General features: G+C 74.6%; 50 protein-coding genes, 1 pseudogene and 1 riboswitch (2 of these 52 running past the window's edge). Of the genes and pseudogenes, 29 read left to right on the top strand and 22 right to left on the bottom strand.

What is annotated here, in order from left to right; translation table 11 throughout:
* Window positions 1–686 carry the 5' portion of a bile acid:sodium symporter family protein gene (locus ACIRBY_RS17415; protein WP_403901372.1) on the bottom strand. The gene continues 376 nt to the left of window position 1, outside the view, so 686 of the gene's 1062 nt are visible here — the first part of the coding sequence; it begins with the start codon at window positions 684–686; its stop codon lies off the left edge, out of view.
* Between the two features lie 145 nt (window positions 687–831).
* On the opposite strand from ACIRBY_RS17415, the gene ACIRBY_RS17420 reads away from it, so the two are divergent.
* From ACIRBY_RS17420 to ACIRBY_RS17435, 4 genes are all read left to right on the top strand, one after another.
* Window positions 832–1683, top strand: coding sequence for a LysR substrate-binding domain-containing protein (locus tag ACIRBY_RS17420; RefSeq protein ID WP_403901373.1), 852 nt, complete (start codon window positions 832–834; stop codon window positions 1681–1683).
* Window positions 1684–1998: 315 nt separating this feature from the next.
* On the top strand, window positions 1999–3822 hold the full coding sequence (locus tag ACIRBY_RS17425) for an AMP-dependent synthetase/ligase (RefSeq protein WP_403901375.1): 1824 nt from the start codon (window positions 1999–2001) through the stop codon (window positions 3820–3822).
* Between the two features lie 190 nt (window positions 3823–4012).
* The gene (locus ACIRBY_RS17430) at window positions 4013–4855 is read left to right on the top strand and encodes an aldo/keto reductase (protein ID WP_403901377.1); all 843 of its coding nucleotides are present in this window, start codon (window positions 4013–4015) and stop codon (window positions 4853–4855) included.
* A gap of 94 nt (window positions 4856–4949) precedes the next feature.
* The gene (locus ACIRBY_RS17435; RefSeq protein WP_403901638.1) at window positions 4950–5351 is read left to right on the top strand and encodes an RICIN domain-containing protein; all 402 of its coding nucleotides are present in this window, start codon (window positions 4950–4952) and stop codon (window positions 5349–5351) included.
* Between the two features lie 27 nt (window positions 5352–5378).
* Here the strand turns inward: ACIRBY_RS17435 and ACIRBY_RS17440 are convergent, their stop codons facing one another.
* Window positions 5379–5684 carry a 4a-hydroxytetrahydrobiopterin dehydratase gene (locus ACIRBY_RS17440; RefSeq protein ID WP_403901378.1) on the bottom strand — a complete coding sequence of 102 codons (306 nt, stop codon included), beginning with the start codon at window positions 5682–5684 and terminating at the stop codon, window positions 5379–5381.
* A gap of 189 nt (window positions 5685–5873) precedes the next feature.
* Here ACIRBY_RS17440 and ACIRBY_RS17445 point away from each other — a divergent pair, with 189 nt between their 5' ends.
* Window positions 5874–6677, top strand: coding sequence for a helix-turn-helix domain-containing protein (locus ACIRBY_RS17445; RefSeq protein WP_403901379.1), 804 nt, complete (start codon window positions 5874–5876; stop codon window positions 6675–6677).
* Window positions 6678–6689: 12 nt separating this feature from the next.
* On the opposite strand, the gene ACIRBY_RS17450 is transcribed toward ACIRBY_RS17445, so the two are convergent.
* Window positions 6690–7115: a hypothetical protein gene (locus tag ACIRBY_RS17450; RefSeq protein ID WP_403901381.1), complete on the bottom strand. Its 426-nt coding sequence runs from the start codon at window positions 7113–7115 to the stop codon at window positions 6690–6692.
* A 374-nt stretch (window positions 7116–7489) separates the two neighbouring features.
* Here ACIRBY_RS17450 and ACIRBY_RS17455 point away from each other — a divergent pair, with 374 nt between their 5' ends.
* The 3 genes from ACIRBY_RS17455 to ACIRBY_RS17465 all read left to right on the top strand — a co-directional run bounded on the left by ACIRBY_RS17455 (window position 7490) and on the right by ACIRBY_RS17465 (window position 10822).
* Complete coding sequence (locus tag ACIRBY_RS17455; RefSeq protein ID WP_403901382.1) at window positions 7490–8053, top strand: toxin-antitoxin system, toxin component; 564 nt, start codon at window positions 7490–7492, stop codon at window positions 8051–8053.
* A 106-nt stretch (window positions 8054–8159) separates the two neighbouring features.
* Window positions 8160–9635 (top strand): NAD(P)/FAD-dependent oxidoreductase, encoded by a 1476-nt coding sequence (locus ACIRBY_RS17460; RefSeq protein WP_403901384.1) that lies wholly within the window; start codon window positions 8160–8162, stop codon window positions 9633–9635.
* On the top strand, window positions 9632–10822 hold the full coding sequence (locus tag ACIRBY_RS17465; protein WP_403901385.1) for an MAB_1171c family putative transporter: 1191 nt from the start codon (window positions 9632–9634) through the stop codon (window positions 10820–10822). Before ACIRBY_RS17460 ends, ACIRBY_RS17465 begins: the two co-directional genes overlap by 4 nt.
* Window positions 10823–10863: 41 nt before the next feature.
* Here ACIRBY_RS17465 and ACIRBY_RS17470 read toward each other — a convergent pair whose 3' ends face one another.
* On the bottom strand, window positions 10864–11709 hold the full coding sequence (locus ACIRBY_RS17470) for a bifunctional 5,10-methylenetetrahydrofolate dehydrogenase/5,10-methenyltetrahydrofolate cyclohydrolase (RefSeq protein ID WP_403901639.1): 846 nt from the start codon (window positions 11707–11709) through the stop codon (window positions 10864–10866).
* Window positions 11710–11769: 60 nt separating this feature from the next.
* Window positions 11770–11869: riboswitch (ZMP/ZTP riboswitch) on the bottom strand.
* Window positions 11870–11939: 70 nt separating this feature from the next.
* On the opposite strand from ACIRBY_RS17470, the gene ACIRBY_RS17475 reads away from it, so the two are divergent.
* Entirely contained in the window at window positions 11940–12701 is a 762-nt protein-coding gene (locus ACIRBY_RS17475) for a methyltransferase domain-containing protein (RefSeq protein ID WP_403901386.1), read from the top strand.
* A 249-nt stretch (window positions 12702–12950) separates the two neighbouring features.
* Window positions 12951–14531, top strand: a complete 1581-nt coding sequence (locus ACIRBY_RS17480) for an RNA polymerase sigma factor (RefSeq protein ID WP_403901388.1) — start codon at window positions 12951–12953, stop codon at window positions 14529–14531.
* Window positions 14532–14623: 92 nt separating this feature from the next.
* Here the strand turns inward: ACIRBY_RS17480 and ACIRBY_RS17485 are convergent, their stop codons facing one another.
* The 4 genes from ACIRBY_RS17485 to ACIRBY_RS17500 form a co-directional block, all read right to left on the bottom strand.
* Window positions 14624–14971 carry a hypothetical protein gene (locus tag ACIRBY_RS17485; protein ID WP_403901389.1) on the bottom strand — a complete coding sequence of 116 codons (348 nt, stop codon included), beginning with the start codon at window positions 14969–14971 and terminating at the stop codon, window positions 14624–14626.
* A 105-nt stretch (window positions 14972–15076) separates the two neighbouring features.
* Entirely contained in the window at window positions 15077–16498 is a 1422-nt protein-coding gene (locus ACIRBY_RS17490; protein WP_403901390.1) for an amino acid permease, read from the bottom strand.
* A 75-nt stretch (window positions 16499–16573) separates the two neighbouring features.
* Complete coding sequence (locus tag ACIRBY_RS17495) at window positions 16574–18685, bottom strand: phage holin family protein (RefSeq protein WP_403901391.1); 2112 nt, start codon at window positions 18683–18685, stop codon at window positions 16574–16576.
* 165 nt (window positions 18686–18850) lie between these two features.
* Entirely contained in the window at window positions 18851–19255 is a 405-nt protein-coding gene (locus ACIRBY_RS17500) for a hypothetical protein (RefSeq protein ID WP_390689446.1), read from the bottom strand.
* A 118-nt stretch (window positions 19256–19373) separates the two neighbouring features.
* On the opposite strand from ACIRBY_RS17500, the gene ACIRBY_RS17505 reads away from it, so the two are divergent.
* From ACIRBY_RS17505 to ACIRBY_RS17515, 3 genes are read left to right on the top strand one after another with little or no spacing between them, the layout of a single operon-like run.
* Window positions 19374–20150 (top strand): MBL fold metallo-hydrolase, encoded by a 777-nt coding sequence (locus ACIRBY_RS17505; RefSeq protein ID WP_403901392.1) that lies wholly within the window; start codon window positions 19374–19376, stop codon window positions 20148–20150.
* Window positions 20147–20794 (top strand): DedA family protein, encoded by a 648-nt coding sequence (locus ACIRBY_RS17510; RefSeq protein WP_403901394.1) that lies wholly within the window; start codon window positions 20147–20149, stop codon window positions 20792–20794. Before ACIRBY_RS17505 ends, ACIRBY_RS17510 begins: the two co-directional genes overlap by 4 nt.
* A gap of 32 nt (window positions 20795–20826) precedes the next feature.
* Entirely contained in the window at window positions 20827–21318 is a 492-nt protein-coding gene (locus ACIRBY_RS17515; protein WP_403901395.1) for a MazG-like family protein, read from the top strand.
* On the opposite strand, the gene ACIRBY_RS17520 is transcribed toward ACIRBY_RS17515, so the two are convergent.
* From ACIRBY_RS17520 to ACIRBY_RS17535, 4 genes are all read right to left on the bottom strand, one after another.
* Entirely contained in the window at window positions 21315–22748 is a 1434-nt protein-coding gene (locus ACIRBY_RS17520; protein WP_403901397.1) for an amidase, read from the bottom strand. The two genes, ACIRBY_RS17515 and ACIRBY_RS17520, sit on opposite strands and share 4 nt — an antisense overlap.
* Window positions 22749–22805: 57 nt before the next feature.
* Window positions 22806–23477, bottom strand: a complete 672-nt coding sequence (locus ACIRBY_RS17525) for a formylglycine-generating enzyme family protein (RefSeq protein WP_403901399.1) — start codon at window positions 23475–23477, stop codon at window positions 22806–22808.
* 144 nt (window positions 23478–23621) lie between these two features.
* Window positions 23622–24875: an aminotransferase class I/II-fold pyridoxal phosphate-dependent enzyme gene (locus ACIRBY_RS17530; RefSeq protein ID WP_403901640.1), complete on the bottom strand. Its 1254-nt coding sequence runs from the start codon at window positions 24873–24875 to the stop codon at window positions 23622–23624.
* Between the two features lie 125 nt (window positions 24876–25000).
* On the bottom strand, window positions 25001–25573 hold the full coding sequence (locus tag ACIRBY_RS17535; RefSeq protein ID WP_403901400.1) for a TIGR03086 family metal-binding protein: 573 nt from the start codon (window positions 25571–25573) through the stop codon (window positions 25001–25003).
* 206 nt (window positions 25574–25779) lie between these two features.
* Between ACIRBY_RS17535 and ACIRBY_RS17540 the strand changes: the two genes are divergently transcribed.
* Entirely contained in the window at window positions 25780–26625 is an 846-nt protein-coding gene (locus ACIRBY_RS17540) for a methyltransferase domain-containing protein (RefSeq protein ID WP_403901402.1), read from the top strand.
* Between the two features lie 155 nt (window positions 26626–26780).
* Here the strand turns inward: ACIRBY_RS17540 and ACIRBY_RS17545 are convergent, their stop codons facing one another.
* Entirely contained in the window at window positions 26781–28769 is a 1989-nt protein-coding gene (locus tag ACIRBY_RS17545; RefSeq protein WP_403901404.1) for a DUF5107 domain-containing protein, read from the bottom strand.
* A 163-nt stretch (window positions 28770–28932) separates the two neighbouring features.
* Complete coding sequence (locus ACIRBY_RS17550; protein WP_403901406.1) at window positions 28933–29481, bottom strand: GNAT family N-acetyltransferase; 549 nt, start codon at window positions 29479–29481, stop codon at window positions 28933–28935.
* 26 nt (window positions 29482–29507) lie between these two features.
* Between ACIRBY_RS17550 and ACIRBY_RS17555 the strand changes: the two genes are divergently transcribed.
* A complete protein-coding gene (locus tag ACIRBY_RS17555; protein ID WP_403901407.1) occupies window positions 29508–30230 on the top strand; it encodes a hypothetical protein in 723 nt (240 codons plus the stop codon).
* Window positions 30231–30254: 24 nt separating this feature from the next.
* Here ACIRBY_RS17555 and ACIRBY_RS17560 read toward each other — a convergent pair whose 3' ends face one another.
* The 4 genes from ACIRBY_RS17560 to ACIRBY_RS17575 all read right to left on the bottom strand — a co-directional run bounded on the left by ACIRBY_RS17560 (window position 30255) and on the right by ACIRBY_RS17575 (window position 35299).
* Window positions 30255–32318 (bottom strand): prolyl oligopeptidase family serine peptidase, encoded by a 2064-nt coding sequence (locus tag ACIRBY_RS17560; RefSeq protein WP_403901409.1) that lies wholly within the window; start codon window positions 32316–32318, stop codon window positions 30255–30257.
* A gap of 13 nt (window positions 32319–32331) precedes the next feature.
* A complete protein-coding gene (locus tag ACIRBY_RS17565) occupies window positions 32332–33816 on the bottom strand; it encodes a M20/M25/M40 family metallo-hydrolase (RefSeq protein ID WP_403901411.1) in 1485 nt (494 codons plus the stop codon).
* Window positions 33809–34642: a M55 family metallopeptidase gene (locus ACIRBY_RS17570; protein WP_366452985.1), complete on the bottom strand. Its 834-nt coding sequence runs from the start codon at window positions 34640–34642 to the stop codon at window positions 33809–33811. The genes ACIRBY_RS17565 and ACIRBY_RS17570 overlap by 8 nt, the downstream gene beginning before the upstream one ends.
* A 213-nt stretch (window positions 34643–34855) precedes the next feature.
* Window positions 34856–35299 (bottom strand): SRPBCC family protein, encoded by a 444-nt coding sequence (locus tag ACIRBY_RS17575; protein WP_403901412.1) that lies wholly within the window; start codon window positions 35297–35299, stop codon window positions 34856–34858.
* Between the two features lie 366 nt (window positions 35300–35665).
* Here ACIRBY_RS17575 and ACIRBY_RS17580 point away from each other — a divergent pair, with 366 nt between their 5' ends.
* Window positions 35666–37261, top strand: coding sequence for an alpha/beta hydrolase (locus ACIRBY_RS17580; protein ID WP_403901414.1), 1596 nt, complete (start codon window positions 35666–35668; stop codon window positions 37259–37261).
* 23 nt (window positions 37262–37284) lie between these two features.
* The gene (locus ACIRBY_RS17585) at window positions 37285–37725 is read left to right on the top strand and encodes a RidA family protein (protein WP_403901415.1); all 441 of its coding nucleotides are present in this window, start codon (window positions 37285–37287) and stop codon (window positions 37723–37725) included.
* Between the two features lie 48 nt (window positions 37726–37773).
* On the opposite strand, the gene ACIRBY_RS17590 is transcribed toward ACIRBY_RS17585, so the two are convergent.
* Window positions 37774–38343, bottom strand: a complete 570-nt coding sequence (locus ACIRBY_RS17590; protein WP_403901417.1) for a HEAT repeat domain-containing protein — start codon at window positions 38341–38343, stop codon at window positions 37774–37776.
* A 467-nt stretch (window positions 38344–38810) separates the two neighbouring features.
* Here ACIRBY_RS17590 and ACIRBY_RS17595 point away from each other — a divergent pair, with 467 nt between their 5' ends.
* From ACIRBY_RS17595 to ACIRBY_RS17645, 11 genes and pseudogenes are all read left to right on the top strand, one after another.
* Entirely contained in the window at window positions 38811–40613 is a 1803-nt protein-coding gene (locus tag ACIRBY_RS17595) for a 3-hydroxyacyl-CoA dehydrogenase family protein (protein ID WP_403901419.1), read from the top strand.
* A gap of 163 nt (window positions 40614–40776) precedes the next feature.
* Complete coding sequence (locus ACIRBY_RS17600; RefSeq protein WP_403901421.1) at window positions 40777–41589, top strand: TetR family transcriptional regulator; 813 nt, start codon at window positions 40777–40779, stop codon at window positions 41587–41589.
* Between the two features lie 418 nt (window positions 41590–42007).
* The gene (gene ccrA / locus ACIRBY_RS17605; RefSeq protein ID WP_403901423.1) at window positions 42008–43345 is read left to right on the top strand and encodes a crotonyl-CoA carboxylase/reductase; all 1338 of its coding nucleotides are present in this window, start codon (window positions 42008–42010) and stop codon (window positions 43343–43345) included.
* A gap of 30 nt (window positions 43346–43375) precedes the next feature.
* A complete protein-coding gene (locus ACIRBY_RS17610) occupies window positions 43376–45445 on the top strand; it encodes a protein meaA (RefSeq protein WP_403901424.1) in 2070 nt (689 codons plus the stop codon).
* Window positions 45442–46416, top strand: a complete 975-nt coding sequence (locus ACIRBY_RS17615; protein WP_403901426.1) for an HpcH/HpaI aldolase/citrate lyase family protein — start codon at window positions 45442–45444, stop codon at window positions 46414–46416. The genes ACIRBY_RS17610 and ACIRBY_RS17615 overlap by 4 nt, the downstream gene beginning before the upstream one ends.
* A 5-nt stretch (window positions 46417–46421) precedes the next feature.
* Window positions 46422–46934: a MaoC family dehydratase gene (locus ACIRBY_RS17620; RefSeq protein ID WP_042811289.1), complete on the top strand. Its 513-nt coding sequence runs from the start codon at window positions 46422–46424 to the stop codon at window positions 46932–46934.
* A gap of 2 nt (window positions 46935–46936) precedes the next feature.
* On the top strand, window positions 46937–48142 hold the full coding sequence (locus ACIRBY_RS17625; protein WP_403901427.1) for an acyl-CoA dehydrogenase family protein: 1206 nt from the start codon (window positions 46937–46939) through the stop codon (window positions 48140–48142).
* 186 nt (window positions 48143–48328) lie between these two features.
* Window positions 48329–48985, top strand: a complete 657-nt coding sequence (locus ACIRBY_RS17630) for a phosphatidylserine decarboxylase (protein WP_403901428.1) — start codon at window positions 48329–48331, stop codon at window positions 48983–48985.
* Window positions 48972–49832, top strand: coding sequence for a CDP-diacylglycerol--serine O-phosphatidyltransferase (gene pssA / locus ACIRBY_RS17635; RefSeq protein ID WP_237293154.1), 861 nt, complete (start codon window positions 48972–48974; stop codon window positions 49830–49832). The genes ACIRBY_RS17630 and pssA overlap by 14 nt, the downstream gene beginning before the upstream one ends.
* 183 nt (window positions 49833–50015) lie before the next feature.
* Window positions 50016–51494 (top strand): annotated as a pseudogene (locus ACIRBY_RS17640) (AlkA N-terminal domain-containing protein); the annotation flags it as partial.
* Window positions 51495–51580: 86 nt separating this feature from the next.
* Window positions 51581–52081 (top strand): methylated-DNA--[protein]-cysteine S-methyltransferase, encoded by a 501-nt coding sequence (locus tag ACIRBY_RS17645; RefSeq protein WP_403901430.1) that lies wholly within the window; start codon window positions 51581–51583, stop codon window positions 52079–52081.
* Between the two features lie 3 nt (window positions 52082–52084).
* Here the strand turns inward: ACIRBY_RS17645 and ACIRBY_RS17650 are convergent, their stop codons facing one another.
* The 3 genes from ACIRBY_RS17650 to ACIRBY_RS17660 are packed head-to-tail and all read right to left on the bottom strand — an operon-like array spanning window position 52085 to window position 54839.
* Window positions 52085–52513, bottom strand: coding sequence for a hypothetical protein (locus ACIRBY_RS17650; RefSeq protein WP_366452972.1), 429 nt, complete (start codon window positions 52511–52513; stop codon window positions 52085–52087).
* A 55-nt stretch (window positions 52514–52568) separates the two neighbouring features.
* The gene (locus ACIRBY_RS17655) at window positions 52569–53069 is read right to left on the bottom strand and encodes an NUDIX domain-containing protein (protein WP_403901432.1); all 501 of its coding nucleotides are present in this window, start codon (window positions 53067–53069) and stop codon (window positions 52569–52571) included.
* Between the two features lie 51 nt (window positions 53070–53120).
* Complete coding sequence (locus tag ACIRBY_RS17660; RefSeq protein ID WP_403901434.1) at window positions 53121–54839, bottom strand: BCCT family transporter; 1719 nt, start codon at window positions 54837–54839, stop codon at window positions 53121–53123.
* Window positions 54840–54982: 143 nt separating this feature from the next.
* On the opposite strand from ACIRBY_RS17660, the gene ACIRBY_RS17665 reads away from it, so the two are divergent.
* Window positions 54983–55814: the 5' portion of a glycerate kinase gene (locus ACIRBY_RS17665; protein WP_403901436.1), read on the top strand. Its footprint extends 317 nt past the window's final position; 832 of the gene's 1149 nt are visible here — the first part of the coding sequence; the start codon lies at window positions 54983–54985; the stop codon falls past the right edge of the window.

Consider the following 55814-nt stretch of genomic DNA (forward strand, 5'->3'; position numbering starts at 1 on the left):
CAGACGCCGGCGGCCATGCCCGCGCTGAACGCGGCGTACACGACGAGCAGGATCGAGCCCCGGTCGACGTGGCCGAGCACCTTCTTGTGGCGGGCGAGGAAGCCGCCGACCCAGCGGCGCAGGACCTGCCCGAGGAGGAAGGGGAGCAGCAGCTGGACGACGATCTTGAGGAGGGCATCCGCTGAGAAGCCACTGCCGCTGCCGCTGCCGCCGCCGAGCAGGGCGCCGGCGAGGAGGGGGGTGAGGACGATGCCCGCGAGGCTGGAGAAGGAGCCGGCGCAGATGGCGGCGGGGACGTTGCCCCGGGCGATCGCGGTGAAGGCGATGGACGACTGGACGGTCGAGGGGACCAGGCAGAGGAAGAGCAGGCCCTGGTAGAGGGGCGGTGACAGGAGGCCGGGAACCAGGGCGCGCGCGGCCAGGCCGAGGGCGGGGAAGAGCAGGAAGGTGCAGGCCAGCACGGTGAGGTGGAGGCGCCAGTGGCGCAGTCCGTCGAGGGCCTCGCGGGTGGAGAGCCGGGCTCCGTAGAGGAAGAAGAGCAGGGCCACGGCGGCGGCGGAGGCGCCCTCGGCGACGGTGGCCGCCGGACCGCGGGCGGGGAGCAGCGCGGCGAGGCCCACGGTGGCGAGCAGCGCCAGTACGTAGGGGTCCAGGGGGAGCCGGGCGGGGAGGCGGGGGCGTCGCATGGCGGTGCTCGCTTGCTGTCGGAACGGGGACGCCCCCGTGGCGGAGGGGCGGCTTCCATCGTCGCCGGTGGGCGGTCATCGGGAAACCCGCACACCGCACTGACTGCCATCGCGTTCCGTGATGACGGCGCACTACTCTGGGGGCGTGTACGACCCGGTGCAGCTGCGGACGTTCCTCACCGTGGCCCAGACGCTCAGCTTCACCCAGGCCGCGGGGCGGCTCGGGGTGCGGCAGTCCACCGTCAGCCAGCACGTGCGGCGGCTGGAGGAGGCCACCGGCCGGCCGCTGTTCGCCCGGGACACCCACAGCGTCGCGCTGACGGAGGACGGGGAGGCCCTGCTGGGCTTCGCGCGCACGATCCTGGAGGCGCACGAGCGGGCGGCGGCCTTCTTCTCCGGGACCCGGCTGCGCGGGCGGCTGCGGTTCGGGGCGTCGGAGGACTTCGTGCTGACCCGGCTGCCGGAGGTCCTGGAGGGGTTCCGGCACGAGCACCCCGAGGTGGACCTGGAGCTGTCGGTCGAGCTGTCGGGCGTCCTGCACGAGCGGCTGGACGCGGGGCGCCTGGACCTGGTGCTGGCCAAGCGGCGCGGGCCGGGGGACGAGCGGGGCCGGCTGGTGTGGCGGGACCGGATGGTGTGGATCGGGGCGGAGGGGCTGCGGCTGGATCCGGAGCGCCCGGTGCCGCTGATCGTGTTCCCGCCGCCGGGGATCACCCGGGCACGGGCGCTGGAGGTGCTGGAGCGGGAGGGGCGGGCCTGGCGGATCGCCTGTACGAGCGGCAGCCTGAGCGGGCTGATCGCGGCGGCCCGCGCCGGGCTGGGGGTGATGGCGCACACCCGGGGGCTGATCCCGCCGGGGCTGGTCCGGGTGGGCGGGCTGCCGGAGCTGGGCCCGGTGGAGTTCGCCCTGCTCCAGGGCCGCCGTCCGACGCCGGCCGCGGAGGCCCTGGCGGCGGCCGTCCTGGCGGGCGGCGACCGCCTGAGCCGGCCGGCGTAGGGCGGGGCCCGGACCATCCGGGCAGGCCGGTGGCGTGCTGGAGGTCGCGGGGCGGGGCTGGACCTCGAAGGGGGTGTCGCCGGTGTACTGGGTGGTGCCCGCCGGCAGGCAGTCCGCCTCGCGGTCGGGCGCGATGCCGTCGCAGTGCTCGGCGCCGAGGGTGACGGACACGGTGCCGGTGTGTCTCCCGGCGGGCGAGTGCGCAGGTCATGCGGGGTTGCGCGCGGGGGGATCCTGTGGAGATCTCCGCAGGGGTGACGGGCGGCGGGGCCGGTGGGGTAGCGTCTCGGCGCCCGGGACCCAAGGAGCGGAATGTTGCGCGAGTTCACCGTGCCCCCCGTGGTCAGCGGCTCGCCGGTCGGCGGCCTGGCCGACGTGGTCTTCGAGCATGCCGGGCAGGACCCCCACGGGGTGGCGCTCGGGCGCAAGACGGCCGGGGCGTGGCGGGACGTGACCTCCGCGGAACTGGCCGGCGAGGTGCTCGCGCTCGCCAAGGGGCTGCTGGCCCAGGGGGTGCGCTTCGGGGACCGGGTCGCGGTGATGGCGCGCACCCGCTACGAGTGGACCCTGTTCGACTTCGCGCTGTGGGCGATCGGAGCGCAGTCCGTCCCCGTCTACCCGACGTCCTCGGCGGAACAGGTGCACTGGATCCTGTCCGACTCCTCCTGCACCGGGTGCGTCGTGGAGGACGAGGACCAGGCGATGACGGTCGGTTCGGTGATCGAGGGGCTGCCGGAGCTGCGGATGCTGTGGCAGCTCGACGCGGGGGCGCTGGCGGAACTGGTGGCGGCCGGGCGGGGGGTGGACGAGGACGTGGTGCACCGGCACCGGCGGGCCGTGACGCCGGACGCGGTCGCCACCGTCATCTACACCTCGGGGACCACGGGCCGCCCCAAGGGGTGCGTGCTGACCCACGCGCACTTCATGTTCGAGGCCGACACGCTGGTCTCCCGCTGGCAGTCGGTCTTCCGGGCCGGGCCGGGCGAGCCGCCGTCCACCCTGCTGTTCCTGCCGCTGGCGCACGTCTTCGGGCGGATGGTCGAGGTGGCCGCCGTCCGGGCCCGGGTCAAGCTCGGGCACCAGCCGGCGCTCGCCGCCTCGGAGCTGCTCCCGGACCTGGCGGCCTTCCGGCCGACGTTCGTGCTGGGGGTCCCGTACGTCTTCGAGAAGGTGTTCGCGGCGGCGCGGCGCACGGCGGAGGCGGAGGGGCGCTCGGGGCCCTTCGACCGGGCGGTGGAGACGGCCGTGCGGTATGCGGAGGCGCGGGAGCAGAAGGCGTTCGGGGCCGGTCCGGGGCCCTCGGCGGCGCTGCGGATGGAGCACCAGCTCTTCGAGAGGCTGGTGTACGGCAAGGTCCGCGAGGCCCTGGGCGGGCGGATGCGGCACGCGATGTCGGGCGGGTCGGCGATGTCGCGGCGGCTGGGGCTCTTCTTCGACGGCGCCGGGATCACGGTGTTCGAGGGGTACGGGCTGACGGAGTCCAGCGCGGCGGCCACCGCGAACCCGCCGGGGGCGGTGAAGTACGGGACGGTGGGGCCGCCGATCCCGGGGACCACGGTGCACATCGCCGAGGACGGGGAGGTGTGGCTGCACGGCCCCCACGTCTTCGCCGGCTACCTGGGCGACACCCGGGCCACGGAGGGGGTGCTGCGCGGCGGCTGGCTGGCGACCGGGGACCTGGGGCGGCTGGACGGGGACGGCTATCTGACGATCACCGGGCGCAAGAAGGAGGTCCTGGTGACCTCCAACGGCAAGAGCGTGGCCCCGGCGGCGCTGGAGGAGCGGGTGCGCTCGCATCCGCTGGTGTCGCAGTGCGTCCTGGTGGGCAACGACCGGCCCTTCGTCGCGGCGCTGGTGACCCTGGACATGGAGGGGATAGCGCACTGGCTGTCGATGCGCGGGCTGGCGCAGCGGTCGGCGGAGCAGCTGGTGGGGGACCCGGCACTGACGGCGGAGGTGCGGCGGGCGGTGGTGGCCGCCAACACCCTGGTGTCGCAGGCCGAGCAGATCCGCGCCTTCCGGGTGCTGGCCGGGCAGTTCACGGAGGAGCGGGGTCTGCTGACGCCCTCGCTGAAGCTGAAGCGCCGGGCGATCGAGAAGGCGTACGCCGCGGAGATCGCGGGCCTGTACCCCTCCTGAGGCCTGTACCCCACCCGAGGCCGGTGCCCTCCCCCGGCCGGTGCCCTCCCGCGGCCGGACTGGGCCGTCCGGATGGTGTCGGGCGGCCGCCTCGGCGGCCGGGAATACGCGGCGCGGGAGGCCGGTTGTGGCCCCTCGCGCGTCCCGCGCGCACCACCCCGCACCGCCCCGACCCCGAGGAACACCCACCGTGAACCAGGTCCCGCACATCAGGCTCAACAACGGCACGCTGATGCCCCAGCTCGGCTTCGGCGTCTGGCAGGTGCCGGACGCCGAGGCGGAACGGGTCGTCGGGAGCGCGCTGGAGGCCGGCTACCGCAGCGTCGACACGGCGGCCGTCTACGGCAACGAGCGGGGCACCGGCCGGGCGGTGACCGGCTCCGGGCTCCCGCGCGAGGAGCTGTTCGTCACCACCAAGCTGTGGAACGGGCCGGACCGGCGCTGGGACCGGGACGCGGTGCTGCGCGCCTTCGACGACTCGCTCGGCAAGCTGGGCCTGGACCACGTCGACCTGTACCTGATCCACTGGCCGCGCCCGATGCGCGACGACTTCCTCACCATCTGGAAGACCTTCGAGGAGATCGCGGCGAGCGGCCGCGCCCGGGCCGTCGGCGTGTCGAACTTCCGCCCGGCGGACCTGGAGCGGCTCGGGGCCGAGAGCCCCCTGGTCCCGGCGGTGAACCAGGTCGAGCTGCACCCGCTGTTCCCGCAGGCCGAACTGCGCGCGCTGCACGCCTCGCTCGGCATCGCGACCGAGGCCTGGTCCCCGCTCGGCCAGGGCAAGGAGCTGCTGGAGCTCCCGGCGGTGGCCGCCGTGGCCGCCAAGCACGGACGCAGTGCGGCGCAGGTGGTGCTGCGCTGGCACCTCCAGCTGGGCACCATCGTGATCCCGAAGTCGGTGACCCCGTCCCGGATCCGCGAGAACCTGGACGTGTTCGGGTTCGAGCTGGACGCCGAGGACCTCGGGGCGCTGGACGCGCTGGGCGCCGACGGGGGCCGCATCGGTCCCGACCCGGCCGTCTTCGACGTCTGAAGCGGACGTGGACGCTCCCCGCTCCGGCGGCTCCGCCGCCTCCTCGCGCCCTTCCGGCCCTGACGGTCCCCCGGGCCCGCGTGCGGGGGTCTGTCTGATCCGCAACGCGGGCAGCGGGCTGGTGCTCCAGCTGGAGGGCGCCTCCCGGGTGCGGGTCGGCCCCGACGGGCCGCCCGCCCCCGAGGCCGCCCGGCGGTGGCGGCTCGTGCCGACGCACAGCGGTTCCGGTGTCTTCCACGTGGTGAGCGAGGACAACGGCCGGCGCCTCGACGTCGCGAACGCCTCCACGGACAGCGGGGCGCGGGTGCAGGTGTGGCGGGCCAACGCCTTCGGCGCCCAGGAGTGGGTCGTCGAGGAGCACCTGGAGGACCCGGGGGTGGTCTCGCTGGTGGCGTGCATCAGCGGCCTGCTGCTGGAGGCCGACGGCGAGGGCCGGGCCCGGCAGGGCGAGGACACCGACTCCCCGTCGCAGTGGTGGCGGCTGGAGCCGGCCTGACCCCCGTCGGGGCCGGCCGGCCCGCGGTCAGCTCGCGCCGTGGGCCGGGGCGAGGGCCTCGACGCGTTCCGCGAGGGCGAAGTCGTTCTCGGTGACGCGGCCGCCGGCGTCGTGGCTGTTCACCGCGAGGCGGACCGTGTCGTAGCCGAGGGTGAGGTCGGAGTGGTGGTTCAACTCGTCCTGGACCACGGAGATGTGGACCACGAGCGCGCTTGCGGCGCGGTGCGTGCCCACACGGTAGGTGCGCAGGATCCGGTCGTCCTCGAAGGCCCAGCCGGGGAGTTCCCGGAGCCGGTCCTCGATCTCCTTCTGCGAGAGCGGTTCGCTCGCCATCCGCAGCCTCCTCGTGCTCGTTGCCCGGTTTCCGGTCCGTGATGTGCAGTCAGTTTTCCACGGTGCGCGCCGGAGCGAACCCTTCCCGCGCCGGTGCGCCCGGGTGCATCCCCGGGGCCGCCGGCCGCGCCGTCCCGGACCGCGGAACGCCTCCGGCCCGCCGGGCGCCGCTCCGTTAACGTCGTGGCCATGACGACCTCGACCTCGGCGGCCGGCACCTCCGCGGGCCCCCTGCTGCGCGCCTGGCGGGTGCGGCGCGGGATCAGCCAGCTGGAGCTGGCGGGCCGCGCCGACTCCTCCTCGCGGCACATCAGCTTCATCGAGACGGGCCGCTCGCGGCCCAGCGAGGAGATGGTGCTGCGCCTCGCCGACCACCTCGACGTGCCGGTGCGCGAGCGCAACGCGCTGCTGCTGGCGGCCGGTTACGCGCCCCGGTACGCGCACACCCCGATCGACGACCCGTCCATGGGCGCCCTGCGCGAGGGCCTGGAGCGGCTGCTGACCGGCTACGAGCCGTACCCGGCGCTGGTCGTGGACGGCACGTACACGGTGATCGCGGCCAACCGGGGCATCGCGATGCTGCTGGACGGCGTGCCGGAGCACCTGCTGGCGCCGCCGCTGAACGCCATGCGGCTCACCCTGCACCCGGAGGGCCTCGCCCCGCGGATCCACAACCTGCGGGAGTGGCGGGGCCACCTGCTGGCCCAGATGGAGCGGCAGATCGCGCTGGCCCGCTCGGCGCCGCTGCGCGCCCTGTACGAGGAGGTGGCCGCCTACCCGGTGGCGGAGCGGCCGGGCGACGCCGAGCCGGACGAGCCCGTCCCGTACATCGCGCTGCCCCTGCGCATCGAGCACGACGGGCGGCTGCTGTCGTTCGTGTCGTCCATCTCCACCTTCAACACGCCGATGGACGTGACCGTCGCCGAGCTGGCCATCGAGACCTTCCTCCCGGCGGACCCGGCGACGGTGAAGTACCTGCGCACCCTGGGGTGACCGCGCACGGCCTCAGCGGGCGGCGGGGGCGGTCGCGCGCAGGGCCAGCTGCTGGAAGAGGGCGAAGGAGGCGACGGTGAGTGCCTGCGCCGGGATCCACACCGCGCCGGCCGTCGTGGGCGAGAACCAGACGGCGAGCGAGATCAGGCTGAGGGCCGCCCAGGCGCAGTTGGCCTCGATGACGCACCGCACGGGGAACACCGGCGGGCGGCGGCGCGAGGCCAGCAGGCCGACTCCGGCGCCGAAGGCGGTGAGGAAGAGGCCCAGCGCGACGAGGGCGGACGGGCCCACGCCGAGCAGGCGGCCCAGCGGTCCGGAGAAGACGGCGTAGGCGAGGCCGTTGCCCGTGGTGACCACGGCGTCGAGGGCCAGGAAGCGGCGCAGCGCGGTCTGCGGGACGGTGGTGCGGGCGAAGCCGGACAGCAGGGTCGCGGACATGGCGGTCAGCCTCCAGTGGGGTCGAAGTGTGCCGGGGGGGGCGGGTTCCGGGGCCGAGTGCGCGGCCCCGGAACCCGATGGCCCCACTGTGCCGCCGGGCGCTCGGCGGGGTCGATTACCTCCGGGGTCATGGCGGGCGGGCGGCCGCGGAAGGGCTCGTTCGGGGCGGCCGGAAAGCTACTCGTCCGTATGACGCCAATGTTGGGGATGCGCTGGTTCGGCGCGGGAGCGGCGGCTAGGCTTCACCGCACCGAGCCCCCCTCGAACGCCCTGTCGACGTAGGAGAACCACCCGGTGCGAGCCGCCACCCGCCGCGACGCGCACGGCCGGGAGCGGTCGCCCGCCGCCGTCGCCGTCGCCGAAGGGGAAGCGCGATGAGGACCACCCGGACCATGCGCAGGCTGGCGGCCGACCTGCTGGCGGGCGCGCGGATCGCCCGGCCGTCCGGGGCGCCCGAGATCATCGCCGGGCTGTGCGCGGCCTACGCGCGCCGCCGCGGCGGCCGACCGGTGGAGTTCCGCCTCGTCCCCTTCCCCCCGGACACGGCCAGCGGGCTGTGGCTGGAGCTGGAGGACCGCGACCTGGTCGTCGTCGAGGCGCGGACCCGCCCCGAGCACCAGCTCGTCATCGCCTGCCACGAGCTGTGGCACCTGGACGAGGGCGTCTGCGACGGCCACGGCCCGGGCACGGCCGCGGCCGCCCGCCTGGCCGGCCCCCGCGGCAGCCTCGCCGACCTGCTGCGCCCCGACTCGGGGCTGGACGCCGTCGTCCGGCAGGCGGCCGCGCGCGCCGACTCCGAGGACCCCGCGGAGATCCGGGCCGAGACCTTCGGGCTGCACCTCGGCACGATCCTGAGGACGTACCTGCCCCCGCCCCGGCAGGACCCCTCCCCGGAGGGCATCGAACGGATCAAGTCCTCGCTCGGCTGGAGCCGTTGAGCGCCCGCCCCCGGACGCCCGCCCGGCCGCCGGCCCCCACTCACTCGCCCGAGCCGCCGCCGGACCTGCGCCGGGTTCCGGGCGGCCTGACAGAGAGCACCACACGATGACCCAGTCCTCCCCGCCGCGCCACGCCGTCGTCATCGGCGGCAGCATGGCCGGTCTCCTGACGGCGGCCGTCCTCTCCGAGCACGCGGCGGTCACGATCATCGACGCCGACTCCCTCCCCGAGGGTCCGGAGCCCCGGCGCGGGCTGCCGCAGGCACGGCACGTCCACGTGATGTGGTCGGGCGGGGCGCGCGCCATCGAGGAGATACTGCCGGGCATCACGGACGCCTGGACCTCGGCCGGGGCGATCCGCCGCCGGCTGCCCACCGACGTGGTGACGATGACCGCCCACGGCTGGCTCCCGCGCTACGGCGAGAAGCAGTTCACCGTCTCCTGCAGCCGCGACCTCCTCGACGCGGTGGTCCGCGCCCGGGTCACCGCGCTCCCCGGGGTCGAGGTCCTCCAGCGCACCCGGGTGCGCGGCCTTGAGGGCACGGCCGCGCGGATCACCGGCGTCCGCGTCGACACCCCGCGGGAGGAGGGTCTGCTGGTCCCGGCGGACGTGGTCGTCGACGCCGGCGGGCGCGGCTCGCGCTCCCGGCTCTGGCTGGAGGAGCTCGGCGCGGGCGCCGTCCCCCAGTCCGAGGTCGACTCCGGGCTCGTCTACGCGACGCGGATCTTCCGGGCGCCCGAGGGGGCGCACGCACTGGGGTTCCCCATCGTCAACGTCCAGTCCGACCCCCGGGTTCCCGTCCCCGGGCGCACCGCGACGATCGTCCCCATCGAGAACGGCCAGTGGCAGGCCACCCTGTCCGGCACCCGGGGCGGGCAGCCGACCGCGGACCCCGACGCCTTCATCCCGTTCGCCAAGGACCTGCGCGATCCGATCGTGGGGCGGCTCCTGGAAGGGCGCACCGCCCTCACGGACGTCGCCGTCACGCAGAGCACCACGAATCGGCGCCTCCACTTCGAGAAGGCGGACCTGCCCGACGGCTTCTTCGCCGTCGGGGACTCCGTCGCGACCTTCAACCCGCTCTACGGCCAGGGCATGACGGTCGCCGCCAGGGGGCTGCTCGCCGTCCGCGCCCTGCTGCGCTCGGGGGGCCTGTCCCGGCCCGGCTTCGGCAACGCGGCGCAGCGCGCCCTCACCCCGCAGGTGGCCGCCGCCTGGACCCTGGCCACCTCGCAGGACATCCTCTACCCGGGCGCGACGGGCATGCGGCCGAAGCCGGGGGCGGGCCTGCTGGACGCGTACGTCAACCGGCTGATGGCCGGGGCCACCGTCGAGGAGCCGCTCACGGCCGCCTTCTTCGAGGTGATCACCATGACCAGCCCGCCCACCGCCTGGTTCCGCCCGGAGGTGCTCTGGCGGGTGCTGCGGTCCTCCGCCCGGGGCGGCCTCAAGGCCCCGCCGCTGACGGCCGCCGAGCGGACGGTGGCCGGGCTCGACCGGCCGGCGGGGGCCTCGCGGCTCCCGGACGGCCGCGCCGACGGCCCGGCCCGGGAAGCCGGCCCCGCGGGCCGCTCCCTGTGAGGTACGGCCTGGTCCTCTACCTGGCCGGCTCGGTGATGGCGCTGGCCCTGCTGATCAAGGCCCCGGCCATCCGCCGGGGCTGGGACCAGCCGATCATGCGGGCCGTGTGCGCGCTGCTCGTGGTCGGCGTCCTGCTGACGTTCCTGGCGGCGCCGCCCTCGCTGGCGGCGGTCAACGAGCTCACCGGCGTGGTCAACTTCGCCGCCCCGCTCGTGTACGGGGTGCTGACCGCCTTCTCGGGGGCCTCGGTCGTGCTGATCCTCCACTGGTCGGGGCGTCCGGGGGCGGGCCTGCGGCGGGCGACGCGGCTGACGGTGGGGGCCTTCGGCACGGTGACGGTGCTGATCGCGGTGCTGTTCGCGGTGGGGGACGCGCCGGTCGAGCGGCTGCGGGACCTGGACACGTACTACGCGAACACGCCCTGGTTGCGCGAGATGATCGTCTGCTACCTGCTGGCGCACACGGTCGGCAGCACGGCGCTGAGCGTGCTCTCCCTGAAGTGGATGCTGCGCGTGGACCGCGCGCTGCGGCCGCTGCGCACGGGGCTGGCGCTGCTGATGCTCGGCGGGGTGCTGGACCTCGGCTACCTGATCGCGAAGTGGGCGGCGGTCGGTGCCCGCTGGGCGGGCCGCGACTGGGACGTGCTGTCCACGGACGTGGCCCCGCCGCTGGCCTCGGCGGCGGCGCTGCTGGTGGGGTCGGGGTTCGTGGTGCCGGTGCTCGGGGGCTCCTCGGCCTGGCGGGACCTCAGCCAGTACCGGCGGCTGCGGCCGCTGTGGAAGGCGCTGCGCGGGTTCGCCCCCCGCAGCGTGACGACGGTGCCGCTGACCTGGTGGTCCGCGCCGGCGATCCGGCTGGTGCACCGCGAGTCGGTGATCGCCGACGGGCTGCTGGCCCTGGCGGCTTGGTGCGACCCGGCCGTGCGGTCCGCGGCCCTGGAGGCCGCGCGCGGCCAGGGCCTGGACGCGGAGGGCGCCGCGGTCGTGGCGGACGCGGCGATGCTCGCCGCCGCCTGCCGCGCCCGCGCCGCCGCCGAGCGGGAGGACGGGACCGCGACCGGGCCGGCCGACCCCGCCCCTCCCCCGCCGCTCGGCTGCCATCCGCTGGCCGCCCTGGCCCGGGCGTTCCGCACCTCCCCGGTGGTGGCCGCGGCCCGCAGCGGGGCCCTGGCACCGCCCGGGGGGTGAGGCGCCGGCGGGATCGTCGTACGGGAGGGAGGGAGGCGGGCTCAGAGCTCCGCGAGGTCCAGGCCGGCCTGGGCGGCCGCGGCGTGCACGGTCTGCTCCAGCAGGACCGCGATGGTCATCGGGCCGACACCGCCGGGCACCGGGGTGATCAGGGAGGCGCGGGCGGCGGCCGACTCGAAGTGCACGTCGCCGACGTTGCCCTCGTTGTAGCCGGCGTCCAGGACGACCGCGCCCTCCTTGATGTCCTCGCCCCGGATGAACTCGGCCTTGCCGACCGCGGCCACCAGGACGTCCGCCTGGCGGACGATCGAGGACAGGTCCTTGGTGCGGGAGTGGCAGTAGGTGACGGTGGCGTTCTGCTCCAGCAGCAGCATGCCGGCCGGCTTGCCCAGGATCGCGCTGCGGCCGACCACGACGGCGTGCTTGCCCGTGAGGTCCACGTCGTACTCGGCGAGCAGGCGCATGATGCCGCCGGGGGTGCAGGAGACGAAGCCGGGCAGGCCGAAGCCCATGGCGGCGAAGGAGTGCATGGTGACCCCGTCGACGTCCTTGCCGGGGGCGATGGCCTCGAAGGCGGCCCGCTCGTCGATGTGGTGCGGGACCGGGTGCTGGAGCAGGATGCCGCTGATCGCGGGGTCCTCCGAGAGGGCCGTGATCGTGGCGACGAGCTCCTCGGTGGTGGTCTCGGCCGGCAGGGCCACGTGGCGGGAGGTGATCCCCGCCTTGGCGCAACGGTTCTGCTTCATGCGCACGTACGTGACGGACGCGGGGTCCTCGCCGACCAGGACGGTGGCCAGGCAGGGCGCGGTGCCGGTGCGCTCGGTGATCTTCGCCGCGAGGGCGGCGGTCCGCTCCGAGACGCGGCGCGCGAGGGCGGTGCCGTCCATGAGCTGGGCGGTGGCGGTGGGGGCAGTCGTCACGGGGTCTCCTGAACGTCGCTGCGGATCGCGGTTCGCCCAGGCGCGCGGCAGTCGACGTACGGGGAGGTGCGTACGCCGGGCCGCTCCCCGGTGGTGATCCACCCGAACGCCAGTCACGGCCCTGCTCCCACTGTAGTCGACCCGTCCCGCGGGGATATCCGGTGGATGACTGGCGCCCGACCTGGGACGATCGAGACATGACGCGCACTTTCGACCATCTCGTCGCCGAGGCGGAATCCGTCTCCGTGGACGGGTGGGACTTCTCCTGGCTCGACGGCCGGGCCACCGAGCAGCGGCCCTCCTGGGGGTACCAGCGGCTGCTGGGCGAGCACCTGGCGCGGGTCCGCTCGGCCCTGGACATCCAGACGGGCGGCGGCGAGGTCCTGGCCGGCGCGGGCCCGCTGCCGCCGCTGACGGCGGCGACGGAGTCCTGGCCCCCGAACATCGAGCGGGCCACCCGGCTGCTGCACCCGCTGGGCGCCGTGGTGGTCGCGGACGCCGACGAGCCGCCGCTGCCCTTCGGCGAAGCGGCCTTCGAGCTGGTGGCGAGCCGGCACCCGGTGACCATCTGGTGGGAGGAGATCGCCCGGGTGCTGACGCCGGGCGGCACGTACTTCTCGCAGCAGGTCGGCCCGGCGAGCGTCTTCGAGCTGGTCGAGTACTTCCTCGGCCCGCAGCCGGAGGAGGTCCGGCGCGCCCGGCACCCCGACGACGCGGTCGCCGACGCCCGGAAGGCGGGCCTGGAGGTGGTCGACCTGCGCTCCGAGCGGCTCCGCACGGAGTTCCACGACATCGGAGCCGTGATCTACTTCCTGAGGAAGGTGATCTGGATGGTTCCCGGCTTCACGGTCGGCCAGTACCGGGACCGGCTGCGGGAGCTCCACGAACGGATCGAGCGCGACGGCCCGTTCGTCGCGCACACCGCCCGGTTCCTCATCGAGGCCCACAAGCCGGACTGACGCGTGTGGGCGTGCGCACGAGGCGGATCCGGCACGGGTCCGGCGCGGACGCAGCCGCGCCGGATCGGTTGCCCGGACACAGCGTGGCGCAGGTCACTCAATTCAGCGCGTAACGAATCGACTCGGGCAGGCGATGAACCGACAGGTGTCCTCGTGCGGCCCCGGAATACAGCCCCCCTGGGGACTGTTTCCCGAGTCCGCGCGATGATTCCCGCCCACCCCTTATCTGTTCGCAACGAGAGGCTCCTTGTGTCGCTCAGCCCGTCCCGTACGTTCCCTCCGGAGATCGCCGAATCGGAGGCCCTCGTCGCGCTCGTCGAGCGCGGCCGCGAGCAGGGTCACATCAACGGTGACGATGTGCGCCAGGCCTTCGAGGCCGGCCGCATCCCGGTGGACCAGTGGAAGCGGGTCCTGCGCAGCCTGAACCAGGTCCTGGACGAGGAGGGTGTCGCCCTCCACGTCAGCGCCGCCCCCGCCACCAAGGCTGCTGCCAAGAAGCCCCGCAAGGCAGCCGCCGCCCCGGCCCGCACCGTGACGAAGAAGGCGGCCGCCGCGCCGCGCCCCATCGGCGCGCGCAAGGCCTCGGTCGCCGCCGCCCCGGCCGCCGCCGCGGCGATATCCGCTCCGTCGGCCGCCGCGTCGCAGGAGGTGTCGGCCGAGGCCGGCGCCGAGCCCAAGAAGCGCACGGTCAAGAAGACCGCGGCCAAGAAGGCCACGGCCACCAAGAAGACCGCCGCGAAGAAGACCACCGCCAAGGACGCCGACGACGCCGAGAACCCGGTCGTCGAGGGCGAGGACTGGGCGGTCGAGGACCTCGCCGACGAGACCGAGGAAGAGGCCCCCAAGGCCGGCGGCCAGGGCTTCGTGCTGTCCGACGAGGACGAGGACGACGCCCCGGCGCAGACCGTCATGGTGGCCGGTGCCACCGCCGACCCGGTCAAGGACTACCTCAAGCTCATCGGAAAGGTGCCGCTGCTCAACGCCGAGCAGGAGGTCGAGCTCGCCAAGCGCATCGAGGCGGGTCTCTTCTCCGAGTACAAGCTCGAAGAGGAGGAGGACCACAAGCCCGCGTTCAAGCGCGAGCTGGAGATCCTCGTCGAGGACGGCCGCCGCGCCAAGAACCACCTGCTGGAGGCCAACCTCCGCCTCGTGGTCTCCCTGGCCAAGCGCTACACGGGCCGCGGCATGCTCTTCCTGGACCTGATCCAGGAGGGCAACGTCGGCCTGATCCGCGCCGTGGAGAAGTTCGACTACACCAAGGGCTTCAAGTTCTCCACGTACGCGACCTGGTGGATCCGGCAGGCGATCACGCGCGCCATGGCCGACCAGTCCCGCACCATCCGCATCCCCGTGCACATGGTCGAGATCATCAACAAGCTCGCCCGCGTGCAGCGCCAGATGCTCCAGGACCTGGGCCGCGAGCCCACCCCGGAGGAGCTGGGCAAGGAACTCGACATGACCCCGGAGAAGGTCATCGAGGTCCAGAAGTACGGCCGCGAGCCGATCTCCCTGCACACCCCCCTGGGTGAGGAGGGCGACAGCGAGTTCGGTGACCTCATCGAGGACTCCGAGGCGGTCGTGCCGGCCGACGCGGTGTCCTTCACCTTCCTCCAGGAGCAGCTCCAGTCGATCCTGGGCACGCTCTCGGAGCGCGAGGCGGGCGTGGTCTCCATGCGCTACGGCCTCAACGACGGCCAGCCGAAGACGCTGGACGAGATCGGCCGCGTGTACGGGGTGACCCGTGAGCGCATCCGCCAGATCGAGTCCAAGACCATGTCGAAGCTGCGCCACCCGTCGCGTTCGCAGGTCCTGCGCGACTACCTGGACTGATCCGCACCGGACACGCACGGAGCCCCCGGCCGCCAGGCCGGGGGCTCCGCCGTTTCCCGGCCCGGAGGGTTCCGGGCCGGGAAACGGGTGGGTCAGTGGACGACGCTCCAGCTGCGCCACGGCAGGCTGGAGGGGGCCGTCACGTTCGACAGGGTGGTCGCGACGTAGATCCCGTCCTCGTGCTCGCCGGGCCGGCAGTCCGGCGTCCGGTACAGGATCACGTCGACGAGGGTGTTGTTCGCGACGTGCGTGGCCCCGTGCGGCATGCCGATGCGGTGGCAGCCCTGCACGGAGGTGTTGGAGTAGCTGACCTCCACGGGGGAGTCGTGGCCCCTGAAGGTGAGCATGCCCACCGTGGTCCGGCCCGCCGAGCACGCGGTGCCGGCCAGCAGGAGGGCTGCAACCCCGGTCATGACGCCGATACGCCGGATCTGGGACATGGCGCGGTCCTCGTCTGTGGGTGGCGACGGTCGATGGCCACAGACTGCCCCGGCGTCGCGGCGGCGGCATCCGGGGTGGGCCGTCCGGGTGACGGCCCTCCGCGGTCAGGCGGCCGCGCGCCGCTTGCGGGCCGACATCAGGGCGTAGACCAGGACGCCCGCGAAGAGGAACAGCACGCCCTGGTAGACGGCCGCGTACCCGGACCCGGCGACCAGCCACATCGAGAAGGCGAAGGCCACGCCGGCGAGGACGCCGTCGCGCAGCAGCTGCCCGCGCCGGACCCGCTCCGACTGGCCCGAGGCCAGGAAGTACAGCTGGGCGGCGGTGGAGAGCAGGTAGGGGACGGTCGCGGTGAAGGTGGTGATCAGGACCAGTGCCTCGAAGACGCCCGCGGAGCCGGCCGTGTAGTTGTAGACGGTCAGGGCGGAGGCCAGCACGACCGTGACCAGGACGCCGGCCACCGGGACCCCGCGCTGCTTCTTCTCGAAGACCTTCGGGAAGAGCCCGTCGCGGGCGGCCGCGTACGGGGTCTGCGCGCCGAGCAGGGTCCAGCCGTTGAGGGCGCCGACCATCGAGATCACGGCGGCGCCGGCGACCAGGGTGCCGCCCCAGGTGCCGCCGAACATCGCGTCGACGGCGTCGGTGAAGGGGGCCTGGGAGGAGACCAGCTCGTCGTGGGCGACCAGGCCGAAGACGGCGAGGGTGCCGAGCAGGTAGACGGTGGCGGCGCCGACGGTGCCGAGGACGGTGGCCCGGCCGACGTTGCGGGCCGGGTCGCGGACCTCGCCGGCGCTGACGGCGGCGGACTCGACGCCGATGTAGCTGAAGAGCAGGATCGCGGCGGACGCGGAGACCGCACCGACCGGGCTCTGGTCGGTGGCCTGGAAGGGGCCGAGGTTGGCCGGGTCGAAGAAGAACAGCCCGCCCACTGCCACCAGCAGCAGCGGGACCAGCTTCAGGACGGTCGCGACCACCTGGACCGCGCCCACGTACCGGGTGCCGGCCAGGTTGGAGAGGGCCGGCAGCCACTGGACGACGAGGGCAGCCAGGCACATCGACCACTTGTGGGCCCCCACCGCCGGGAAGAGCACGGCGAGGTAGCCGACGGAGGCCACGGCGAGGGCGGCGTTGGAGACCCAGGCGGTCATCCAGTAGCTGTACGCGGCGAGGAAGCCCGCGAAGTCGCCGAAGGCGGCCCGCACGTAGACGTAGGGCCCGCCGGTCTGCGGGTGGCGCTGGGCGAGGCGGCCGAAGACCAGGGCCAGCGCGATGGCGCCGAGGGTCAGGACGGCGAAGGAGAGCAGGCTGATCGTGCCGAACGGCGCGACCGAGGCGGGGAGCAGGAAGATCCCGCCGCCGATCACGTTGCCCATGACCAGGCAGACGGCGACGGGGAGGCCGAAGCGGCGGGCGTGCCGGTCGGCGGGGGCGGGCGCCCCGTCCTGCCCGGGCGCGTCGGGCTGATGGGCTCCGGCGGCCCCGGGTGCGTTGCTTTCCTCGACGGGCGGGGCTGCGGTGCTGGTCATCGGTGGTGCGCCTCTGGATGTCTCACATGGTGGGCAGTTGAACACATGGTTGACCACCGGGAAGTCCGCACCAAATCACCGGCTTTCATCCGGCTCCGGGCCGTCTGCGGACGTAAAGGTTCCGTTAGAACCGCCCTCCGGCCGGTGATCCTCCCGTCGGGCCGGGAGGGGCACCTGCGGGCCGTCCGATGCGCGCAGCCAGCGGCGCAGCACCTCGTGCACCGCCTCCGCGCCCACCAGCTCCGCGTCCGGCGGCGACAGGTCCGTCGGCCACATCAGGAAGGGGCGCCCCTGTTCCCCGCCCAGGCCGCCGTGCGAGCCGATCTGCTCCTCGAAGGCGTGCACGGCTCCCGTGCGCGGGTCGTACGCCGAGTTGACCATGACGTCGGCGACGTGCGGGAAGGAGTCCGTCCGGCGGACCGCGTCCGCCGCCCCCGGGCCGAACGCCGCCAGGACCGTCTCCGCCGCCCCGGGCGCGTCGAGCCGCGCCGAGGCCCCGTTCGGGCCCAGCACCTCGCCGTCGACCAGCAGGAAGCCCACCCCGGGGTGGTTGGCGAGGGTGGCCAGCAGGGCGGGGTGGGCCCGCTCGATCCACCGGCGGGTGGCGCGGCCCGGCAGGTCGGGGAAGGAGATCAGCCCGAGGTTGCCCGAGGCCAGCACCACCGGGTGCGGGCCCGGCCCGGGGCGGGCCTCCTCCCCGTCCTCCTCCACCGGCCGGTGCAGGGCGGCCAGCACCGCGGCCCTGGCCTCGGCCCCGCTGCGGGTGCGGCCGGCCCGGCGGGACACGGGCAGCCCGCAGCCCGCCCGGACCAGGTCCTCCAGGCTGAGCCCGTAGCGGCCGAGGAAGGTCTCCCCCGGGCTCTGGCCGTGGTCCGACAGCAGGACGAAGCGGTACTCGCGCGGCGCGTGCTCGGCGACCCGGGCGATCAGCGCGAGGCTCCGGTCGAGCCGGGCGAGCACCCGGTCGGTGTCCCGGCCGTGCGGGCCGCAGTGGTGGGCGACCTCGTCGTAGGCCACCAGGTCGGCGTAGACGGACGCCCGGCCGGCGAGCAGGTCCCCGATCACCGCCGCGACCACCACGTCCCGTTCGACGACCGTCGCGAAGGCCCTGATCAGCGGGTACAGCCCGCCGCGCGGCACCCGGGGGTGGTCGTCGCGCAGCCGTGAGCGCAGGGACTGGCCGATCTCCCGGGCCGCCTCGGCGACGAAGGACAGGGCGGTGCGGACGGCGTTGGCCGGGTCGGAGAAGTACGCGAAGTAGCCCGCGCGGGAGCGGTTGGCGCGCCCGCGCCGGGCCGCGACGGAGAGCACCAGCGCCAGCTGGTCGGCGCCCCCGCTGAAGAGGTTGCCCCGGCTCGCCCCGTCCAGGGAGAGCAGCCCTGCGTCCCGGGTGCGCTCCACGGCGCGGCGCTGGAGTTCGGCGGCGCTGGTGGGCCGGTTGCAGACCATCACCTCACCGGTCTCCTTCTCGTACCAGCGGAAGGCCGGCACGTCGAAGGTGGAGCCGTGCAGGATCCCCAGCTGGCTGGCGCCGGTCTGGCTGGACCAGTCCGTGCGCCAGGGCATGACCCGGTGGCTGTCCTCCAGCCAGCCGGCCACCGTCGGCATCAGGCCGTCGGCCGCCGCCCGGCACAGCTCCCGGTACCCGACCCCGTCGAGCTGGAGGAAGACCAGCCCCGGGGCGGCGGCTCCCGGGGGCGCCGCGGAGCGGCGGCGGCGCCGGGCGGCGAGCCGGTACAGCCGGCGCCGGTAGGCCTCGTCGTCGCGGACCGCGAGCGCGGTGGAGGTGGCCGAGGCGACGGCGGACATGGCCGCGGCGACGACCACCGCCGTCTGCGGGGCGGCCTCCGCGCCGCGCCCCTCGGGGATCAGGCTGAGGGCCATGAGCAGGAGGGAGCCGTTGAGGAAGAAGACGAGCAGCCCGAGCACCAGGGCGGGCACCAGCAGCAGGGCCCGGACGACGACCGGCCAGACCAGGGCGGTCAGCAGGCCGAAGGCCCCGGCGCCCCAGGCGGCGGTCAGCCCGACGCGGGTGACGCTGTCGCCGTCGGCGGACTGGAGGCGGAAGTCGGGCAGGATCGCGGCGAGTACGAGCAGGGTGAGCGTGGAGACCGCCCACACGATCAGGATCCGCACCAGTGCGCCGCCTGCGGCCCGCCACCGCCAGCGCCCTCGCCACCGCCCCATGACAGCCGCCTCGTGTCTCCCCCGGACTCCGTCCGGGCGCCCGCGGTCCCGCGCCCCGCCCCGCGGTCCCCCCGCCAGCGTCGCACAGGGCGGCCCGGGAGTCCGGTCGGCAAGGACGGGCGCACGGGGGTGCGGGAGACGCGCTCTCCGCGAGGGCGGTGGTGCTCAGGTGCCGTCGTAGCCGGCGGTCGGCATGGACAGCCTGCGGTGCACCTCGGCCTTCATGGCGGAGGTGTAGCGCGGTTCGTCGAGCCCGGCCGTCTCCAGGCGCACCCCGCGGCGCGCACACTCGGCGGTGAACTCCTCGACGGAGCGCAGCGCACGGGCGAGCACCCGCCGGTTCGGGGCGACGAACAGGTCGACCTGGCCCGCCTCCACGTCGCTCCAGAGTCCGCAGTGGTCGGCCCGCAGCCCGTAGAAGAGCAGCTGCCGGGTGACCACGTAGCCCTGCGCCGCGGCCCAGCGCGCGCACATGGCCTGCTGGCTCCGGGTGTCCACGGCGAAGGGGTCGGCATCGAGTTCCTCGAGCGGGGCCAGGCTGGCGATCGCGGCCACGCGCAGCGCATCCATGGCGCCCGACCCTACTCCGATCCGGGCCCGGGGAGGAGGGGGGCGGCGGAGTTCCGCTTCCGGGCGAACCGGTGGGGGAAAGCCTAGGCTCGGGGAGTCGAGGGAAGGGGGTGCGGGGGTGCCGGTGGACATCACCTGGTGGGGGCATGCCGCGTGCACGGTGCGGGACTCCGGGGTGAGGGTGCTGACGGATCCGCTGTTCGTCCGGCGGTTCGCGCACCTGCGGCGGCGCCGCGGCGCGGTGCCCCCGCCGGAGGCGGCCGAGGCGGACGTGGTGCTGGTCTCGCACCTGCACGCCGACCACCTGCACCTGCCGTCGCTGGCCCGGCTGGCGCGGGGCACCCGGGTCGTGGTGCCGCGCGGGGCGCTCCGGGCGGTGCCGGGGCTGGCGCGGCTGGCGGGGGCGCGGGGGCTGGCGGTGACGGAGGTGCTCCCGGGCGAGGAGGTCGGCGTACGGGAGGGCGTGCGGGTCCGGGCGGTGGCCGCCCGGCACGACGGGCGGCGGCTGCCGGTCGGGCCGCAGCGGGTGCGGGCGCTGGGGTACGTGGTCCAGGGAGCGGCGCGGACGTACTTCGCCGGGGACACGGGGCCGTTCGACACGATGGCCGAGGAGACGGGGCCGGTGGACGTGGCCCTGCTGCCGGTGGGCGGCTGGGGGCCGTACCTGGGGCCGGGGCACCTGGACGCGGAGGGGGCCGCGCGGGTGCTGGCGCTGCTGGCCCCGCGGGCGGCGGTGCCGGTGCACTACGGGACGTACTGGCCGATCGGCATGGACGCGGTGCGGCCGCACGAGTTCCACGCGCCGGGCGAGGAGTTCGCCCGGCTGGCGGGGGTGCTCGCGCCGGAGGTGGCGGTACGGGTCCTGGCGCACGGGGAGCGGGTGCGGCTCCCGTGACGCAGTGGTGGCAGGGGGCGGCGGAGGTGGTCGGGCGGGTGCCGCCGGAGACGACCCAGCGGGCGGTGGGCTATCCGGCGCTGTTCGTGCTGGTCGCGCTGGGGGCGCTGGTGCCGGTGATCCCGACGGGGGCACTGGTGAGCACGGCCGCGGTGGTGGCGCTCCATCAGCGGTCGCTGCCGCTGGGCGTGCCGGTGGTGTGCGCGGTGGCGGCGGTGGCGGCCTTCGTCGGCGACGTCGCGCTGTACTGGCTCGGGCAGCGCGGGGTGCGGTCGCGGGGCGGCTCGCGCCGGCTGGAGTCCCTGCGCGCGCGGGCCTCGCCGCAGCGGCTGGAGCGGGCGCGGGCGGGGCTGGACGAGCACGGGGTGTCGGTCCTCGTGCTGTCGCGGCTGGTCCCGGCGGGGCGGATCCCGGTGATGCTGGCCTGCCTGCTGGGCGGGCTGCCGCTGCGGCGGTTCGCCCGGGGGGACGCGCCCGCCTGCCTCGCCTGGGCGGCGACGTACGGGCTGATCGGGATCCTGGGCGGGTCGCTGTTCTCCGAGCCGTGGAAGGGCGTGGCGCTGGCGGTGGCGCTGACGGTGCTGATCAGCGGGGGCCCGGCGGTGTGGCGGCGGGTCCGGGACGGGCGGGGCGGAGCGGGGTAGGCTCCCTGCCTCCGGGACGAAAGGGGCGGCCGATGACGCAGGAACTCCGCGGTGCCGAGGGGCGGCCGATGACGCAGGAACTCCGCGGCGCCGAGGGGGGCGCCGCATCCGCCGCAGGGGGTGCGGCCGCGCCCTGGGAGACGGTCCACGCCCTCGCCGCCCGCTTCGACGCGGCCTCCGCCGAGCGGGGGGTGGTGCCGCCGCAGAGCCACGTCCTGCAAGTGCTCAAGATCGGCGAGGAGTTCGGCGAGGCCGCGCAGGCGGTGATCGGCGCGACCGGGACCAATCCGCGCAAGGGGCACTCGCACAGCTGGGACGACGTGCACGACGAGGTGTGCGACGTGATCATCACGGGGATGGTGGCGCTGGCGCGGATGCGGCCGGACGCGGCGGAGTACTTCGCGGGCCAACTCGCCCTGAAGGCGGGGCGCTTCCTCCTGCCCGCCCCCGCCGCCCCGGCCGTCGCCGACGGGGAGCGGTCCCCTGGGGAGCGGGGGCCGCTCCCCGGGCCCGACGGGTCCTAGCCGGCCGCCAGGGCCGGGACGCGGGTGGACCACGGGCGGGCGGACTCCAGTTGGGCCGCGACCCGCACGAGGGTCGCCTCCTCGTGCCGGCGGGCGACCAGTTGGACGGCGAGCGGCAGCCCGTCCGTGCCGAAGCCCGCCGGGACCGAGGCGGCCGGATGGCCCGTGACGTTCCACAGCGCGGTGTAGGCGATCATCGGGCGCGAGCGCAGCAGCGCCCCCGCCAACCCGGCGCCGTCCAGCGCCCCGACCCCCCGCGGCCGGTGCGCGAGCGTCGGGGTGAGCAGCAGGTCCGCCCCGGCGAAGGCGCGGTCGGCCCGTTCGGCCAGCCGCTCCCCCGCGCGCACGGCCCGTTCCACCGCGGCCTCCGGCGCCAGCCGGGCCAGCAGGAGGGTCTGCCGGGTGCGGCGCTCCAGGAGGTCGGGCCGCTCCACGGCCGCCGCCTCCGCGCGCACGCCCCCGCAGAACTGCGGCAGGAACGCGGCGGTGGCGTCGGGGTAGCGCGGGGACGCCTCCCGTACGTCGTGCCCGAGTTCGCCCAGCAGCTGCGCGGTCCGCCGCAGGGCGCTCACGTGCTCGGGGTGGGGGCGCACGCCGGGCACGGCCGACTTGGCCGACCAGGCGATCCGCAGTCGGCCGGGCTCGGTGGACGCCGCCCGCAGGAAGCTCGTGCCAGTGGGGCGGGCCGTCCAGCGGTCGCCCTCCGCGGGGCCGCCGAGGACGTCGTAGAGCAGGGCGCTGTCGCGCACGGTGCGGGTGAGCGGGCCGATGGTGCCGAGGGCGTACCAGAGGTGGGGCTGCGGGGCGGTGGGGACGCGGCCGCGCTGCGGTTTGAGGCCGAAGAGGCCGCAGCAGGCGGCGGGGATGCGGATGGACCCGCCGCCGTCGCCGCCGAGCGCCGCGCCGACGAGGCCGGCCGCGACGGCGGCGGCGCTGCCGCCGCTGGATCCGCCGGTGGTGCGGGAGGTGTCCCAGGGGTTGCGGGTGAGCCCGTGGGCGGCGGACTCGGTGAACGGCCACTGCCCGAACTCCGGCATGGCGGTCTTCCCGACGACCACCGCCCCGGCCGCGCGCAGCCGGCGCACGGCCTCGCAGTCGCGGGCGGCCGGGGTCCGGTTGGCGGCGCCGCCGAAGCCCGTGACCTCCCCCGCCACGTCCAGCTCGTCCTTGACCGCGACGGGCACGCCCAGCAGGGGCAGTTCCGTCCCGGCCGCCCTGGCCGCGTCGCGGGCGTCGGCCTCGGCGAGGACCTGCTCCCGGGCGCGCACCACGCGGAACGCGCCCAGCTGCGGGTCCAGCGCCCCGATGCGGCGCAGCGAGGCCTCCGCGAGGGCCCGCGCGGTCACCTTCCCGGCCCGGACCAGCTCGGCCTGCCGGGCCGCGCCCAGGAACAGCAGCTCACCGTCGTCCACGTACGCGCCTTCCTCCACGGGTGTCTCCGTGCCGGGCACCGTATGCCAGGGCGGGCCTCCTACGACAGGGGCACGTCAGGCGGGAGGACCGGACCGGGCCAGGCGGAACCCGACGTCGTCGACCCGGTAGGAGGGGTGGCTGCGGCGGCGGGCGGAGGCGCGCAGGCTCCAGTGCTCGTCGAACCAGCCGCCGCCGCGCAGGACCCGGTAGCCGCCGTACACCTCGGGGTCGTAGACGTCCCAGCACCAGTCCCAGACGTTGCCGAGCATGTCGTGCAGGCCCCACGGGTTGGGCCGTTTGCCGCCGACCTCGTGGAGGGCCTCCCCGGAGTTGCCGCGGTACCAGGCGATCTCGTCGAGCGGGCCGTAGTGCGGCCCGCCGGTGCCGGCCCGGCAGGCGTGCTCCCACTCGGCCTCGGTGGGCAGCCGGTACCCGTCGGCGGCCGGGTCCCAGTCGGCCGACTCGCCGTCCACGGCGTAGGCGGGGGTGAGGCCCGTCCGCTCCGAGAGGGCGTTGCAGAAGCGGACCGCGTCCCACCAGGAGACGCCCTCGACGGGCAGCCGGCCGCCGTGGGAGGTGCTCGGGCGGGCGCCGGTGACCTCGGCGTAGAGGGCCTGGGTGACGGGGAACACGGCGATCCGGTAGGGCTGGAGCTCCACCTCCCAGCTGCGCCGCGTCCGCCGGTCCGACAGGGTCACCCGCCCCGGGGGCGGCGAGGCCATCCGGAGGTCCGCGCTGAGGTCCATGGGAGTCGATCTTACGGAGTCCCCCGCCCGGCGGGCCGCGGCAGCGGGCGCTCCGCTCCGTGGGCGGCGGGCGGTTCAGGCGGTGGGCGGTTCGGGCGGTGGGCGGTTCGGGCGCTGGCGTTCAGGCGGCGGGCGGCGCCGGTGTCAGTCGGCCAGCCCGGCCAGGACCGAGCCGAGCAGGCCGAGCGCGCCGCGGACGTGCGGCAGGTCCAGGGGGTCGCGGGAGCCGAGTGCGGCGAGCCTCTCGTGCGGGGTGGCGCCCAGCAGCGGTCCGGTCGACAGCCGTACGCGCAGCGCGCCCAGGTCGTCCGCGAACCGCTGTCCGCCGGGCGTCGGCGAGCCCAGCCGTCCGCCGAGCCAGTCCTCCAGCTCCATCGCGTCGCCCACCCCGTGCCGGGCCAGGCCCGCGCGCAGGGGGGTGAGGTCGGCGTACAGGTGGCGGCCGGCCTGCGGGGGCCGGGCGAGCGCCCCGACGGCCAGCAGCTCCCGGTGCGCGGCCGCCGCCACGGCCCCGTGCAGGGCGGCGGCGGCGTAGGCCCGCCCGGCGACGGCGTCCGGCTCGTCCAGCGCGTGCGCGGCGGCCGCCGCGACCGGGCCGGCCACCAGCGCCCCGGTGGCGGTGAGGATGTCGAGGGTGCGGGCGCGCAGCCAGGTGCCGCGCGGCGTGGCGGGGAAGCGGGCCACGGCGGCGGGCCAGCCGCCCGGCAGCAGCGCCCCGGACAGGTCGACCAGCACGGCGGCCGTGGCGGGCAGCATCTCGGCGGGGCTCAGCACGAGCGTGTCGTGCGGCCGGTGGACGGTGTCGCGCCAGCTCTCGTCGCTGACCACGAACAGCCCGGCCCCCTCGGCCGCCTCGCAGGCCTCGCGCAGCATCTCGGGCGGCGCCACCGTGCCGGTCGGGTCGTCGGCCACCGACAGCAGCAGCACCCGTGGGTCGCCGCCCTCGGCACGCACCCGCCGTACGGTCTCCAGCAGGGCGTACGGGTCCGGTACGCCGCCGCACTCGGCCGGGGTGGGCACGTGGTAGGCCCGCCGCCCCAGCAGCCGGACCTGCGGGGTCCACCAGGCGGGGCAGGGCCGGGGCAGCAGCACGTCGCCCCCGTAGGCGCCGAGCAGCGCGAGCAGCAGGGCGGGGGCGCCGGGCCCGGCGGCCACGTTCTCCGGCTCGGTGGGGAGCCCGCGCCGCGCCCAGTGCCGGCAGGCGGCCTCGCGGAGGGGCCTCCCGCCTCCCGGGGGCTCGGGGGCGGCCCGGTCCGCCGCCCCGGCGAGGACGGCCCTCAGCTCCGGCAGGACCGGAAGGCCCGGCTCGGGGGCGGGGGGACCGTACCTGACGGGCCCACGCCCCTCCGGGGCCAGGCGCCACACTCCGGCCGGCCCGTCCGTCGTCCGCTCGGCCATCCCCGCCACGTGCCCGCCCTCCTACTGCCCGGTGCCTTGCCGCCGCCGCCACTGACGTGCCCTTTATACGATTGTTTTCGCCACGATGCCCGCTTTCCGTCGGCGTCCCGCGCCCTCCCGGCCGGTCATCCGCGCCTCCCCACCAGGGCCAGCAGCCTGGTCTGCGCGTCCGCCCCGGCCGGCACGTCCAGCGGCACGTCGTACATCCCGCTCGCCGCCAGGCCGTCGGCGTACGGCATGACCTCCTTGAGGGAGAACTCCACGAGCCCGTCGGGCAGCCGGTCGTCCGCGCCGATGGCCCGCGAGAGGTCCCAGGCGTGGACGACGCAGTCGGCGGTCAGCTCCGAGCAGTACGCCGCCCCGCGCGTCGGCCCGTACGAGAGCCGCACCGTCCGGTCGAGCGCCCCGGGCACACCGAAGGCCGCCCGCCCGGCGGCCGCCGCCCGCTCCCAGGCCCCCGCCGGATCCCCGCCGAGGAGGTCCCCGGACAGCGCGTCCCCGACCTCGGACACCGACCGGCCCTCCGTGACGAGGGGCGGGATCCAGAGCTGCTCGCCGGTGACGTGGTTGACCAGGTCCCGCACGGTCCACTGGGTGCAGGGGGTCGGCGCGTCCCATTGGTCGTCCGCGACGGCCCGCACCCGCTCACCGAAGAACCGCAGCGCCGCGGCGTGCTGTTCGAGCAGCGTCTCCGGCATCGTCCTCACCGTCCTTGGCGATGGGGCGCCGGACATGCCGCCGCCCCCTGGGCCCCACTGTCCTCGCCCCTGCCCTGCCCTGCCACCGACCCGTCCAACCCCCTTGGAACCAAAGGGTGACGTCCATATTTCGAAACGCAGATCTCAGATGACGGTCGGATCCCCTACGGTGATCACAGCACTTCGACGACGAGGAGGAGCCCGCCATGAGCGACGCCCGCACGGCGCCCGAGCCGACCGCGCACGAGACGGCCGTCTACACGCACGGCCACCACGAGTCGGTCCTGCGCTCGCACCGCTGGCGCACCGCCGCCAACTCGGCCGCCTACCTGGTCGGGGAGCTGCGGCCGGGCATGCGGGTGCTGGACGTGGGCTGCGGACCTGGCACCATCACCGCGGACCTGGCGGAACTGGTGGCCCCCGGCGGGCGGGTCACGGCCGTCGACGCGGCGCCGGACGTCCTGGCCGCGGCGGGCGCGTACGCGGCCGAGCGGGGGCTGGAGGGGGCCGTCGAGTTCGCGGTGGCGGACGTCCACGCACTGGACTTCCCGGACGACGCCTTCGACGTGGTCCACGCCCACCAGGTACTGCAGCACGTCGGCGACCCGGTGCGGGCCCTGCGCGAGATGCGGCGGGTGTGCCGGCCGGGCGGGATCGTGGCCGTCCGGGACGCGGACTACGCGGCGATGACCTGGTACCCGGCGACGCCGGGGCTGGACGAGTGGCTGGACCTGTACCGCCGGGTGGCCCGGGCGAACGGCGGCGAACCGGATGCCGGGCGGCGCCTGCTGTCCTGGGCCCGGGCGGCGGGGTTCACGCAGGTGCGGGCGTCGGCGACGGCGTGGTGCTACGCGACCGCGGAGGAGGTGGCGTGGTGGTCGGCCCTGTGGGCGGACCGGACGACGGCCTCCTCGTACGCGGCCGTCGCGCAGGGCGGCGGCCACGCGACGTCCGCCGGGCTGGAGGACGTCGCCGCCGCCTGGCGGGCGTGGGGGGCCTCGCCGGACGCGTGGTTCTCCGTGCTGAACGGGGAACTGCTGTGCCGGGCCTGAGGCCCTGAGCCCGGGCCGGCGCGTCCGCCGCGCGGGGCCGCGCCGGCCGGGGCACCTGCCCGCCCGCCGCCCGTTCCCGGCGGCTGCGCCCCTGACCGGCGGGGCCGGGGCACCTGCCCGCCCGCCGCGGGCTCCCGGGGGCGGGGCGCGGAGCCCTACGCCGGCGGGTGCATCCGGAAGTCGTAGGCCGGCGGCAGCGGCGCCTCGGACAGGGTCGACCAGACCTCCGACAGGGTCTCCTCCCCCTCCCTCAGGTCCGCCGTCTCGAAGCCGTCCTCGAACACCCGCCGGGCCGCGCCCACGTGCCCCTCCGCCGCGAGCAGCCGCGCGGCCAGCAGCCGGAAGCGGCCCTGCTCCCGCAGCGCCGGCCGCAGCCGGTCCCAGACCGCCCGCGCCCCGGCCGGCCGGCCCGCCGCCAGCAGGGCGGTCATGGCCTCCCGGCCCAGCGCGGACTCCGCCGCCGTCCAGGCGTCACCGCCGCGGCTCTCCCCCGCCAGGTCCTCGAACGCCTGCGCGTACCGGTCGGCCGCCCGCTCCCGGTCCCCGGCCAGCTCGTCCGCCACCGCGAGGCACCGCAGCAGCGGCCAGCGCGACGGCGCCAGCGCCAGGCCGCGCTCCCAGCTGCGCACGGCCTGGGCCGTGTCGCCCGCGTGCCACTGGGCCACGCCCAGGTGGTACTCCGTCAGCGGGTCCGCCGGAGCGGTCTCCAGCATGTCCCGCCAGTGCGCGGCGACGAGGCTGGGCCCCGGCGGGACGACCCGGCGCGGCGCCGGGTGGGCACCGGTCCGCCACAGGGCCAGCCACGGCTCCTGGGCCTCCTCCAGGGTGGACTCCGGGAAGGGGGTGCCGGGAAGGGCGAAGCCCCCGCGCAGCACCTCCAGCGCGCCCCAGCCCGACCCCCGCGCCAGCCACTGCCCCGGCCCGCCGTCCGGATCGGTGTCGGCGTACCCGTCCCGCCAGGCCCCGTGGGCCGCGTCCAGCGTGCCGGGCGGGAGCGCCGCGTCCAGCGCCGCCCCGGCCGCCGTGCGCGCCCGCGCCCAGTCGTCGCCGTGCACCGCGCCCGGCTCCGCCGACAGCGGCCCGTACGCCTCCAGCCAGCTGAACTCCTCGCCCGCCTCCAGCCGTACGTGCTCCAGCTGGGTGCGGGCCAGCCCGGCCTGGATCTCCGCGTAGCCCCCGGTGCCCGGCTCGGTGAGCCACTCCTGCCAGCGCCGCCCGCCCGCGCCCGCGCCCCACACGAACAGCTTGCGCCCGCGCAGCAGCCCGGTGGAGGCCTGTGCCAGGCCGTGCCCGTCGGCATCGAGGGCGGCGATCCAGGGCCGGTCGGCGGCCGCGCTCTCGACCTCGTAGAAGAAGTCGGCGGGGTAGGCGCTGTCCAGCGGGTACGTACGGTCCGCGTCCTCCCACCGCGGCACCGGGATCCGCCGCAGCGACCGCTCGTACCCGAAGTGCCAGGCCTCCTCGGCGGGGGCGAGGACCCGGGTGCCGGAGTCCTCCGGGACGGCGGTGTTGGACCACCAGTAGACGGCGGCGGGCCGTTCGTGCGGGTTGCGCACGCGGACCCCGACGTACAGGAAGTCCGAGTCCTCCGGCAGCCACAGGTCCACCTGGAACGGCAGGTCGCGCAGCCGCTCCCACTCCCACAGCCGCACCATCACCCCTCCGTCGGGCGCGGGGACGAGGGCCGCGTGCAAGGGGGCGCAGGACAGGGCGGTGTGGCCGGTCGCGCCGATGTTCCACTCGATGCCGCCGGAGAACCAGGCCCCGTTGAGGGCGAAGTTCGCGGGCTGGAACACCGGGTTGCGGTAGAGGAGTTCACGGCCGGTGGGCAGGTGCACGAGGGAGTGGACGCGCCCCCCGAGCCCGGGGAGGACGGTGGCGCGCAGCCGTCCGTTGTCGATGACGACCGCCTCGAACTCCCGTTCCGCGCGCAGCCGTCCGTACCCGTCGCGGATCCGGACGGGCAGCAGGGAGCGCAGCGGCTCGTACCCGATCTGGCGGGCCATGTCGCGCGGCAGCCCCGCGCGCGAGCGCTCGTCCAGGCCGTGCACCCCGTCGGGGGCGCGCAGGGCGGGCAGCGGGTTGTCGGGGCCGAGGGGGGCGGCGGGGAGGGTCAGTGGGACACGTCGGACGGTGGTGGCCATGGGGGAATGGAACACGCCGCCACGGCCGGTGCACAGGGGTTCCGCACATCACCACCGGTCAGGATTACGCAAAGGCCCCCGCGACCAGGACCGCGGGGAAGCCGCCCGCACACGCGTCCGGATCCGGCGGGGCGGGGCCGGGCGGGCGGCGGGCGGCGCGCCGTCAGTCCGCCGGGGCCGTGCGGGCCCAGCGCTCGTGGTCGCGCCAGGCTCCGGCCACGTGGAGGAAGTCCGGGGAGAGGCCCTCCCTGCGGAACCCGCGGCCGCGGACCAGGGCGATGGACGCGGTGTTGCCCGGCTGGATGTTCGCCTCCAGCCGGTGCAGGCCCAGGCCGGTGTCGGCGAAGGCGTGGGCGAGGACGAGGTCCAGGCCCTCCCCCAGCAGCCCCCGCCCCGCGGCGTGCGCGAAGGCCCCGTACCCCAGGGCCCCGCACTGGAAGGCGCCCCGGACGATGTTGTTGACGTTGACGAAGCCGGCGATGGCCCCGCCGGCGAGCTCGCAGACCAGGAACCCGGCCCGGGACTCCCCCTCGGCCAGGGCGGCGGCGTACGGCCCGTACTCCTCCGGCGTGGCGGGCGGGAACAGCCAGGGCCGGTGCAGTGCGCGGCTCTCGCGGACCCGGGCGGTGAACTCCGCTCCGTCGGCGGGCCGGAAGGGGCGCAGCCCGACCCGCGGACCCTCCCTCAGGTACGGGGGCGTCGAATACGGCATCGCCCCAGGCTACGGCCCGTGGCAGCATGCCCGGTGTGACCATCGACCCGGATCCCCACGCCCTGCTCCGCGCCGCCGCCCGCAACAACGCCGAGTGGTGCGCCGCGGTGTCCCGCTCCGGCCGCTTCCGCGACGGCGTGTGGTGCAGCCCCCGGCGCACTCCGCCGCTGTACCCCGACGCCGTCACCCTCGATCCCGGGGCCTCGGCCGCCGAGGTCCTGGCCGGGGTGGACACCGCCGGCCCCGGCTGCTCGGTGAAGGACAGCTTCGCCTCGCTCGACCTGGCCCCGGCCGGTTTCACCGTGCTCTTCGAGGCGCAGTGGATCCACCGCCCGGCGGGGGCCGCCGTTCCCGCCGCCCCGGCCGGCGTCCCGCTGGAGTGGGACGAGGTCGAGGGGCCCGGGGAGCTGGAGGCCTGGGAGGCGGCCTGGTCGGGCGGTGACGGCCGGGGGCTCTTCCACCCCGGGCTGCTGCGGGAGGGGATCCTCTTCCTGGCGGGCCGCGCCGGGGGCCGGATCACGGCCGGGGCCGTCCTCAGCACCGGCGGCGGCGCGGTGGGCGTCTCGAACGTGTTCGCGGGGACCGGGGCCGGTGCCGGCGCGGCCTGGGCGGCCGCCCTCGACGCGGCCGCCCGGCATTGGCCGCGGCTCCCGGTCGTGGGCTACGAGCACGGGGAGGACCTCGACACCGCCGTCCGCGCCGGCTTCACCCCGCTCGGCCCGCTCCGCGTCTGGCTGCGGACGGGCTGAGGGGCCGCTCCCGGTCCGGCCCGCTCAGGACCTGTCCCCGTACAGCTCCAGCTCCGGCACGTCCGGGCGGTCGAGGCCGAAGACCCGCGCGTACAGGGTCAGTTCCGCCTCCAGGGCCCGGACCATCGTGTCCGCGCGCCGGAAGCCGTGGCCCTCGCCCTCGAAGGTCAGGTACGCGTGCGGGACCACCGGGGTGCGGGTGCGCAGGGCGGCGAGCAGGCGTTCCGCCTGGGCGGGCGGGCAGACCGGGTCGTCCAGGCCCTGGAGGAGCACGAACGGGGCGGTGATCCGGTCGGCGCGGGAGACGGGCGACCGTTCGCGGCAGCGCAGTTCCAGGGTCTGCGGCGGGCCGGCCAGGCCGTGGAGGTAGTGGGACTCCAGGTCGTGGGTCTCGGCCGCGAAGCCGCGCAGGTCCAGGACCGGGTAGATGACCGCCGCGCAGGCGTACAGGCCGGTGGCGGCCAGGGAGGCGGCCGCCGTCCAGCCGCCCGCGCTGCCGCCGCGGATGGCGAGCCGGCCGGGGTCGGCGGTGCCCTCGTCGGCCAGGGCCCGGGCGACGGCCGCGCAGTCCTCGACGTCCACCACGCCCCACTGCTCGCGCAGCCGCTCCCGGTAGGCGCGGCCGTAGCCGGTGGACCCGCCGTAGTTCACCTCGACGACGCCGATGCCGCGCGAGGTGAAGTAGGCGATGTGCAGGTCCAGTACGGGCGGCACGTGGTCGGTGGGCCCGCCGTGCGCCCACACCACGTACGGCGGCAGCTCCTCGGCGGGCGCCCGCCGGGCGGGGTGGTGGGGCGGGTAGACGTGGGCGTGGATCTCGCGGCCGCCGGGGCCCGGGAAGGTCCGGCTCTGCGGCTCGGGGTAGTACGCCGGGTCCACGGGGTCCGCGGCACGGGCCGAGACCACCCGGGCGCGTCCGGTGGCGGTGTCCAGTTCGACGACCTCGTAGGCGCTGCGCGGGCTGGCGGCGACCCCGTAGACGCGGCTGCCGCTGACGGCCAGGCCCGGCTGCCAGGCCGTCCAGGGTCCGGCGGCGTCCACCAGGTCGCCGCTGTCGGGGTCCAGGACGCCGAGGACGCAGGAGCCCCGGCCGTGCAGGACGGCCAACGTCCCTCCCCCGGAGCCTTCGGGCCGGGCGGGGGTCTCCCCGGCGGCGGCCGGGGAAGTGCCCCCGGGCAGCGGGGCCAGCCAGGTCAGCCCCGGCTTCCACAGGGGGCCGCCGAACTCCTCCTCGCGGGGGCACAGGTTGACGGCCCCGCCGCCGTCCGCGTCCACCCGGTACGGGTTCCACCAGCCGCTGCGGTCGCTCACCGCGAGCAGGCTCCCGTCCGCGGCCCAGGCCGCCTGGGCCACGGCCTCGTCCGGCCCGCCGAGCACCGTGCGAGGCGTGCCGAGGGTCCCGTCGGGACGGACGTCGGCGAGCTGGAGCTCCGTGCCGTCCCAGGGCATCCGGGGGTGGTCCCACACCAGCCAGGCGGCGCTGCGCCCGTCGGGGGAGGGCTTCGGCCCGGTGCGGAAGCGGTGCCGGTCGTCGGTGAGCTCCCGCACGGCGGCCCGGTCCCCCGCGGCGGAGCCGTCCAGCGGGACGGCGGCCGCGACGCGCCGCACGTCGCCCGGGGCGGGTCCGGTGAACTCCTCCAGCACGCACCAGACTTCGCCCCCGCGCAGCACCGGGTCGGCCCAGCGCAGGCCGCCGCCGGTCTGCGAGACGGGCGTGAGCGGGCGGGGCGGGGGCGCGCCGGGGGCGTCGGGCTCGTAGGCGTACAGCCGCTGGTCGGCGTGGTGGACGAACACCACCAGCGGCCCCCCGTCGACCCGTTCGGCGCCCGCCCAGGGCAGGCCGCCGTACTCGGTGAACCGGCTGCGCACGTTCCACGGGGCGGGCAGCACCGGCCGGGCGGGTCCGCCGTCGGCGGGTCGGCGGACCAGGGTGCGGCGGCCTCCCTCCTCGGGGCGCGGTTCGGTCCACCACACCTCGGGGCCGATGGTGCCGACGTACTCGGGCCGTCCGTCATGGGCGGCCGCGTGTGCGGCGGCGAGCGGGGAGGGCCAGCTGCCGTAGGGGGCGCAGGCGGCGGCCGCCGCCATCACCGGGCCCCCATCACAGGTTCCGCAGCGCGCGGTCCAGGACGCGGACGCCGAAGTGCAGCGCGTCGACGGGGACCCGTTCGTCCACGCCGTGGAAGAGGGACCAGTAGTCGAAGCCCGGCGGCAGCCTGAGCGGGGAGTAGCCGTAGCCGGTGATGCCCAGGCGGGAGAACTGCTTGGCGTCGGTGCCGCCCGCCATGCAGAAGGGCACGGCGCGTCCCTCGGGGTCGAAGTGCTCGACGGCCTCGCGCAGGACCGCGTACGTCGGCCCGCCCACGGGGGCTTCGAGGGCGACCTCCCGGTGGTGGTACTCCCAGTCCACGTCGGGGCCGGTGAGCTCGTCGAGGACGGCGGCGAACTCGGCCTCGCCGCCGGGCAGGGTGCGTCCGTCGACGTACGCGATGGCCTGTCCCGGGACCACGTTGAGCTTGTAGCCGGCGCTGAGCATGGTGGGATTGGCGCTGTTGCGCAGGGTGGCCTCGACGAGGGCGGCGGTCGGGCCGAGGGCTTCGAGGACGGCGTCGAGGTCGAAGCCGGGGGCGCGGGGGTCACCGGACAGGCCCTGGAGGGCGGCGAGTTCGCCGATGCAGGCGGCGACGGTGCCGGTGAGGCGGACCGGCCACTCGTGGGCGCCGATGCGGGCGACGGCGGCGGCGAGCCGGGTGACGGCGTTGGCCCGGTTGGGCTTCGAGCCGTGTCCGGTGCGGCCGTGCGCGGTCAGTTTCAGCCAGGCGGTGCCGCGTTCGCCGGCGGCGATGGGGTAGAGGGGCCGTCCCGCGCCGGTGTGCAGCGTGAAGGCGCCGGACTCGCTGAGGCCCTCCGTGCAGCCCTCGAAGAGGTGCGGGTGGCGGTCGGCGAGGTAGCCGGAGCCGTCGACGGCGCTGTCCTCCTCGTCGGCGGTGAAGGCGAGGACGACGTCCCGGCGCGGCCGGGTCCCGGTGCGTGCCCAGGACCGCACGACGGCCAGCACCATCGCGTCCATGTTCTTCATGTCGACGGCCCCGCGGCCCCAGACCACCCCGTCGCGGACCTCGCCGGAGAAGGGGTCCGTGCTCCAGTCGGCGGCTTCGGCGGGGACGACGTCGAGGTGTCCGTGGACGAGGAGGGCGGGCGCGGAGGGGTCGGTGCCCTCCAGGCGGGCCACCACGTTGGTGCGGCCCGGGGTGCGCTCCAGGAGGACGGGGTGCAGGCCCGCGGCGGCGAGGCGTTCGGCGGCGTACTCGGCGGCGGGGCGTTCCCGGCAGTCGCCGCCGCCCCGGTTGCTCGTGTCGATGCGGATGAGCCCGGAGGTGAACTCGACCACCTCGTCGAAGGCGGCCGCGTCGAGTGCCGCCCCGCCCGGGGCCGGGGCCGCGCCGAGGGCCGCCGCCCGGTCGAGGGGGATCCCGTCGGGGCCGGCCGCGCGCACGGCCGTCGCGCCGGGGGCCGTGCCGCGGGGCCCCGCCGTGCCGTGGGGTCCCGTGCCGGGGCCGCAGTCCACCCGTTCCATGTCAGCCATACTGCTCCTCCAGAGCCGCCGAGACGACCGTGGTGACCGCTTTGAAGGTGCGGATCGCCTCGTACATGGTCCCGCTGGTGTAGGCGATCCTGCGCTCGCCGGTCCGTTCGACGCCGGGGACGACGGTGGCGGCCATCGACAGGTGCTCGGCGTCGAACTCGACTTCCATCGTGTGCGGCCCGCCGCGCACCGGCTCGTGCCGGACGGCGAGCTTCACGGCCTCCGTGGCCGCGGCGCGGATGTCGGCGGCGGTACGGGCCGGGGTGCGGCAGACGGCCGCGTAGCGCGAGACGTGGTCCTTGACGGCGACGGTGCGCGCGTCCGGGGCGTAGCCGGCGGCGTCGGCGCAGGTCAGGTCGTCGCCGGTGACGAGGATGACGGGGACCCCGTACTCGGCGACGACATGGGCGTTGAGCACGCCCTCGCTGGCGCGGAGGCCGTCGAGCCAGACGCCGGTGAGGGAGTTGGCGAGGTAGGTGTGGGCGAGGACGCCCTCGGCGCCGGCGCCGGTGTGGTAGCCGACGAAGGCGACGCCGTCCACGTCCCCGTGCTGGACGCCCTCGACCATGGAGAGGGACTTGTGCCGGCCGGTGATCATCTCGGCGCGGGCGTCGAGCTTCTCCAACAGCAGGTTGCGCATGGTCCAGTGGGCCTCGTTGATGAGGACCCGGTCGGCGCCGCCGTCGTGGAAGCCGAGTACGGCGGCGTTCACGTCGGAGGTGAACATGCCCCGGCAGCGCTCCCATTGAGGGGTTCCGGGGAGCACGTCGGCGGGCCAGGTGACGCCCGTGGCGCCTTCCATGTCGGCGGAGATGAGGATCTTCATCGGGCCCCCGGTGGGTCGCTGCGACAGGGGCCCACCCTAGCGGCCCGGCCGCGCCCGCGCCCCGGGGCCACGCCCGGACCGCGCGGGCGCGGGGGGCGGGCCCGGCACGCGTGCGGCCGGGGCGCCGGGGACGTACGCCGCGGGTCCGGGAATTCCACCCGAACCGGTGAGCCGGCCGCGGGGAGTCGCCCTGACGGCGGCCGGCGGCGCCGGTCAGGCCTCGACTTCCCGGGCCAGGTTGTCGAGGACGGTGTCGTAGATGCGGCCGAGGCCCTTGGGCGCGAAGGTGCGCTCGAAGAAGCCGCCGATGCCGCCCGCGCCGTTCCAGACGGTGCTGACGACGGCCTTGGACTTGCCCTCGCCGGCCGGGGTCACGGTCCAGGTGGTGACCATGGAGGAGTTGCGGTCCTTCTCCACGAGCTGGCCGTTCGTGGGCTCGGTGACCTCCAGCAGGCAGTCGCGGACGCGCTTGCTGGTGGCCTGGAGCTTCCAGTGGACCAGGGTGCCCTCGCCGTCGCCGCCCTCGCGCACCTCGTACTCGCTGAAGTGCTCGGGGAGCAGCTTGCCCCGGGTGCCGGTGTAGTCCGCCAGCGCGTCGAAGACGGTCTCCGCGTCGGCCCCGATGATGCGCTCGGTGGTGGCCTCGACCTGCGCCATGACTGTTCCTCCAGCAGTTGTGTCCGTTCTTCGCGGCAAGCCAACCACCTCGGGGGCGGCGGCCCAAATCCGGGGTGCGGGCGTCCGCACGGCCGGCGGGCGGCCCGGGCGGCGGGGCGGCGTGCGCGTGACACCCGCGGTACTCCATCTGCGGCCCCCCGGGCAGGGGCGGTGCCCGGCCGCGCCGGCCGAGGGCGGGCCCGGCCGGGCCGATCCGTTCGGGCTCCCCCGCGGCCCCGGCCGCCAGGCCCGTGACCCGGACGCCTGCCGAGGGGTCATCACATCGGGCCAATAGGCAGCCCAATCCCGCTTTCCGGGCGCGGTTTCCGGGACGATTCGGCCCAGACCCCTCGGCTGGGAGGCCCCATGCTCCACCCCGTACCGCACCCCGCGAAGCAGCGCGGCCCCGCGAAGAGGCGCGCCGCCCTGCTGCTGGCGATCTCCACGGTCGCCGCCGGCCTGGCGAGCCCCGTCACCGCCGCCCCGGCTCCGGCGCCGGCCCCGGCCGCCGCCGGCCTGCGCTGGACCGGCTGCGCGACCCCCCGCTACCCGACGCTGCAGTGCGCCTCCCTGCGGGTCCCCCTCGACCACGAACGGCCCGCCGGGCGGCAGATCTCCCTGGCCCTGACCCGGGTCCCGCACACCGCCTCCGCCTCCCAGGGCCCGCTGCTGGTCAACCCCGGCGGTCCGGGCGGCAGCGGCCGCGCCCTGGCCGGGTTCGTCGCCTCGGCCCTGCCCAAGGACGTGGCGGCCCAGTACGACGTGATCGGCTTCGACCCCCGGGGCGTGGGCCGGAGCGAACCCGCCCTGGACTGCGGGGCGGGCCACTTCAAGCCCGTGCGGCCGGACTCCGTGCCGCGGGACGCGGCGACCGAGCAGGCGAACCTGGAGCGGGTGCGGTCCTTCGCCGAGTCCTGCCAGGCGAAGCACGCGGACGTGCTCCCGTACATCGGCACCGTCTCGGCCGCCCGCGACCTGGAGGTGCTGCGCACCGCCCTGGGCGCGCCGAAGGTCAGCTACTTCGGCTACTCCTACGGCACCTACCTGGGCGCGGTGTACGCCAAGCTGTACCCGGGGCGGGTGCACCGGCTGGTGCTGGACTCAGTGGTCGACCCGGGCGGGGTCTGGTACGAGGACAACCTGGCCCAGGACCAGGCCTTCGACGCCCGCCACAAGGCGTTCCTGGCCTGGGTGGCCCAGTACGACTCCACCTACCACCTGGGCACCGACCCGGCCGGCGTCGAACGGCGCTGGTACGAGATGCGCGAGGCCCTGCGCGGGGTGCCGGCCGGCGGGAAGGTGGGGCCGGCCGAGCTGGAGGACACGTACATGCCGGGCGGCTACTACAACGGCTACTGGCCGCACCTGGCCGAGGCCTTCGCGGCGTACGCGGTGAAGCAGGACCCCAAGCCCCTGGTGGCGGCGTACGAGCGGTTCGGGGCGGTGGAGCCGTCGGCGGGCAACTCCTACAGCGTGTACACGGCGGTGCAGTGCCGGGACTCGGCGTGGCCCAAGGACTGGAACCGGTGGCGCGCCGACATGTGGCGCACCCACGCGAAGGCGCCCTTCATGACCTGGAACAACGCCTGGTACAACGCGCCGTGCGCGTTCTGGCCGACGGAGCCGCTGCGGGCCCCGGACGTGACGAACACGGAGCTGCCCGGCGCGCTGCTGTTCCAGGCGACGGAGGACGCGGCGACCCCGTACGAGGGCGCGGTGGGCATGCGGCACCGGCTGGCGGGCTCGGCGCTGGTGGTGGAGGAGGGCGGGGGCAACCACGGCGTCGCGCTGAGCGGCAACAAGTGCCTCGACGAGAAGCTCGCCGCCTATCTGAGGACGGGTCAGGCATCCGACGCCACCTGCCCGGCGCAGCCCGCCCCGAAGCCGACGACGGCGACGCGCGCGGTCCCGGCCTCGGCGGGCGGCGCGGCCCTGCACGGACTGCTGGGCTTCCGCGGCTGAGCTCCGGAGGGCAGGATCCTCCCATGACCACCTCTCCTCCGTCCTCCGCCGCGCACGACGGCGGCCACCTCACCCGGATCGCCGCGCCGGAGGGCGTGGCCCCGGGCACCGGGTACAGCCACGTCGTCTGGGGCGGCGGACGGTTCGTGGCCGTCTCGGGGCAGTGCGCCTTCGACGAGAAGGGGGAGGTGGTGGGCGAGGGCGACCCCGCCGCCCAGGCCCGCCGGGTGTTCGAGAACCTGCGGCGGTGCCTGGCGGCGGCGGGTGCGGGCTTCGAGGACGTGGTGAAGCTGACCTACTTCGTCACGGACGTGGCCCATCTCCCGGCGGTGCGGGCGGCCCGCGACGAGGTCATCGCCCCGCACCTGCTGCCGGCCTCCTCGGCGGTGCAGGTCGCGGCCCTCTTCCGGCCGGAGCTGCTCCTGGAAATCGAGGCCTTCGCGGTCGTCCCGACGGCCGGCTGAGGACCCCGTGCGGCGGGGCCGTGCGGGCCGGAGCCGCCGGGCCGGGGCTCAGGCGTCCGGGTGCCGGGTCTGGAGCCGGTTCAGGGCGTCCGTGGCCGCCAGGGCGAGGCGGGGGTGGGCCTGGGCGCGGACCAGGACGTCGCGGGCGCGGGCGTCGGCCAGGGCGCCGAGCCCCTCCACGCAGGCCAGGGCGACCCGCCAGTACGGGTCGTGCGGGGCCAGGAGCCGCGACAGGGTCGAGATCAGGGCCGGGGCCGACTCGGGCGCCCGCAGCGCGGCCAGCAGCCGGACCGGGTGCAGGGCGTAAGCGGTGCGCAGGGTGTTGGTGGCGAGGGCGGCGGCCGCGCGGGCGGTGCGCGGGTCGCCGAGCACGCCGAGCGCCTGCGCGGCGGCCTCGCAGCGCGCGGGGTCGCGGTGGTTGAGCAGCAGGACCAGGGGTTCGAAGGCCCGCCGGTCCCGCGCCATGCCCAGCCGGTACGCGGCCAGTTCGCGGGCCCACAGGGGCTGCCCGGCCGATGTCAGCGAGGCGGCCAGCCCGTCGGGTTCGGCCGCCAGCAGCGCCTCGTACGCGGGCGATCCGTCCGCCTCCGCCCGCAGGCGCTCCAGTACCTCGTTCACGCGGCCACCCTAGGGGTCCGCGAGCCGCGCCGCGCCGCGTTCGGGACAGTTCCGCCCACCCGCCTGATCGATCATCGATGATCGGTACATTTGGGCGGTACAGCTCACATCTCCGCGCTCTGGCGCGCCAGTTACCGCGGGGTTAATGTCGTTCCCACACGCACGGGACCGGCCTGGTGACGCAGCCGCCCCGTGTCAGTCGGTTCACGCACCACCCGTACGCACGGCAGGACCCCGGGACAGGGTCGTGCCGTCCGGGTCCGCAGCGCCCGTTCTCCCGGGCGCGAGCACGCCGGGCCCGTCCGTACGGTCCGCCCGTACGGCCCTCCACGCACCGCGTCGACGCACGGCCCCGCGCACGGCGTCCCGCACCGCGTTCCCGCACGCTCCGCCGTACGGCACCCCCGCGCGCACCGTGCGCCGCGCGCGCTTCCCAGTCGTCACCCTCATTCCACTGGAGTCCCGCGATGGACCTTCCGTCCACGTCCAGTCCCTCCTCTCTCCGCACGATCGCCGTCGTCGGCCTCGGCACCATGGGCACCGGCATCGCCGAGGTCCTCGCCCGGGCCGGCCGCGAGGTCGTCGGCATCGACGTCAGCGAGACGGCCGCCCGCCGGGCCGTCGGGGCCCTCGCGGCCGCCACGGCGCGCTCGGTGGCCAAGCGCAGGCTCACCGAGCAGGAGCGCGAGGAGGTCCTCGCCCGCTTCCGCACCTCCACCGAGCTCTCCGCCGCCGCCGACGCCGACCTGGTCATCGAGGTGGTCCCGGAGGACTACGACCTCAAGCACCGGGTGTTCGGGGAGCTGGACGCGATCGTCCGCCCCGACACGGTCCTGGCCACCGGCACCAACGCCCTGTCGGTGACCCGGCTCGCCGCCGAGTCCCTGCGCCCCGAGCGGGTCCTGGGCCTGCACTTCTTCAACCCGGCCCCGGCGATGAAGCTCGTCGAGATCGTCTCCAGCGTCCTGACCTCGCCGCCGGCCGTCGAGGCGGTCACCGCCCTGGCCCGGGAGCTCGGCAAGGAGCCCGTGGCGGTCGGCGACCGGCCCGGCTTCGTCGCCGACGGCCTGCTCTTCGGCTACCTCAACCAGGCCGCCGCGATGTACGAGGCCAAGTACGCCTCCCGCGAGGATATCGACGCGGCGATGAAGCTGGGCTGCGGCCTGCCGATGGGCCCGCTCGCCCTGCTCGACCTGGTCGGCGTGGACACCGCGCGGACGGTGCTGGAGGCCATGTACGCCTCCTCCGGCGACCGGCTGCACGCCCCGGCCCCGATCCTGGGCCACCTCGTGGAGGCCGGCCTGACCGGGCAGAAGGCCGGCCGCGGCTTCTACACGTACGAGTCCCCGGGCAGCTCCGTGGTGGTCCGCGACCTCCAGACCCCGCTGGACGGGTCCCTGCTGGGCGCGGGCCGCCCGGTGCACTCCGTCGGCGTGGCCGGCTCCGGGACCATGGCGAGCGGTATCGCCCAGGTCTTCGCGCAGGCCGGCTACCCGGTGGTGCTGGCCGCCCGCAGCCAGGAGAAGGCCGAGGCCGCGAAGGCCGCGATCGGGAAGTCCCTGGACCGTGCGGTGTCCAGGGGCCGCCTGAGCGAGGAGGCCGCCGCGCAGACCCTGTCCCTGGTCACCCCGGCCGGCTCGCTGGAGGCCTTCGCCGAGGTGGACCTGGCCGTGGAGGCCGTCGCCGAGGACCTGGAGGTCAAGCAGCAGCTCTTCGCCGGCCTGGACAAGGTCTGCAAGCCGGGCGCGGTGCTGGCCACCACGACCTCCTCGCTGCCGGTGATCGCCGTGGCGCGGGCGACCGAGCGCCCGCAGGACGTGATCGGCATGCACTTCTTCAACCCGGCGCCGGCGATGAAGCTGGTCGAGGTGGTCCGGACCGTCCTGACGGCCGACGACGTGCACGCCACCGTCCGCGAGGTCTGCGGGAAGGTCCGCAAGCACGCGGTGGACTGCGGGGACCGGGCCGGGTTCATCGTGAACGCGCTGCTGTTCCCGTACCTGAACAACGCGGTCAAGATGGTCGAGCAGCACTACGCCAGCCTCGACGACATCGACGCCGCGATGAAGCTGGGCGGCGGCTACCCGATGGGGCCCTTCGAGCTCCTCGACGTGGTCGGCCTGGACGTGTCCCTGGCCATCGAGAAGGTGCTCCACCGGGAGTTCCGCGACCCCGGTCTCGCACCGTCCCCGCTGCTGGAGCACCTGGTCGCGGCGGGCTGCCTGGGCCGCAAGACCGGCCGCGGATTCCGTGAGTACGCCCGCCGGTAACCCGACGGGCCCTGAGCAGGATGCGTGGGGAGGGCTGCTCGGGTCCGCCGGACCCTCACGGCGGACACACCCTCCCGAGCCCAGTGCGGGCCCTCCCCCGCATCCACCCCCCTCCCACCCCCCTCCGGCGCGCGCGCCCGCGCGGATGAAGTACTTTCGCTCTATGTCCCAGCCCGCCAAGACCTCGTCCCGTTCCGCCTCGGCCTCCGACGCCCCGGAGGGGACGGCGGGCACCCGGGCGGCCGCCCAGCGTCTGAAAATGCGCCGCGAGCTCGCCGCGGCGGCCATGGAGCTGTTCGCGACGAAGGGGTACGAGGCCACGACGGTCGACGAGATCGCCGCGGCGGCCGGGGTGGCGCGCCGGACCTTCTTCCGGCACTTCCGCTCCAAGGAAGAGGCGATCTTCCCAGACCACGACGACACCCTGATCCGCGCCGAGGCGGTCCTGGACGTGGCCCCGGCGCACGAGCACCCGCTCGACACGGTGTGCCGGGGGATCAAGGAAGTCATGAAGATGTACGCCGCCTCGCCGGCGGTGTCGGTGGAGCGCTACCGGCTCACCCGCGAGGTGCCGGCGCTGCGGGAGCGGGAGATCGCCTCGGTGGCCCGCTACGAGCGGCTCTTCACCCGCTACCTGCTGGCCCACTTCGACGAGACCGACCACCACGACGGCAACGACGACCCGCTGCTGGCGGAGGTGGCCGCGTCGGCGGTGGTGACCGCGCACAACCACGTGCTGCGGCGCTGGCTGCGGGCCGGCGGGCAGGGCGACGTGGAGGCGGAGCTGGACCACGCCTTCGCGATCGTCCGCAAGACCTTCGGCTCCGGGATCGGCGCCGGCCGCACCCCGGGCGGCGGGGCGGCCCCCCGGGCGGCGGTGCGCACCGAGGGCGAGGTGCTCGTCGCGGTGGCCCGGACCGACGCCCCGCTCGACGAGGTCATGCGGACCATCGAAGAAGCGCTCAAGAACAAGTAGGCCGACCTCCTCGGCATCGAAAAGCGACCCTCGTCACAGCGGCCGCTCCCGTTCAGGGAGCGGCCGCTTTCGTTTGTCCGGGTTGCCCCTACTCGCGGGTAACTCTGATCGATCATCGCTCATCTGCGCAGGTCAATAGGCAAATGAGAGAAATTTTTGGCACGCAGTGCCTTGCCGAGTGACACGGGGTGCCATACGTTGAGTGCGTCCGGACGTCCCCGCGGTCCACGCCCACTCGGCACGGAACGCGCCCCGGATGCCTGCGTCACCAGGCCCCCGCCCGCCCCACCACAGGCGCGGCCGCACCACACAGCTCCGCCGGACCGACGGCACCCGCAGCACCCCGCCACACGCTCCCACGCCGCAAACGCGTACCCCTCAGCGCACCCTCGACCAGCGCTCAGCCGGAGGCAACACCGTGAAGGACATCCTGGACGCGATTCAGTCGCAGTCCGCCACCGCCGCAGACTTCGCGGCGCTGCCGCTGCCCGACTCGTACCGCGCGATCACCGTGCACAAGGACGAGGCCGAGATGTTCGACGGCCTCGCCAGCCGCGACAAGGACCCGCGCAAGTCCCTGCACCTGGACCAGGTCCCGGTGCCGGAGCTCGGCCCGGGCGAGGCCCTGGTCGCCGTCATGGCCTCCTCGGTCAACTACAACTCCGTGTGGACCTCGATCTTCGAGCCGGTCTCCACCTTCGGGTTCCTGGAGCGCTACGGCCGCCTCTCGGAGCTCACCAAGCGCCACGACCTGCCGTACCACGTCATCGGCTCCGACCTCGCGGGCGTCGTCCTGCGCACCGGCCCCGGCGTCAACTCCTGGAAGCCCGGCGACGAGGTCGTCGCGCACTGCCTCTCGGTCGAGCTGGAGTCCTCCGACGGCCACAACGACACGATGCTCGACCCCGAGCAGCGCATCTGGGGCTTCGAGACCAACTTCGGCGGCCTCGCCGAGATCGCCCTCGTCAAGTCCAACCAGCTGATGCCCAAGCCCGGCCACCTCAGCTGGGAGGAGGCCGCCTCCCCCGGCCTGGTCAACTCCACCGCCTACCGCCAGCTGGTCTCCAACAACGGCGCCGGCATGAAGCAGGGCGACAACGTCCTGATCTGGGGCGCCAGCGGCGGCCTCGGCTCCTACGCCACCCAGTTCGCCCTGGCCGGCGGCGCCAACCCGATCTGCGTGGTCTCCTCCCCCGAGAAGGCCGACATCTGCCGGGCCATGGGCGCCACCGCGGTCATCGACCGCAACGCCGAGGGCTACAGGTTCTGGAAGGACGAGCACACCCAGGACCCCAAGGAGTGGAAGCGCTTCGGCTCGAAGATCCGCGAGCTGACCGGCGGCGAGGACATCGACATCGTCTTCGAGCACCCCGGCCGCGAGACCTTCGGCGCCTCCGTCTACGTCACCCGCAAGGGCGGCACCATCACCACCTGCGCCTCGACCTCCGGCTACATGCACCAGTACGACAACCGCTACCTGTGGATGTCGCTGAAGCGCATCATCGGCTCGCACTTCGCCAACTACCGCGAGGCGTGGGAGGCCAACCGCCTGATCGCCAAGGGCAAGATCCACCCCACCCTCTCGAAGGTCTACTCCCTGGAGCAGACCGGCCAGGCGGCCTACGACGTCCACCGCAACCTCCACCAGGGCAAGGTCGGCGTCCTCGCGCTGGCCCCCGAGGAGGGCCTGGGCGTCCGCGACCACGAGATGCGCGCCCAGCACCTCGACGCCATCAACCGCTTCCGCAACATCTGAGACGCCCAAGGGCCAGAGGGACAGCCTGAGATGACAGAGCGCCAGAAAGACCGTCCGTGGCTCATGCGGACGTACGCCGGCCACTCCACGGCCGAGGCGTCCAACGAGCTGTACCGCCGCAACCTCGCCAAGGGGCAGACCGGCCTGTCGGTGGCCTTCGACCTGCCGACGCAGACCGGCTACGACCCGGACCACGTCCTCGCCCGCGGCGAGGTCGGCCGGGTCGGGGTCCCGGTCTCCCATCTGGGCGACATGCGGCGGCTGTTCCAGGACATCCCCCTGGAGCAGATGAACACCTCGATGACGATCAACGCCACCGCCATGTGGCTGCTGGCGCTCTACCAGGTGGCCGCCGAGGAGCAGGGGGCGGACGTCTCCCGGCTCCAGGGCACCACGCAGAACGACATCGTCAAGGAGTACCTCTCGCGCGGGACGCACGTCTTCCCGCCGGGACCGTCCCTCCGCCTGACGACGGACATGATCGCGTACACGGTCAACCACATCCCGAAGTGGAACCCGATCAACATCTGCTCGTACCACCTCCAGGAGGCCGGGGCCACCCCGGTCCAGGAGATCTCGTACGCGATGTCGACCGCGATCGCCGTCCTGGACTCCGTGCGCGACTCGGGCCAGGTCCCGGAGGATCGTTTCGGCGAGGTCGTCGCCCGTATCTCGTTCTTCGTGAACGCGGGCGTCCGCTTCATCGAGGAGATGTGCAAGATGCGCGCCTTCGGCCGCATCTGGGACCAGGTCACCCGCGAGCGCTACGGCATCGAGGACGCCAAGCAGCGCCGCTTCCGCTACGGCGTCCAGGTCAACTCCCTCGGCCTGACCGAGGCGCAGCCGGAGAACAACGTCCAGCGCATCGTCCTGGAGATGCTGGCCGTCACCCTCTCCAAGGACGCCCGCGCCCGCGCCGTGCAGCTGCCCGCCTGGAACGAGGCGCTGGGCCTGCCCCGCCCCTGGGACCAGCAGTGGTCGCTGCGCATCCAGCAGGTCCTCGCCCACGAGAGCGACCTGCTGGAGTACGAGGACATCTTCGCCGGCTCCCACGTCATCGAGGCCAAGGTCGACTCCCTGGTCGCCGACTGCCTGGCCGAGATCGACCGGATCCAGGAGATGGGCGGCGCGATGGCCGCCGTCGAGTCCGGGTACCTGAAGTCCCAGCTGGTCTCCTCGCACGCCGAGCGGCGCGCCCGGATCGAGTCCGGCGAGGACCGGATCGTCGGGGTGAACTGCTTCCAGCAGACCGAGGAGAACCCGCTCACCGCCGACCTCGACGGCGCCATCATGACGGTGGACCCGGCGGTCGAGGAGCTGACCGTCGAGCGGATCCGGCGCTGGCGCTCCGAGCGCCAGGAGGGCTCGGACCGCCAGGGCGGTGGCGACCCGTTCGTCTTCCCGACCGTCGACCAGACCCTGGAGCGGCTCAAGGAGGCCGCCGCCGGCACCGACAACCTCATGGAGGCCACCCTCGAGTGCGCCCGCGCCGGGGTCACCACCGGCGAGTGGGCGAACGCCCTGCGCGAGGTCTTCGGCGAGTTCCGCGCTCCGACCGGGGTCTCCTCGGCCCCGGTGGCCGTCGCCGCCGAGGAGGGCACGCCGCTGGCCGCGGTCCGCGAGAAGGTCGCCCGGACGGCGGACGAGCTGGGCGCGGGCCGGCTGCGCCTGCTGGTCGGCAAGCCCGGTCTCGACGGGCACTCCAACGGCGCCGAGCAGATCGCCGTCCGGGCCCGCGACGCCGGCTTCGAGGTGGTCTACCAGGGCATCCGGCTGACGCCGGAGGAGATCTCGACGGCGGCGCTGGCCGAGGACGTGCACTGCGTGGGACTGTCCATCCTGTCCGGTTCGCACAGCGCGCTCGTCCCGGACGTCCTGGAACGCCTGCGCACGGCGGGGGCGGGCGACATCCCCGTCATCGTCGGGGGCATCATTCCGAACGCCGACGCCGTGACCCTGAAGGAGGCGGGGGTGGCCGCCGTGTTCACCCCCAAGGACTTCGGCATCACGGAGATCATCGGACGTATCGTCGACGAGATCCGCACGGCCAACAAGCTCCACCCCCTCACCATCGCAGAAAGCACGGAGGTCCCCGCATGACCACGCCCTCTTCCCCGGTCAACCGGCTGCGCCCGCGCCGTTCCTGCCTCGCGGTGCCGGGTTCCAACCCCCGGTTCCTGGAGAAGGCCCAGGGCCTGCCGGCCGACCAGGTCTTCCTGGACCTCGAGGACGCCTGCGCGCCGCTCGCCAAGGAAGGCGCCCGCCACACGATCGTGGACGCGCTGAACAACGGCGACTGGACCGGCAAGACCCGCGTGGTGCGCGTCAACGACTGGACCACCCACTGGACGTACCGCGACGTCATCACGGTCGTCGAGGGCGCCGGCCAGAACCTCGACTGCATCATGCTGCCGAAGGTCCAGGACGCCCAGCAGGTCGTGGCGCTCGACCTCCTGCTGACCCAGATCGAGAAGACGATGGGCTTCGAGGTCGGCAAGATCGGCATCGAGGCGCAGATCGAGAACGCCAAGGGCCTGGTGAACGTCGACGAGATCGCCGCCGCCTCGCCGCGCCTGGAGACCATCATCTTCGGCCCGGCCGACTTCATGGCCTCGATCAACATGAAGTCCCTGGTCGTGGGCATGCAGCCGCCCGGCTACCCGGCGGACGCCTACCACTACATCCTGATGCGGATCCTGATGGCGGCCCGTACGCACAACCTCCAGGCGATCGACGGCCCCTTCCTCCAGATCCGCGACGTGGACGCCTACCGCGAGGTCGCCGGGCGCGCCGCCGCCCTGGGCTTCGACGGCAAGTGGGTGCTGCACCCGGGCCAGGTCGACGCGGCCAACGAGGTCTTCTCCCCCTCGCAGGAGGACTACGACCACGCCGAGATGATCCTCGACGCGTACGACTGGTGCACCTCCGAGGCGGGCGGCAAGAAGGGCTCCGCGATGCTCGGCGACGAGATGATCGACGAGGCCAGCCGCAAGATGGCCCTGGTCATCGCGGGCAAGGGCCGGGCCGCCGGCATGGAGCGCACCACCAAGTTCGAGATCCCGGAGGCCTGAGCCCCATGCAGTTCGGACGCACCTACGAAGAGTTCGAGGTCGGCGCGGTCTACAAGCACTGGCCCGGGAAGACGGTCACGGAGTACGACGACCACCTCTTCTGCCTGCTGACCATGAACCACCACCCGCTGCACATGGACAGCAATTACGCCGAGAACACGACCGACTTCGGCAAGAACGTCGTCGTGGGCAACTACATCTACTCCCTGCTGCTGGGCATGTCCGTGCCGGACGTCTCCGGGAAGGCCATCGCCAACCTGGAGATCGAGTCCCTGCGGCACGTGGCGCCGACCTTCCACGGCGACACGATCTACGGCGAGACCACGGTCCTCGACAAGACCCCGTCGAAGTCCAAGGACGACCGCGGGATCGTCTACGTGGAGACCAAGGGCTACAAGCAGGACGGCACCCTCGTCTGCGTCTTCCGGCGCAAGGTGATGGTCCCGACCGAGACGTACATCAAGGCGCGCGGCGGCGAACAGCCCGGCCGGCCCGAGCTGAAGGAACAGGGGAAGTAGCCATGGCCCGACTCGCCCAGACCGCCGGGCTCACGGACGTCCAGCAGGAGATCCTGAAGACCGTCCGCGAGTTCGTCGACAAGGAGATCATCCCGGTCGCGACCGAGCTGGAGCACCGCGACGAGTACCCGCAAGCGATCGTCGACGGGCTCAAGGAGCTCGGCCTCTTCGGCCTGATGATCCCCGAGGAGTACGGCGGCCTGGGTGAGTCGCTCCTCACCTACGCGCTGTGCGTGGAGGAGATAGCACGCGGCTGGATGTCCGTCTCGGGCATCATCAACACCCACTTCATCGTGGCGTACATGCTCAAGCAGCACGGCACGCAGGAGCAGAAGGAGTACTTCCTCCCGCGCATGGCGCTGGGCGAGGTGCGCGGCGCGTTCTCGATGTCCGAGCCGGGGCTGGGCTCCGATGTGTCGGCCATCACGTCCAAGGCGGTCAAGGACGGCGACGAGTACGTCCTGAACGGCCAGAAGATGTGGCTGACGAACGGCGGCACCTCGACGCTGGTCGCCGTCCTGTGCCGGAGTGACGAAGGACACCCCGAGGGCACGGCCCCGCACAAGTCGATGACCACCTTCCTCGTCGAGAAGGAGCCGGGCTTCGGGGAGGTCCGTCCGGGCCTGACCATCCCGGGCAAGATCGACAAGATGGGCTACAAGGGCGTCGACACCACCGAGCTGATCATGGACGGACTGCGCATTCCGGCCAATCGGGTCCTCGGCGGGCAGACGGGCCGAGGGTTTTACCAAATGATGGACGGCGTCGAGGTCGGCCGGGTCAACGTGGCGGCCCGTGGCTGCGGCGTCGCTCAGCGTGCGTTCGAGCTGGGTGTCTCCTATGCCCAGCAACGTCACACTTTCGGCAAGGCGATCGCCCAGCACCAGGCCATTCAGTTCAAGCTGGCCGAGATGGCTACCAAGGTCGAAGCCGCCCATGCCATGATGGTGAACGCAGCACGCAAAAAGGACTCCGGGGAACGAAACGACCTCGAAGCCGGGATGGCGAAGTACCTCGCGTCCGAATACTGCAAGGAGGTCGTCGAAGATGCCTTCCGCATCCACGGCGGCTACGGATTCTCGAAGGAGTACGAGATCGAGCGCCTCTACCGGGAGGCCCCGATGCTTCTGATCGGTGAAGGTACCGCCGAGATCCAGAAAATGATCATCGGGCGCCGCCTGCTCGAGGAGTACCGGGTCCAGGGCTGAAAGTCCCTTTTGCGGTGATTCATCCCACGGTTTTCCGTGGGAGGGTCACCGCCAGTCACTGGCTGGGGGCCATCGACTCGGCTTCTGGCTTGCCCAGTTGTTGCGCGCAACCGATAGCATTCCAGTAAAGCCGCCGTCCCGTCCCCCCGTTTGCGGCGCGGCAATCACCCGCTACGAAGGTCATCCATGCCCCACAGCCAAACCTCTGCACCTCGCGACAGCCGACTCGGCGTACGCCTCGCGCGCGGAGCATCGCCGTGGCTTCTGCCGACCGTTGCCACCGCGGCCCTCAGCCTCTCCCGGGCCCGCAAGTCCGGGCGCTGGGCCGCGGTGGCCGTGCCCACCACCGCGCTCGCGGCGGGCATGCTGTGGTTCTTCCGCGACCCCGAGCGCGAGATCGCCCAGGGCCGCGTCATCTCGCCCGCCGACGGTGTGGTGCAGAGCATCATGCCGTGGAAGGACGGGCGCACCCGCGTCGCGATCTTCATGAGCCCGCTGAACGTCCACGTCAACCGCGCGCCGCTGGCCGGCACGGTGACGTCCGTGGAGCACATTCCCGGCGGGTTCGTCCCGGCGTTCAACAAGGAGAGCGAGAACAACGAGCGCGTCGTCTGGCACTTCGACACCGAGCTCGGCGACATCGAGATGGTGCAGATCGCCGGCGCCGTCGCCCGTCGCATCGTCCCGTACCTGCCGGCCGGCACCAAGGTGGAGCAGGGCGAACGCATCGGTCTGATCCGCTTCGGCTCCCGCGTCGACATCTACCTCCCGGAGGGCGTCGAGGTCGCGGTCGAGGTCGGTCAGGCCACCACCGCGGGGGTGACCCGAATTGACCGTGACTGACCCCGAGACTCCTGCCACCGGCTGGGTGCCCGAGTCCGCCCCGGAGGAGTCCGCCGAGGACGACATGCCGCTCTCGCTGCGGCTGTCGATAGCGGACACCCTCACCCTGGGCAACGCGACCTGCGGATTCATGGCGGTGTACTTCACCACCACCGGGATCCTCATCCCGCACCTCACCGGCAGCGGCGAGTCCGGCATGGCCCGGCACAGCGCGGCGACCGCGGTGATACTGATGCTGCTCGCGGCGGTCTTCGACCTCTTCGACGGCATCGTGGCCCGCAAGCTGCGCAGCTCCCCGATGGGCGCCGAGCTGGACAACCTGTCCGACCTGATCAGCTTCGGCCTCGCGCCGGCGTACTTCGTGCTGGTCTACGGCATGGTCGCCGACGACGCGCACCAGAAGGTGTCGGCGCTGGCGGCGATCGTGGTCCTGCTGGCGGTCGTGCTGCGCCTGGCGAGATTCAGCTGCGTGACGATGAAGGACGGCATGTTCCAGGGCATGCCGAGCCCCTTCGGCGCGCTGACGGTCGTCTCGATCGTGCTGCTGGAGCTGCCGTTCGTGCCGACCCTGCTGGCGATCGTGGGCGTGGCCTGGCTGATGGTGAGCCGGGTCGAGTACCCGAAGCCGCGAGGTGCCCTCGCGGCGGCGATGCTGAGCTGGATCGTCGGGGCAATGGGCCTCCTCGCCGCCTGGGCGTTCGACGCGCCGGGCGGGCAGCTGCTGCTCCAGACGGGCTGCGCGCTGCAGATCGCCCTCGCGGCGACGATCCCGCTGTTCGCGACGACGCGGCGGGCGAACACGTTCCGCCACAACCGGCGCGAGGCGCGGGCGGCGCAGCTGCCGTAGCGCGGCCGCGCATCGGTCTCGAAGGCCCCGGGGTGCCACTGGCCCCCCGGGGCCTTCGCCGTTCCCGGGCGTCGCCGGGAGGGGGCGACCGCTGCACGGGGCCCGCCCCCGCCCCCGGGACGGTTAGCCTTGATGTCGGAAAACCGCCAGCCCCGCACCCCCACGGGCCGAGATGCTGGAGCCATGTACACCGACACCGACCGCTGCTTCAGGGCCGTGCAGTCGAAGGACGCCCGTTTCGACGGGTGGTTCTTCACCGCGGTCCGGACGACCGGCATCTACTGCCGGCCCAGCTGCCCGGCCGTGCCGCCCAAGGTCGAGAACATGACCTTCCTGCCCAGCGCCGCCGCCTGCCAGCAGGCCGGGTACCGGGCCTGCAAGCGGTGCCGCCCCGACACCAGCCCCGGGTCGCCCGAGTGGAACGCCCGCGCCGACGCCGTCGCCCGCGCCATGCGGCTCATCCAGGACGGGGTCGTGGACCGCGAGGGGGTCCCCGGGCTCGCCGCCCGGCTCGGGTACTCCGCCCGGCAGGTCGAGCGGCAGCTGAACGCCGAGCTCGGCGCCGGCCCGCTCGCCCTGGCCCGCGCCCAGCGCGCCCAGACCGCCCGGCTGCTCATCGAGACCTCCGAGCTCCCGATGGGCGACGTGGCCTTCGCCGCCGGGTTCTCCTCCATCCGGAACTTCAACGAGACGGTGCGCGAGGTCTTCGCCCTCACCCCCGGCGAGCTGCGCACGCGGGCGGGCCGGCGGAGCACGGGGCGGGACGAGCCGCGGATCCCCGGGACCATCAGCCTGCGGCTGCCCTACCGGGCCCCGCTGAACCCCGACAACCTCTTCGGACACCTCGTCGCCACCGCCGTCCCCGGCGTCGAGGAGTGGCGCGACGGCGCCTACCGGCGGACGCTCCGGCTCCCCCACGGCTCCGGGATCGTCGCCCTGACCCCCGGTCCCGACCACATCGGCTGCCGGCTCGCGCTGACGGACCTGCGGGACCTGACCATCGCCATCAGCCGCTGCCGCTGGATGCTCGACCTGGACGCCGACCCGGAGGCCGTGGACGACCAGCTGCGCACCGACCCGCTGCTGGCGCCGCTCGTGGACAAGGCGCCCGGGCGCCGGGTGCCCCGTACCGTCGACGCGGCGGAGTTCGCCGTACGGGCGGTCCTCGGCCAGCAGGTGTCCACGGCCGCCGCGCGGACCCACGCGGCCCGCCTGGTGACCGCGTACGGGGAGCCCGTCGAGGACCCGGGGGGCGGGCTGACCCACCTGTTCCCCTCCCCCGGGGCGCTCGCGGGCCTGGACCCCGAGGCGCTGTCCATGCCGCGCAGCCGCCGCGCCACGCTCACCACCCTCGTCGCGGCCCTGGCCGACGGCTCCCTCCCGCTGGGCATCGACAGCGACTGGGAGGCGGCCCGCGCCCGGCTCGGCGCCCTGCCCGGGTTCGGGCCGTGGACCACCGGGATCATCGCGATGCGCGCGCTGGGCGACCCGGACGCGTTCCTCCCGTCGGACCTCGGGGTCCGCAAGGCCGCCCGGGGGCTGGGGCTGCCGTCCACGCCCGCGGCGCTGACCGCCCGCGCGGCCGGCTGGCGGCCCTGGCGCGCGTACGCCGTCCAGTACCTGTGGGCGACGGACGACCACCCGATCAACCGCATGCCCGTCGATCCCGCACCCCCCGCGGCACCCGTACCCTCCGCAGCACCCGTGGCACCCGTGGCACCCGTAGCACCCTTCGAAGGAGCACCGTCGTGAGCAGCGCCAGCAGCAAGCACCACACCGTCGTCGACAGCCCCTACGGGGCGCTCACCCTCGTCGCCACGGACGGCGTCCTCAGCGGGCTGTACATGACCGGCCAGCGCCACCGCCCGGCCGAGGAGTCCTTCGGCGAGCGCGTCGCGCAGGAGGAGGAGCCGTTCCCGGAGGTGGTGCGGCAGCTCGCCGCGTACTTCGCCGGGGAGCTGACCGAGTTCACCGTCCCGGTCCGGCTGGAGGGCACCGCCTTCCAGCGCAGCGTCTGGGAGCAGCTCGTCCGGATCCCGTACGGGCAGACCTGGTCGTACGGGCGGCTCGCGGCGGAGCTGGGCAAGCCGGGCGCCTCCCGTGCGGTCGGTCTGGCCAACGGGAAGAACCCGGTCGGGATCATCGTGCCCTGCCACCGCGTGATCGGCGCCTCGGGCTCGATGACGGGCTACGGCGGCGGGATCGAGCGCAAGGTGCGGCTGCTGGAGTTCGAGGGCGGCGTCCGGTAGGGGTCAGACCACGGCCAGCGGGACCAGGAGCGCGAAGCCCGCGCCCGCCTCGACGGCGTAGGCGTACAGCGAGGGGTGCTGGACCGGCGCGGCGAGCAGGACCACGCTCTGCTGGGTCGCGGCGGCCTTCACCCAGTCGTCGTCGGCGCCGAGCCGGCCCTGGTACCAGCCCTCGCACGGGCCGGGACCGGTGACGGCGAGGACGTCGTCCTCCCGGCGGTAGAAGGCCTGCCAGCCCTCCGCGGGCGCGGCCCAGGCCTCGAAGTCCTCGAAGGAGGCCCAGCCGCCCTCGCGTATCGCCGTGTCGAACAGCCAGACCGGCATCCCCTCCGGGGAGAGCTCACCGCCCGACTGCTCTTCGGTGGTGAAGTGGACCATGGGGAGGGCGTCGGGGCCGTCGGCCGTGCTGGGCCAGGCGTACATCGTGATCATCTGTAGATTCTGCCCTGGGTGGAGGGGTTCGGGACAGGCCTGGTCTCGGGTGGCGTCAGGTGTTCGCGGGGCGCCGGCCGTTCTCGAGTTCGACGGTCCCCTCGCCCGACTCCAGGACGCGGCAGGCCTCTTGGGTGCGCCGGCCGAGCGATCCGAGGAGGTACGCGGGGAGTTCGGCGGGCTCGACGAGCTTCCAGGAGAGCAGCTCCTCCTCCTGGAGGGTGAGGGAGGCCAGCTGTCCGGCGTCGAGCACGCCGCCGTCGTAGAGGTAGGCGACGAGCGGCGGGCGGCCCTCGCCCACGCTCCAGTCGACGGCGAGGAGCCGGCCGAGGGGGAGGTCGAGGCCGATCTCCTCGGCGCTCTCGCGGCGGGCGGCGGTGCGCGGGGACTCGTTGAGGTCGGATTCGACGGTGCCGCCCGGCAGGGCCCAGCCCTCACGGTAGTTGGGCTCGACGAGCAGGACCCGGCCCTGCTCGTCGCGGTAGAGGGCGGCCGCGCCGGCCAGCACCCGGGGCAGGCTCGCGATGTAGGTGGCGTAGTCATCCGTGGTGGTCACGCCGCCACCCTAACGGGCGGTCCGGGACCCCGGTCGGGGCGGCCCTGCGGCTCACCCCTGCGGGTCCGGTCGGTCCTCGCGGTCGCGTCCGCGCTCCGCGGCGGCGCGGCGCGGCCGGTGGTGGCGGTCGTGGCCGGCCTCCTCGACGGCCTCGCCCACCATGGCCCGTACGGCGTCGCGCAGCCCGTGCAGGGCGGGGTGGCGGGCCGGTCCGGCGCCGGGGTCCTCGCGCAGTTCGCGCAGCAGCGCCCAGCACAGCAGGAGCATGACGACGACGAAGGGCAGGGCGACGAGGATGGTCGCGGTCTGGAGGGACTTCAGGCCGCCCGCCACGAGCAGGACGGCGGCGACGGCGGCCATCAGGACGCCCCAGGTGACGACCAGCCAGGTGGGCGGGTGCAGGGAGCCGCGGCTGGTGAGGGAGCCCATGACCAGGGAGGCGGAGTCGGCGCTGGTGACGAAGTAGGTCATGACCAGCACCATGGCCACCCATGAGGTGAGGGTGCCGAGCGGGAGGGCGTCGAGCATCGCGAAGAGCGAGGCCTCGGCGCCCTCCTTGGCCTTGGAGGCGAGGTCGGCGGCCCCGGTGGAGTCCAGGCGGATGGCGGTGCCGCCCATGACGCAGAACCAGACGACGGTGGCGCCGGAGGGGATGAGCAGCACCCCGATGAGGAACTCGCGGATGGTGCGGCCGTGGGAGATCCGGGCGATGAAGGTGCCGACGAAGGGGGCCCAGGAGAGCCACCACGCCCAGTAGAAGATCGTCCAGGCGCCGAGCCAGGTCCGGTCGGTGAAGGCACCGGTGCGGCTGGCCATGGGCAGCAGTTCGTGCAGGTAGCTGCCGACGCTGGCGGGGATCACGTCGAGCACGTAGACGGTCGGGCCGAGGAGGAAGACGAAGGCCATCAGGGCGGCGGCGAGGACGACGTTGAGGGTGCTGAGCCATTTGACGCCCTTGTGCAGGCCGGAGAAGGCCGACAGGACGAAGGCGGCGGAGAGCGAGCCGATGATGGTCAGCTGGACGCCGGTGGAGTCCTCGATGCCGGTGGTGATGCCGAGGCCCTGGGAGACCTGGAGGGCGCCGAGTCCGAGGCTGGTGGCGGTGCCGAAGACGGTGGCGAACACGGCGAGCAGGTCGACGGCCCGGCCGGGCCAGCCGGCGGCCCGGCGGGCGCCCATGAGGGGGACGAAGGCGGAGCTGAGCCGGTTGCCGCGGCCCTTGCGGAACGTGGCGTAGGCGAGGGCGAGGCCGGCGATGCCGTAGATCGCCCAGGGGGTGAGCGTCCAGTGGAAGAAGGAGTAGTCGAGGGAGGCGCGGGCCGCGTCGCCGGTGCGGGGCGCGGCTCCGCTGGCGGGGGGTGGGGCGAGGTAGTGGGTGAGGGGCTCGCCGACGCCGTAGAACATCAGGCCGATGCCCATGCCGGCGCTGAACATCATCGCGATCCACGCGAGGTTGCCGAACTCGGGCTCGGAGTCGTCGGCGCCGAGCCGGATCCGGCCGAAGCGGCTGACGGCGAGGACCACGCACAGGACGAGGAAGACGTCGGCGGCGGTCACGAAGAGCCAGGCGAAGTTGTCCAGCACCCAGGCGAGCGCGGAGCCGGAGGCGGAGTCGAAGGACTCCTTGCCGAGGGCCGCCCAGGCGACGACGGCCAGCACGGCGGCCACTCCTGCGGTGACGACCGTCCGGTCGGGGCTGCCGTCCGGCGCGCCGCCGGACCCCGCGCCGGAGGCGTCCGGAGGTGCCTGTTCCAGTGATTCCGCGCTCATGCGGCCACACTATGCAGCGATATATCCCTATTTAGACACATGGCACGCCGCATGTGGCCCAGGCCACTCATGGGCATAGGAGGATCCTCCGGATAAGCTCATGGTGGCGCGACTGCACTGTTCGATAGCAAGGGATTAGCAAGGTGACGGACGGAGCAGTAACTGAGGCCGCGCGCGTGCTCATCGCCGCGGACAAATTCAAGGGCTCGCTCACGGCCGTTCAGGTCGCGGAGCGGGTGACGGCCGGCCTTCGCAGGGCCGTACCCGGCGTGGAGGTCGAGACCCTCCCCGTCGCGGACGGCGGCGACGGCACGGTCGCGGCCGCCGTGGCGGCCGGGTTCGAACGCCGGGAGGTCCGGGTCACCGGTCCCGTCGGCGAGCAGGTCACGGCCGCGTTCGCGTTCCGGGACGGCACCGCCGTGGTCGAGATGGCCGAGGCCTCCGGGCTCCAGCTGCTCCCCGCGGGCACCTTCGCCGCGCTGACGGCGACCACGTACGGCTCCGGCGAGCTGCTGAAGGCCGCGCTGGACGCGGGCGCGCGCTCGATCGTCTTCGGCGTGGGCGGCAGCGCCACCACCGACGGCGGCGCGGGCATGCTCGCCGCGCTGGGCGCGGTGTTCCTGGACGCGAACGGCGAACCGGTGGGCCCGGGCGGCGGCGCGCTGGCGTCGCTGGCGTCGGCGGACCTCACCGGGATCGACCCGCGCTTCGCGGACGCGGACTTCGTCCTGGCGAGCGACGTGGACAACCCGCTGACCGGCCCCAAGGGCTGCGCCGCGGTGTACGGCCCGCAGAAGGGCGCCTCGCCGCAGGACGTGGCGACGCTGGACGCGGCACTGGGCCACTACGCGCAGGTGCTGGAGAAGGCGATCGGCCCCAAGGCCGCCGAGCTCGCCGCCTCCCCCGGTGCGGGCGGCGCGGGCGGCATCGGCTACGGCGCGCTGCTGCTGGGCGCGAGCTTCCGCCCGGGCATCG

The organism is Streptomyces sp. NPDC096136 (assembly GCF_044763325.1).
Classification (GTDB): Bacteria; Actinomycetota; Actinomycetes; order Streptomycetales; family Streptomycetaceae; genus Streptomyces.

Bases quoted from the DNA above. Each gene is read 5' to 3' on its own strand.
- ACIRBY_RS17440 (WP_403901378.1), bottom strand. From the start codon at position 5,684: ATGGCGAGCGAACCGCTCTCGCAGAAGGAGATCGAGGACCGGCTCCGG.
- ACIRBY_RS17445 (WP_403901379.1), top strand. From the start codon at position 5,874: ATGACGACCTCGACCTCGGCGGCCGGCACCTCCGCGGGCCCCCTGCTG.
- ACIRBY_RS17450 (WP_403901381.1), bottom strand. From the start codon at position 7,115: ATGTCCGCGACCCTGCTGTCCGGCTTCGCCCGCACCACCGTCCCGCAG.
- ACIRBY_RS17455 (WP_403901382.1), top strand. From the start codon at position 7,490: ATGAGGACCACCCGGACCATGCGCAGGCTGGCGGCCGACCTGCTGGCG.
- ACIRBY_RS17460 (WP_403901384.1), top strand. From the start codon at position 8,160: ATGACCCAGTCCTCCCCGCCGCGCCACGCCGTCGTCATCGGCGGCAGC.
- ACIRBY_RS17470 (WP_403901639.1), bottom strand. From the start codon at position 11,709: ATGGACGGCACCGCCCTCGCGCGCCGCGTCTCGGAGCGGACCGCCGCC.
- ACIRBY_RS17475 (WP_403901386.1), top strand. From the start codon at position 11,940: ATGACGCGCACTTTCGACCATCTCGTCGCCGAGGCGGAATCCGTCTCC.
- ACIRBY_RS17485 (WP_403901389.1), bottom strand. From the start codon at position 14,971: ATGTCCCAGATCCGGCGTATCGGCGTCATGACCGGGGTTGCAGCCCTC.
- ACIRBY_RS17490 (WP_403901390.1), bottom strand. From the start codon at position 16,498: ATGACCAGCACCGCAGCCCCGCCCGTCGAGGAAAGCAACGCACCCGGG.
- ACIRBY_RS17495 (WP_403901391.1), bottom strand. From the start codon at position 18,685: ATGGGGCGGTGGCGAGGGCGCTGGCGGTGGCGGGCCGCAGGCGGCGCA.
- ACIRBY_RS17500 (WP_390689446.1), bottom strand. From the start codon at position 19,255: ATGGATGCGCTGCGCGTGGCCGCGATCGCCAGCCTGGCCCCGCTCGAG.
- ACIRBY_RS17515 (WP_403901395.1), top strand. From the start codon at position 20,827: ATGACGCAGGAACTCCGCGGTGCCGAGGGGCGGCCGATGACGCAGGAA.
- ACIRBY_RS17525 (WP_403901399.1), bottom strand. From the start codon at position 23,477: ATGGACCTCAGCGCGGACCTCCGGATGGCCTCGCCGCCCCCGGGGCGG.
- ACIRBY_RS17530 (WP_403901640.1), bottom strand. From the start codon at position 24,875: ATGGCCGAGCGGACGACGGACGGGCCGGCCGGAGTGTGGCGCCTGGCC.
- ACIRBY_RS17535 (WP_403901400.1), bottom strand. From the start codon at position 25,573: ATGCCGGAGACGCTGCTCGAACAGCACGCCGCGGCGCTGCGGTTCTTC.
- ACIRBY_RS17540 (WP_403901402.1), top strand. From the start codon at position 25,780: ATGAGCGACGCCCGCACGGCGCCCGAGCCGACCGCGCACGAGACGGCC.
- ACIRBY_RS17545 (WP_403901404.1), bottom strand. From the start codon at position 28,769: ATGGCCACCACCGTCCGACGTGTCCCACTGACCCTCCCCGCCGCCCCC.
- ACIRBY_RS17550 (WP_403901406.1), bottom strand. From the start codon at position 29,481: ATGCCGTATTCGACGCCCCCGTACCTGAGGGAGGGTCCGCGGGTCGGG.
- ACIRBY_RS17555 (WP_403901407.1), top strand. From the start codon at position 29,508: ATGCCCGGTGTGACCATCGACCCGGATCCCCACGCCCTGCTCCGCGCC.
- ACIRBY_RS17560 (WP_403901409.1), bottom strand. From the start codon at position 32,318: ATGGCGGCGGCCGCCGCCTGCGCCCCCTACGGCAGCTGGCCCTCCCCG.
- ACIRBY_RS17565 (WP_403901411.1), bottom strand. From the start codon at position 33,816: ATGGCTGACATGGAACGGGTGGACTGCGGCCCCGGCACGGGACCCCAC.
- ACIRBY_RS17570 (WP_366452985.1), bottom strand. From the start codon at position 34,642: ATGAAGATCCTCATCTCCGCCGACATGGAAGGCGCCACGGGCGTCACC.
- ACIRBY_RS17575 (WP_403901412.1), bottom strand. From the start codon at position 35,299: ATGGCGCAGGTCGAGGCCACCACCGAGCGCATCATCGGGGCCGACGCG.
- ACIRBY_RS17580 (WP_403901414.1), top strand. From the start codon at position 35,666: ATGCTCCACCCCGTACCGCACCCCGCGAAGCAGCGCGGCCCCGCGAAG.
- ACIRBY_RS17585 (WP_403901415.1), top strand. From the start codon at position 37,285: ATGACCACCTCTCCTCCGTCCTCCGCCGCGCACGACGGCGGCCACCTC.
- ACIRBY_RS17595 (WP_403901419.1), top strand. From the start codon at position 38,811: ATGGACCTTCCGTCCACGTCCAGTCCCTCCTCTCTCCGCACGATCGCC.
- ACIRBY_RS17600 (WP_403901421.1), top strand. From the start codon at position 40,777: ATGTCCCAGCCCGCCAAGACCTCGTCCCGTTCCGCCTCGGCCTCCGAC.
- ACIRBY_RS17610 (WP_403901424.1), top strand. From the start codon at position 43,376: ATGACAGAGCGCCAGAAAGACCGTCCGTGGCTCATGCGGACGTACGCC.
- ACIRBY_RS17615 (WP_403901426.1), top strand. From the start codon at position 45,442: ATGACCACGCCCTCTTCCCCGGTCAACCGGCTGCGCCCGCGCCGTTCC.
- ACIRBY_RS17620 (WP_042811289.1), top strand. From the start codon at position 46,422: ATGCAGTTCGGACGCACCTACGAAGAGTTCGAGGTCGGCGCGGTCTAC.
- ACIRBY_RS17625 (WP_403901427.1), top strand. From the start codon at position 46,937: ATGGCCCGACTCGCCCAGACCGCCGGGCTCACGGACGTCCAGCAGGAG.
- ACIRBY_RS17630 (WP_403901428.1), top strand. From the start codon at position 48,329: ATGCCCCACAGCCAAACCTCTGCACCTCGCGACAGCCGACTCGGCGTA.
- ACIRBY_RS17650 (WP_366452972.1), bottom strand. From the start codon at position 52,513: ATGATCACGATGTACGCCTGGCCCAGCACGGCCGACGGCCCCGACGCC.
- ACIRBY_RS17660 (WP_403901434.1), bottom strand. From the start codon at position 54,839: ATGAGCGCGGAATCACTGGAACAGGCACCTCCGGACGCCTCCGGCGCG.